The sequence below is a fragment of the Paenibacillus antibioticophila genome (genome assembly GCF_000455265.1).
Taxonomy (GTDB): domain Bacteria; phylum Bacillota; class Bacilli; order Paenibacillales; family Paenibacillaceae; genus Fontibacillus; species Fontibacillus antibioticophila.
Window position 1 is genome coordinate 2,787,554 of the sequence record NZ_HG005139.1, and the last position, 57,671, is coordinate 2,845,224.

At 50.8% G+C, this 57,671-nt stretch carries 39 protein-coding genes, 1 pseudogene and 1 other annotated feature; of the genes and pseudogenes, 11 read left to right on the forward strand and 29 right to left on the reverse strand.

Annotated features, from left to right (window positions below; genetic code table 11):
- Positions 1-355 precede the first annotated feature (355 nt).
- A complete protein-coding gene (locus TX85_RS12830) occupies positions 356-2,608 on the reverse strand; it encodes an AraC family transcriptional regulator (RefSeq protein ID WP_044479488.1) in 2,253 nt (750 codons plus the stop codon).
- A 169-nt stretch (positions 2,609-2,777) separates the two neighbouring features.
- On the opposite strand from TX85_RS12830, the gene TX85_RS12835 reads away from it, so the two are divergent.
- From TX85_RS12835 to TX85_RS12860, 6 genes are all read left to right on the forward strand, one after another.
- On the forward strand, positions 2,778-3,779 hold the full coding sequence (locus TX85_RS12835; protein WP_044479489.1) for a LacI family DNA-binding transcriptional regulator: 1,002 nt from the start codon (positions 2,778-2,780) through the stop codon (positions 3,777-3,779).
- 119 nt (positions 3,780-3,898) lie between these two features.
- Positions 3,899-5,320 (forward strand): tagaturonate reductase, encoded by a 1,422-nt coding sequence (locus TX85_RS12840; RefSeq protein ID WP_044479491.1) that lies wholly within the window; start codon positions 3,899-3,901, stop codon positions 5,318-5,320.
- Positions 5,320-6,807 carry a UxaA family hydrolase gene (locus tag TX85_RS12845; protein WP_044479492.1) on the forward strand — a complete coding sequence of 496 codons (1,488 nt, stop codon included), beginning with the start codon at positions 5,320-5,322 and terminating at the stop codon, positions 6,805-6,807. The genes TX85_RS12840 and TX85_RS12845 overlap by 1 nt, the downstream gene beginning before the upstream one ends.
- A gap of 305 nt (positions 6,808-7,112) precedes the next feature.
- On the forward strand, positions 7,113-8,501 hold the full coding sequence (uxaC, locus tag TX85_RS12850; protein WP_044479493.1) for a glucuronate isomerase: 1,389 nt from the start codon (positions 7,113-7,115) through the stop codon (positions 8,499-8,501).
- Positions 8,502-8,524: 23 nt separating this feature from the next.
- Positions 8,525-9,238, forward strand: coding sequence for a rhamnogalacturonan acetylesterase (locus tag TX85_RS12855; protein ID WP_049894920.1), 714 nt, complete (start codon positions 8,525-8,527; stop codon positions 9,236-9,238).
- A 1-nt stretch (position 9,239) separates the two neighbouring features.
- A complete protein-coding gene (locus TX85_RS12860) occupies positions 9,240-10,103 on the forward strand; it encodes a sugar phosphate isomerase/epimerase family protein (RefSeq protein WP_049894921.1) in 864 nt (287 codons plus the stop codon).
- Between the two features lie 1,965 nt (positions 10,104-12,068).
- On the opposite strand, the gene TX85_RS12865 is transcribed toward TX85_RS12860, so the two are convergent.
- From TX85_RS12865 to TX85_RS12900, 8 genes are all read right to left on the reverse strand, one after another.
- Positions 12,069-13,133, reverse strand: a complete 1,065-nt coding sequence (locus tag TX85_RS12865) for a Gfo/Idh/MocA family protein (RefSeq protein ID WP_044479497.1) — start codon at positions 13,131-13,133, stop codon at positions 12,069-12,071.
- A gap of 462 nt (positions 13,134-13,595) precedes the next feature.
- Entirely contained in the window at positions 13,596-15,284 is a 1,689-nt protein-coding gene (locus TX85_RS12870; protein WP_044479499.1) for an MGH1-like glycoside hydrolase domain-containing protein, read from the reverse strand.
- Positions 15,285-15,371: 87 nt separating this feature from the next.
- Entirely contained in the window at positions 15,372-16,871 is a 1,500-nt protein-coding gene (locus TX85_RS12875; protein ID WP_044480054.1) for a glycoside hydrolase family 43 protein, read from the reverse strand.
- A gap of 41 nt (positions 16,872-16,912) precedes the next feature.
- On the reverse strand, positions 16,913-17,794 hold the full coding sequence (locus tag TX85_RS12880; RefSeq protein ID WP_044479500.1) for a carbohydrate ABC transporter permease: 882 nt from the start codon (positions 17,792-17,794) through the stop codon (positions 16,913-16,915).
- A gap of 12 nt (positions 17,795-17,806) precedes the next feature.
- On the reverse strand, positions 17,807-18,706 hold the full coding sequence (locus TX85_RS12885; protein ID WP_044479501.1) for an ABC transporter permease: 900 nt from the start codon (positions 18,704-18,706) through the stop codon (positions 17,807-17,809).
- 102 nt (positions 18,707-18,808) lie between these two features.
- Complete coding sequence (locus tag TX85_RS12890) at positions 18,809-20,467, reverse strand: extracellular solute-binding protein (RefSeq protein WP_044479502.1); 1,659 nt, start codon at positions 20,465-20,467, stop codon at positions 18,809-18,811.
- Between the two features lie 107 nt (positions 20,468-20,574).
- A complete protein-coding gene (locus TX85_RS12895; protein WP_044479504.1) occupies positions 20,575-22,239 on the reverse strand; it encodes a response regulator transcription factor in 1,665 nt (554 codons plus the stop codon).
- A 1-nt stretch (position 22,240) separates the two neighbouring features.
- Positions 22,241-23,974 carry a sensor histidine kinase gene (locus tag TX85_RS12900; protein WP_044479506.1) on the reverse strand — a complete coding sequence of 578 codons (1,734 nt, stop codon included), beginning with the start codon at positions 23,972-23,974 and terminating at the stop codon, positions 22,241-22,243.
- Positions 23,975-24,344: 370 nt separating this feature from the next.
- Between TX85_RS12900 and TX85_RS12905 the strand changes: the two genes are divergently transcribed.
- On the forward strand, positions 24,345-25,259 hold the full coding sequence (locus tag TX85_RS12905; protein WP_262362651.1) for an AraC family transcriptional regulator: 915 nt from the start codon (positions 24,345-24,347) through the stop codon (positions 25,257-25,259).
- A 102-nt stretch (positions 25,260-25,361) separates the two neighbouring features.
- Here the strand turns inward: TX85_RS12905 and TX85_RS12910 are convergent, their stop codons facing one another.
- Together TX85_RS12910 and TX85_RS12915 are read right to left on the reverse strand one after the other, a co-directional pair.
- On the reverse strand, positions 25,362-25,670 hold the full coding sequence (locus TX85_RS12910; RefSeq protein ID WP_044479508.1) for a DUF6171 family protein: 309 nt from the start codon (positions 25,668-25,670) through the stop codon (positions 25,362-25,364).
- Positions 25,671-25,679: 9 nt separating this feature from the next.
- Positions 25,680-27,176: an alpha-N-arabinofuranosidase gene (locus TX85_RS12915; protein WP_044479511.1), complete on the reverse strand. Its 1,497-nt coding sequence runs from the start codon at positions 27,174-27,176 to the stop codon at positions 25,680-25,682.
- Between the two features lie 366 nt (positions 27,177-27,542).
- On the opposite strand from TX85_RS12915, the gene TX85_RS12920 reads away from it, so the two are divergent.
- On the forward strand, positions 27,543-28,493 hold the full coding sequence (locus TX85_RS12920; RefSeq protein ID WP_044479512.1) for an ArsR/SmtB family transcription factor: 951 nt from the start codon (positions 27,543-27,545) through the stop codon (positions 28,491-28,493).
- Positions 28,494-28,497: 4 nt separating this feature from the next.
- Here TX85_RS12920 and TX85_RS26800 read toward each other — a convergent pair whose 3' ends face one another.
- The 3 genes from TX85_RS26800 to TX85_RS12935 all read right to left on the reverse strand — a co-directional run bounded on the left by TX85_RS26800 (position 28,498) and on the right by TX85_RS12935 (position 36,476).
- Positions 28,498-28,758, reverse strand: coding sequence for a hypothetical protein (locus tag TX85_RS26800; protein WP_222860708.1), 261 nt, complete (start codon positions 28,756-28,758; stop codon positions 28,498-28,500).
- 542 nt (positions 28,759-29,300) lie between these two features.
- Complete coding sequence (locus tag TX85_RS25380; RefSeq protein WP_049894922.1) at positions 29,301-35,171, reverse strand: pullulanase X25 domain-containing protein; 5,871 nt, start codon at positions 35,169-35,171, stop codon at positions 29,301-29,303.
- A 408-nt stretch (positions 35,172-35,579) separates the two neighbouring features.
- Entirely contained in the window at positions 35,580-36,476 is an 897-nt protein-coding gene (locus TX85_RS12935; RefSeq protein ID WP_044479514.1) for an AraC family transcriptional regulator, read from the reverse strand.
- A 120-nt stretch (positions 36,477-36,596) separates the two neighbouring features.
- Here TX85_RS12935 and TX85_RS12940 point away from each other — a divergent pair, with 120 nt between their 5' ends.
- The gene (locus TX85_RS12940; protein WP_233500703.1) at positions 36,597-39,224 is read left to right on the forward strand and encodes an alpha-L-rhamnosidase; all 2,628 of its coding nucleotides are present in this window, start codon (positions 36,597-36,599) and stop codon (positions 39,222-39,224) included.
- A gap of 71 nt (positions 39,225-39,295) precedes the next feature.
- On the opposite strand, the gene TX85_RS12945 is transcribed toward TX85_RS12940, so the two are convergent.
- From TX85_RS12945 to TX85_RS12965, 5 genes are all read right to left on the reverse strand, one after another.
- Positions 39,296-39,976: an ABC transporter ATP-binding protein gene (locus tag TX85_RS12945; RefSeq protein ID WP_044479516.1), complete on the reverse strand. Its 681-nt coding sequence runs from the start codon at positions 39,974-39,976 to the stop codon at positions 39,296-39,298.
- Positions 39,973-41,100, reverse strand: a complete 1,128-nt coding sequence (locus TX85_RS12950) for an ABC transporter permease (protein WP_044479517.1) — start codon at positions 41,098-41,100, stop codon at positions 39,973-39,975. The genes TX85_RS12945 and TX85_RS12950 overlap by 4 nt, the downstream gene beginning before the upstream one ends.
- Positions 41,101-41,165: 65 nt before the next feature.
- Positions 41,166-42,539, reverse strand: a complete 1,374-nt coding sequence (locus tag TX85_RS12955; protein ID WP_044479518.1) for a sensor histidine kinase — start codon at positions 42,537-42,539, stop codon at positions 41,166-41,168.
- Positions 42,536-43,213, reverse strand: coding sequence for a response regulator transcription factor (locus tag TX85_RS12960; protein ID WP_044480056.1), 678 nt, complete (start codon positions 43,211-43,213; stop codon positions 42,536-42,538). Before TX85_RS12960 ends, TX85_RS12955 begins: the two co-directional genes overlap by 4 nt.
- Positions 43,214-43,269: 56 nt before the next feature.
- Entirely contained in the window at positions 43,270-43,755 is a 486-nt protein-coding gene (locus tag TX85_RS12965; protein ID WP_044479519.1) for a MerR family transcriptional regulator, read from the reverse strand.
- Positions 43,756-43,929: 174 nt separating this feature from the next.
- Here TX85_RS12965 and TX85_RS12970 point away from each other — a divergent pair, with 174 nt between their 5' ends.
- Positions 43,930-44,787, forward strand: coding sequence for an SDR family NAD(P)-dependent oxidoreductase (locus TX85_RS12970; RefSeq protein ID WP_044480057.1), 858 nt, complete (start codon positions 43,930-43,932; stop codon positions 44,785-44,787).
- Here TX85_RS12970 and leuA read toward each other — a convergent pair.
- The 10 genes and pseudogenes from leuA to TX85_RS28190 form a co-directional block, all read right to left on the reverse strand.
- Complete coding sequence (gene leuA / locus TX85_RS12975) at positions 44,754-46,430, reverse strand: 2-isopropylmalate synthase (RefSeq protein WP_044479520.1); 1,677 nt, start codon at positions 46,428-46,430, stop codon at positions 44,754-44,756. The genes TX85_RS12970 and leuA overlap by 34 nt on opposite strands.
- Positions 46,431-46,509: 79 nt before the next feature.
- Positions 46,510-46,786, reverse strand: a binding site (T-box leader).
- Positions 46,787-46,856: 70 nt separating this feature from the next.
- Entirely contained in the window at positions 46,857-48,080 is a 1,224-nt protein-coding gene (locus TX85_RS12980; RefSeq protein WP_071784192.1) for a Gfo/Idh/MocA family protein, read from the reverse strand.
- Positions 48,081-48,156: 76 nt separating this feature from the next.
- On the reverse strand, positions 48,157-48,978 hold the full coding sequence (locus TX85_RS12985; RefSeq protein WP_044479521.1) for a sugar phosphate isomerase/epimerase family protein: 822 nt from the start codon (positions 48,976-48,978) through the stop codon (positions 48,157-48,159).
- Between the two features lie 38 nt (positions 48,979-49,016).
- Positions 49,017-50,198 carry a dihydrodipicolinate synthase family protein gene (locus TX85_RS12990; RefSeq protein WP_044479522.1) on the reverse strand — a complete coding sequence of 394 codons (1,182 nt, stop codon included), beginning with the start codon at positions 50,196-50,198 and terminating at the stop codon, positions 49,017-49,019.
- 15 nt (positions 50,199-50,213) lie between these two features.
- Positions 50,214-51,365, reverse strand: a complete 1,152-nt coding sequence (locus TX85_RS12995) for a Gfo/Idh/MocA family protein (RefSeq protein ID WP_044479523.1) — start codon at positions 51,363-51,365, stop codon at positions 50,214-50,216.
- A 170-nt stretch (positions 51,366-51,535) separates the two neighbouring features.
- Positions 51,536-52,387 (reverse strand): AraC family transcriptional regulator, encoded by an 852-nt coding sequence (locus TX85_RS13000; RefSeq protein ID WP_233500747.1) that lies wholly within the window; start codon positions 52,385-52,387, stop codon positions 51,536-51,538.
- A 280-nt stretch (positions 52,388-52,667) separates the two neighbouring features.
- Complete coding sequence (locus TX85_RS13005) at positions 52,668-53,384, reverse strand: NAD(P)-dependent oxidoreductase (protein WP_044479525.1); 717 nt, start codon at positions 53,382-53,384, stop codon at positions 52,668-52,670.
- A gap of 44 nt (positions 53,385-53,428) precedes the next feature.
- The gene (locus TX85_RS13010) at positions 53,429-54,100 is read right to left on the reverse strand and encodes a DUF4386 domain-containing protein (protein ID WP_044479526.1); all 672 of its coding nucleotides are present in this window, start codon (positions 54,098-54,100) and stop codon (positions 53,429-53,431) included.
- 155 nt (positions 54,101-54,255) lie between these two features.
- On the reverse strand, positions 54,256-56,808 hold the full coding sequence (locus tag TX85_RS13015) for a LuxR C-terminal-related transcriptional regulator (protein ID WP_324607078.1): 2,553 nt from the start codon (positions 56,806-56,808) through the stop codon (positions 54,256-54,258).
- Positions 56,809-57,004: 196 nt separating this feature from the next.
- Positions 57,005-57,098 (reverse strand): annotated as a pseudogene (locus TX85_RS28190) (DNA-binding response regulator); the annotation flags it as partial.
- A gap of 170 nt (positions 57,099-57,268) precedes the next feature.
- On the opposite strand from TX85_RS28190, the gene TX85_RS13020 reads away from it, so the two are divergent.
- On the forward strand, positions 57,269-57,529 hold the full coding sequence (locus TX85_RS13020) for a hypothetical protein (protein ID WP_044479528.1): 261 nt from the start codon (positions 57,269-57,271) through the stop codon (positions 57,527-57,529).
- Positions 57,530-57,671: the final 142 nt, after the last annotated feature.

Below are 57,671 nucleotides of genomic sequence, written 5' to 3' on the forward strand. Positions count from 1 at the left end.
TTAGTCACTGCATGGTCTGCATTGTTAGCTATTAAAGTGCGTTCGGCACATACAAATCCGGAATGAAGAGCCTGCGTAATAAGGGCATAAGTGTGAAGTGTTACAAGCTTTCTGTAAGAAAGCTACTTCGGAAGCATTAAGCGAAAGTGTTCGCCTTTGTGAGCGGATTCCTACAATTTCAGATTTTATTTAATCAAAGGAATCCGCGAACAACAGCGATCGTAAGCACACTTCACACGTTGCCCCCAGCACGCAGAATCAATCTTTAGACGGTTTTATACTGCTGCGCACTTGCAGGAGATTGCGCCGAATGGGGTCCCGGTGATAACTTATGGGACAGCCCTTTACCCTTCGCTCAAACGGCTTGCCTCGATTTGCGATACTCGCCGGGCGTCACATGCTCCTTCTTCCGGAAGGAGCGGATAAAGTTTTGCGGCTTATGATACTGCAGTCTCTCCGCGATCTCGCGGATCGTCATATCTGTCTCGACCAGCCATTTTTTCGCCATTTCCAAACGGTAATTCATTAAGTAATCGCTGAAGGTCGTGCCGAATTCTTTTTTGAAAATATTGCTCAGATAGTTGGGATTATAGTGAAGCCTTTCTCCGATTTGCTCCAGCGTCAGCTCCTGGTCATACTCCGACCTCACAATGACCGCGATCTGTTCGGACAGGCTGCGGAATTGCTTGTTCGTCTTATCCTTCATACTCCGAACCATGGGGAAAATAATTTCCTCCACAAGCATGCGTTCAACCTCTTCCGGATTTCTCGTCTCCAGCAACACATGGTACAGCGTGTAATTATCTTGTTTTAACAGCACCTCAATCCCAAGAAGCTGCTCCAACTCGATCAGATTGCTGACGAACCGAACCAGTGCGACCTCGAAATTCAGGGAATTTTTATTCTTCTTCATCATTTCCGCCAGCAGCAAATATAAGGTTCGGCTGACCTGTTCCTCGTCCCCCAGACGAATCGCATCAAACAGCTGGGACTCCAGCTCCATCGGATAATGCAGCATGACAGGCCCTGAGACAACCATCGAAATATCTTCATAAAAAATAATCGATTCTTTTCCCAAATTGAGACGGTGGTGCAGCGCCAGCTTGCTCATTTCACAGGCTTCCTTACTCTCCAGCAAGCTGCTATAGGTTTTACTGAGTCCGATACTGATCGATACCTTCAGATAGTCTCTCGCATTCTTCATGAGAATCGTCGCTTGCTCCAGCAGCTGATGGCGAATTTCCTGCTCGCTTCTGCCTATGAACCGTAATATCGTAGCTTGTGTCTTATCGTTCAGAATGATCGGCAGCATCCGCTGAGACGCGGGAATCTGTTCTTCCACCAGCTTGTTGACGGCCAAGAGCAGGATATCCTTCTTTGAAGCCTCGCGCTCGCCAAGATGATCCAGTTGTATCAGCATCGTGACGAAGACACTGTCGTTCATTTGCCGGTATCCGAGCTGGGGCAATCTGGCTGCCAGTTCATCGGCCGAGACGCGGTTACGGAACAGGTTGGTGATGAGCTGGGTTTCCAGCTGCGGCATTTCCGCCTTCAAAAAGCTTTCCATGCTCTCCTTCTCAGTGACGATGGTATCGATGGATTGGATGATCGTCTCGATTTCATTCTTCGATGCCGCTTGCTCATCTATCGAGAGACTTTTCTTAATCTGTCTGATCGGCCTTGTGAAGAAAATGGCTAGTATATAAGCCACGACCGAGATCAGGAGCATCAACACAGCACTCATCGTAATGATCCCGAATTTGGTCAGCTTCAAAGCCCCCGAGATCTCCTGCTGATCGAGCAGGGTCACATAAATCCAGTTATTATAATCAGATACAGCATAGATCAGCTTGGCCGGCGCCGCATGAGGATCAAGCTCCTTCAGCGATAATATACCGGTCTGCTCTCTTCCCTCTGTAATGGAAGTTAAAATACTTGTAACTTGACCCGGGGTAAGCTGGGCTTCCTCCGGATAGTTCGAATAGATTAATTCGCCCCGCCGGTTTAAAATGAATACACTGCTGTCTTCCCCCGTTTGAATCGCTTGATTCAAGGTTTCCAGCGATATATCGGAGAAGGCAATCGCCTGCTTGTTCTTGGAATAGATCGGCAGGGTATTCACGAATCGGATGCCCGTTTCTGTCTTGATCCAGAACAAGCTCTGGTCTTTATTTTCAACGTATGCTTTAAGAAGCTCATTCTTCTCCTGCCTGCTTAAGGCCGACAGTCTGCCATCTGAAATTTGCCAGTCATGCTTCAAGCTGATCAAGGCATAATTGGCTCGCTCCATGCCGATGGTTGCAATGTAGTTGAGTTGCGAGTTTACATTCCGGTAGGCTATAAAGTCCTGCCCGGTAATCGGGTTGTTGACAGCCTCGCTGAAGGAAGTCGTTGTGCTGTACGTGTCGAATGCATATTCAATTGTCCGGATTTGCTGCTCCAGATTGTTTCGGGTCTGGGAGATAAAATTTTGCTTGCTTCCGGCGATCCGCTCATTCACCGAGCTTACAGTGCTGATATAAATATAACTGGCAAAACTTGCGACCAAACCGGTGCCAAGCACAAGAATCGGGATGAAAATCTTATAGAACAACCTTCCTTTACGCATCCATGCCGCTCCTTTAATTTTAATCACTTCTATTATAGCGCTTTCATAAGTCGAGAGACAATGATAATTTTCACGTGTGCAATTTAGTTTTCCCTTGACTAAAAAGGGAATTTAGCACTACAATGAAATCGTTAAAGTCATATCATTTCTCCGTAAAAGAAGAGGTCCTATGGTAACGATTAAAGATATCGCAAAGGTTGCCGGTGTCTCTCATACCACCGTATCCCGGGCATTGAACGGCAATCCGCTGATCAAGAAGGAGACGCGGGACCGGATTGAGAAGATTGCGGCTGATTTGAACTATGTGCCCAATTTCAATGCCAAAAGTCTGGTGATGAAAAAATCGTATACGATCGGGCTGTTTTTCTCAAGCATTGACCAGGGAACCTCCGCCAGCTTCCTCGTGGATGTCATTAAAGGCATCAATCACGTACTGGATGAAAACTACAGCTTAACCGTGCATGGAATTGACAGCATCAAGCACCTTGACGGCATTTCTCCCCAACGGTTCGACGGTATTATCGTCATGAGCCAGAGCGATAAGGATAACGACTTCATTTATCATGTCAAAAGAGCGGGGATTCCGCTTGTTGTGCTGAACCGCCATCTGGAGGACCCGGGCATCATGAACGTGGTATCCGATGACAAGGGAGGCGTCCGTGAGGCTGTGGAATATGCGATTGCCCAGGGACACCGGAGACTGGCCATGATTGAAGGACGAACCGGATTTAAATCCACTACGGAACGAAAGCAAGGCTTTCTTGACGCCCTGCTTGCTCACAGCCTGGCTTCCACATCCGATTACTTCGTGAGCGGAGACTACAGCATCGAGAGCGGCTATCAAATGATGAACGCCCTGCTTGCCCTGCCGGTACCGCCGACATTCGTATTTTGCGCTAACGATGATATGGCCATTGGCGCTATGAATGCCTGTTATGCCGCCGAGGTGCTGATCCCGGGTCAACTTTCACTGATCGGATTTGACGACATCGTATTCGCCAAATATACCAATCCGGCACTGACCACGGTCCGCAGGCCCATCGTGGACATCAGCGAGCTGGGTACCCATAAGCTGATCCAGCTCATGCAGAATCCGCAAGCAGAGCCTGAGCAATCGCTGGTCAAGACAGAATTAATGATCCGCAGCACGGTATCAACAGTAGAGGCTTGATTCTCTGTCAGAATCAGCGCATGCAATCCTGTTAAAAAAAGAGCGTCCCTCTTTTTTTATATAAAAATGTTCACGTGTGCATTAATCCATTTCATTAAGCGAAGGAGCGAAAACCAAGTATGACTCAACAGCTTTCAAGAACCGCGTATCCTGATTTGCCCGCCTATCCTGAACGCATGATTCAGTTCGGAGAAGGAAATTTTATGCGTGCTTTTGTCGACTGGCAGCTTCAGCAAATGAACAATAAGGGACTGTTCCAGGGCAGTGCTGTCCTGGTGCAGCCTCTCGATCAAGGACTCGGAGACATGCTGACAGAGCAGGATTGTCTGTATACGGTTCTGTTAAACGGCATTCTGGATCAAGAAACCGTCAACAGCCGGGAAATCATTACAAGCGTCAGCCGAATTATTAATCCTTACCGGAACTATGAAGCTTTCCTGGCACTCGCAGAAGCCGACGACCTGGAGTTTATTACCTCCAATACGACTGAGGCCGGCATTGCGTATCACCCCGATGACAAACGGGACAGCGTTCCGCACAAGAGCTTCCCGGCCAAGCTGACCGCCCTGCTACTTCGCCGTTTTGAGCTGGGCAAGAAGGGCTTCATCATCATCCCGTGCGAGCTGATTGACCGGAATGGCGAGAAGCTTCGCGAGATCGTCCTCCGCTATGCCGAGGAATGGCAGGCCGGGGAGGCCTTTATTACATGGGTCAAGGAAGAAAATACATTCTGCTGCAGTCTGGTAGACCGCATTGTCCCGGGCTATCCGAGAGACAAAGCCAAGGAACTGGAGCAAGAGCTGGGATATCTCGACAAGCTGATGGTTACTGCGGAGCCGTTCCTGTTCTGGGTGATTGAAGGTCCGGCTGAAGTGAAAGAGCGCCTGCCGCTGGCGCAAGCCGGGCTTAATGTGGTTGTCACTCCGGATATGACGCCTTATCGCGAACGGAAGGTGCACCTGCTGAACGGCCCGCATACCGCCATGGTATCTCTAGGCTTGCTGGCGGGACTCGTCACCGTCGAAGACGTCATGAATGATCCTGCCTTCTCTAAATTTGTAGATGTTCAGATGAAGCAGGAATTGCTGCCGATGCTCGATCTGCCCGAGCAGGAGTTGCTTCAATATGCGGAAGCGGTACAGGAGCGCTTTAAGAATCCGTTCATCCGTCATGAGTTGACTTCTATTTATCTGAACAGTATTTCCAAATTCAAGACCCGCCTTCTGCCTGTATTGATCCGTTATCAACGGGAGCGCAGCCAACTGCCGAGGCTGACCGTACTGGCCTTTGCCGCATTGCTGTTCGGCTATCAAGGCGGACGCCTTCCGCGTCAAGACGGTCCGGAGGTGCTCGCTGCATTCGATCAAGCTGCTGCCAAGCCTGAGAGCTTCCTGAGCGATATCTTAAGCGATGCCAGTCTTTGGGGAGAGGATCTGACGGGAATTCCAGGACTGGTAGAACAACTGCGGGCTGATCTCAAGCAATTGGAAACGGCAGGAAGCCGGAGTGCACTGCAGCAAGTGATAGGAGGAGAAAGCTAATGCGCAGCCTGATGAAAATGAACGCCCGGGACAATGTAGCAGTCGCCCTGCGTGCAATTACGGCAGGAGAACAGCTTGCTCTCGACGGAAGCACCGTCGAGGCCAGCATGGATATTCCCCGCGGCCATAAAATTGCCTTATCCTCCTTCAACCAAGGAGATATCATCGTCAAGTATGGATATCCGATCGGCCATGCCACGGCATCTATTCAAAAAGGCGAGCATATCCATACTCATAATTTGAAGACAAATTTATCCGGTGAGGAATCGTATGAATACGTTCCTGACCTCCACCCGGTCATTTATCCGAAGCGGGATTTGACCTTTGACGGATATCGCCGCAAGAACGGCAAGGTCGGCATTCGCAATGACCTGTTCATCGTCCCTACTGTAGGCTGTGTGAACGGGATTGCCGAAATGATGATCAGCGAATTCAAGAACGCGCACCCGGACCAGACTTCATTCGATAATATTACCGTGCTCAAGCATCCTTATGGCTGCTCCCAGCTTGGGGATGACCACCGCATGACCCGCAGCATTCTGCTTGACGCGGTTAATCATCCGAATGCCGGCGGTGTGCTTGTGTTCGGGCTCGGCTGTGAGAATAATATCGTCTCCGAGTTTAAAAGCCTGCTCGGCGAATACGATGAAGCCCGGATTAAATTCCTGGTCGCACAAGAAGTTGGCAACGAGCTGGAGGCCGGACTTGCCTTGCTCGACGAAATTTATGAAGCAGCCCGGAATGATGTCCGCGAGCCCGTGCCCCTGAGCGAGCTGAACGTGGGGCTGAAATGCGGCGGATCGGACGGCTTCTCCGGAATTACAGCTAATCCGCTGCTGGGCGCCTTCTCCGATTTCCTGATCTCGCAGGGCGGCACTACCGTGCTCACCGAGGTGCCTGAAATGTTCGGCGCCGAGAAGATGCTGATGGCACGTGCAGAGAATAAAGAAGTATTCGAGGACATTGTCTCGCTCATCAATAACTTCAAGCAGTACTTCTTGTCCTATGGCGAGCCGGTCTACGAGAACCCTTCTCCGGGGAATAAAGCGGGAGGCATCAGTTCCCTTGAGGATAAATCGCTGGGTTGTACGCAAAAGGCAGGAACCGCTCCGGTCGTTGACGTACTGCAATATGGCGAGAAGCTTCGCAAAAAGGGCTTGAGTCTACTGCAAGCTCCAGGCAATGACCTGGTTGCTTCCTCGGCGCTTGGTGCAGCCGATTGCCAATTGGTGCTGTTCACGACCGGCAGAGGAACACCGTTTGGCAGCTTCGTTCCAACCGTCAAGGTTGCCACGAATAATGAGCTGTATGAGAACAAGAAGCACTGGATGGATTTCAACGCCGGACCGCTGCTGGAGACACCTATGGAAGAAGTGCTTGAGCAATTTATTGAATACATTATAGCCGTTGCGAGCGGGCAGCCAACCCGAAATGAACAGAACGATGTGCGGGAATTAGCTATTTTCAAAACAGGAGTTACTTTATAAAAGTTGAACTTATAAATATAAGCTGCAGACAGCCTAGACTATAAAGTTGAACTAAAGAAGTTACGTAGAAGGGCATAAGTGTGAAGTGTTACAAGCTTTCTGAAAGAAAGCTACTTCGGAAGCATTAAGCGTCAGCGTTCGTCTTTGAGAGCGGATTTCTACCCTAGCTGGTTTATTTTAATCGTGAAATCCGCGAACAACAGCGATCGTAAGTACACTTCACACGTTGCCCCTAACGTACAAAGTATTAGTTCAACTTTATAGTCATCCAAAACCATATCCCATTTAAAGGAGTCTGACACGACATGTTCTTGAATGATAACTTTCTACTATCTACTGACATTGCCCAAGCCTTATTCCATAAGCATGCTTCGCTAATGCCGATTATCGACTATCACTGCCATCTGGATCCGCAAGAGATTTATGAAAACAAACCGTTTCGCAATTTGACCGAGGCCTGGCTTGCGGGAGACCACTACAAGTGGCGGTTGATGCGGGCTAACGGGATTCCGGAGTCCCATATTACCGGAGACGCTTCGGATTACGACAAGTTCCTTGCCTGGGCTGATACCGTACCCAGAACGATCGGCAATCCGCTGTATACCTGGACTCACCTGGAGCTCCGCCGCTTCTTCGGCATTGATAAGCCGCTGAACCGGGAAACGGCGCCGGAGATTTGGAATGAAGTTAATCAGCAACTGGCTTCCGAACCGTTCAAGCGCCGCAATATTATCAAGAATTCAAACGTCAAGCTGGTCTGCACCACAGATGACCCTGTAGATTCACTGCAGTATCATCAGCGGCTGGCTGCAGAAGAGAAGGATTTTCGTGTCCTCCCAACGTTCCGCCCAGACAAGGCGCTGAATATTGATGCTCCCGGCTATGGAGACTGGCTAAAGCGGTTGGAGTCGGCGGCCGGTCAGCCGATTCATTCCTTTGCCGATTTGACGGCGGCACTGAAGAATCGGGTCGGCTATTTCCATGATCACGGCTGCCGGCTCTCTGATCATGCGCTCGATGTGCTGCGCTATGAAGCAGGAGATGCGGATACTGTGGAGGCTATTTTCCGAAAAAGACAGAATGGCGAGACGCTGACCACTGCTGAAGTGACCATATACCGCACTGAACTGCTCTCCACGCTCATCAGCTTCTATCGTGAGTTTGACTGGACGATGCAGCTTCATATTCATGCTTACCGCAACAACAATACCTTGATGTTCAAGCAACTTGGTCCGGACACCGGATACGATGCGCTCAATGATCTGCCGATTACGGAAGCGCTCTCGAAGCTGCTTGACCGCGCGGAGAGCGGAAGCGGCCTGCCTAAGACGATTCTGTACTCGCTGAATTCGAAGGATTACCCTGCCCTGCTCACACTAATGGGCTGCTATCAGAAGGAAACGCCTGGCAAGCTGCAGCTAGGCTCAGGCTGGTGGTATAACGATACTCGCAGCGGCATGCGCAAGCAGCTTGAGCTGTTCGCGGAGCATAGCCTGCTCGCAGGCTTCGTCGGAATGCTGACGGATTCCCGCAGCTTCCTCTCTTATACCCGCCATGAGTATTTCCGTCGCGTGCTATGCGAGCTGATCGGCGAATGGGTAGAGCGCGGCGAAGCTCCAGACGATGAAGCCCTGCTTGGACAAATGGTCGAAGATATTTCCTACCGGAATGCCGCTGGCTATTTCGGGTTCTAACAAAGCGAAAAGGAAGCATGATGATGAAGCGAACCTTGTTCATTGCCGGCGATTCCACAGCGGCGCTCAAAGGCGCCTCCGAGAAACCGATGACCGGCTGGGGAGAATATTTGCAGGGTCATTTCAATTCTTCTATAAAAGTTAAGAACTGCGCAATTAACGGCCGCAGCACCAAGTCCTTCCTGAACGAAGGACGGCTTGAGGCCATTGAACGTGAACTGCAGGCTGGGGACTACCTGTTTATCCAGTTCGGACACAATGATGGCAAGCAGGAGGATCCCGCGCGATATGCCGATCCGGTCCGCGAATATCCGGGCAATTTATCTCGTTTTATAGAGTTAGCACGAAGCCGCGACGCGACTCCTGTCCTGCTGACCTCGGTCAGCCGCCGGAAGTTTCTACCGGACGGGACGCTGGATCCGCTGGCAGTCGCCGAATATCCGGAGGTCATGCGCCAGGTCGCCCGGACTACAGGGACGATACTATTGGATATTTTTGCAGCATCTCAGCATTTGTACCGTCAGCTTGGTGAAGAGGCCTCCCGCAGGCTGCTTATGCATTTGCCGCCTGGCGCCCATCCTAATTACCCGGATGGCATTCAGGATGACACGCATTTTTCGGAGGAAGGAGCTTGCCAAATCGCCGAGCTGGTCGTAGCAGAGATTCGCTATGCCGATGCGCTCTCTGTTCTGGCTGCCGAGCTTCGACAAGTCGATGATAAAGGGGGAAATGACTAAGATGAATCAGCGTCCATCAGCCTCTTATCCTCCGCTTCATTTAGGCGTTCGTGCTCATGATTTCGGGGTTCTTCCCCTAGAGGAGCTGCTGGCCAGGGTGAAGCATTATGGCTTTACCCATGTCCAGCTCGCCGTTCGCAAGTCCTTTCCGGACAGCGTCCCCAACGTGGAGGGATTAAGCCCGGGCACCGCCCAGTATTTCGGAAATGCCTTCCGGAGGGCTGGCATCCATATTACCGTATTGGGCTGTTACGTTAATATTATCGCCCCCGATCCGGTTCAGAGGGCGGAAGCGCTGGATAGCTTCGCTGCCCATCTAAGGCTGGCTCGTGATTTTGGGGCAAGTCTGGTGGGCACTGAAACCGGCAGTGTCGGGGCTGGATACACAAAGGACAATTTTACCGTGGAAGCTTATCAGGCGGTTGTCCGTGCTGTGCGGACAATGGTGGATGAAGCCGAACGCTTCGGGGCTACAGTAGGAATTGAGGCAGGACAGAATCATCCGCTTCATTCCGCTCCATTGGCACGCAAGCTGCTGGAGGCCATTCCCTCCAACAATCTTCAGATTATTCTTGATTGCGCGAATCTGATGTCTCCGGATAACAGCGCGCGTCAGGCCGAGGTGGTTGCCGAGGCCCTGAAGTTGCTTGGTAACCGGATCGCAGTCGTTCATCTCAAGGATTATAAGCTCGACAACGGCAAAATCGTTATTGTTCCCCCCGGTCAAGGCGAGTTGGATTTTAGGCCGATCCTGCGTTACATGAAGTATGAGCGGCCGCACATTCATGGCATTCTGGAAAGCACGCCGGAGAGCCATATGGCAGACAGCATCGCTTATCTTAAGCAGCTGTATGAAGAAGTATAGACTGTAGCGTGGATACCATTCGGCACAAGTTCCTGCGAGAGCGCAGCTACGGCCAATATAAAACCAACCAATGATTTTGCCGCGTGCCGGAGGGCAACGTGTGAAGTATGCTTACGATCGCTGTTGTTCGCGGATTCCTTTGATTGAGTAAAATCTGAAATGGTAGGAATCCACTCGCAAAGGCGAACACTTACGCTTAATGCTTCCGAAGTAGCTTTCTTACAGAAAGCTTTTAACACTTCACACTTATGCCCTTATTACGCGGGTTCTTTGGTTCGGCTTTATAGTGCTGATTGCATCGCACTCTCTCTATGACACAGATACTCAAAGCAGGTAAATAGGCAACGCCGCATCATCATTGGAGATGCCCCAATATCAACAATCCCGCAGAGCAAGGGGTATTCCAGTAGATTCTTGCAAAATACCGACCATTTACGCATGAGTACACCTCGCACCGAGCGCAGCTTCCAGCACGCGGTGTTTCGCAGCATGACGGGATCGGTCGATGGCATGAAAATACGATCATACGCATCCAGTGAAAAAAGTTACCTTAAATTCAGGTGAAATAGCGGAAATGCGGATATAGTGAAATTCTTTCGCTTAAAAATGACTAAAACGTGGGGTTGGCTAGTTACTGGCGATCTAAGGTAAGTTTTTTCACTAAAGGTGGGTTCGAGCATCGAACGAAGATTTTAAGGGAAGTAATTTCACTAAATCGCGACCGGATGAGCATGAGCAGAAGAATGAGACGCTCATATCGTCCTATAGGGTGATTGAAGTTCGGAGCAAGACCTAGAATGCCAGTGGAGGAGTAAAGTTCGGAGAAAAACTTCCGTACTGGCAGGACAGACGAAGTTTCGGTGCAAGGCCGGAGCATCGTGAAGCGGAGCTGCAACTTTAGGCGCGGTAGGTCATTGATGTCGTGCATATTCTATCGCGCAAGCTGCCATTCTGCAAAGGCCGACGAAGTGCGTATACGCACATCTCGCATCAGCATCATACAGATCTCACACCGCGCGAAGCTCCCAATGCGCGGCGTGAGATTTGTATGACGATGGCTAATCGCCCCCATGCAAATACGTATCACACGCATGTAGTGAAAAAAGTTACTCTAAATTTAGGTGAAATGGTGGAAATACGGATATAGTGAAATTCTTTCGCTTAAAGTTGGCTAAACCGTGGTTTTAACTAGTTACTGACGATCTAAGGTAAGTTTTTTCACTAAATGTGAGTTCGTGCGTCGAATGAAGATTTTAAGGGAAGTAATTTCACTAAATCGCGACCCGACGAGCATGAGCAAAATGAGGTGCTCATATCGTCTTGTAGGGTGATTGAAGTTCGGAACAAGACTGGAATACCTAGTCAAATAACGAAGTTCCGCGTTCCGCACAAGTCCGAAGCAACGTATAACCGGGCGCAACTCCAGGCGCCAGTGTTCCATTGGCTATGCGTAAAGTGAATCGCACAGGCTTCCATTTGTGATGCCTAGCCTAAGGAGAGCCTGGCAGCAAGGGGGAAGTTGGGAGGAGGCTTACGCGGAGTATCCTGCCTGCAGGCCACAGGTGGCCAGCTTACTGTAATGCAACATGTGGCGCAGTCATGGTGCAATCTCACGTATCAGTTAAACTGCAAAGGCGAAGTAGTTAGGGCATAAGTGTGAAGTGTGCTGAAGTAAAAGCTTTCTGAAAGAAAGCTACTTCAGGAGCATATGCTCGGAGCGTTCGCCTTTGTGAACGGATTTCTACCTTGTTAGAACTTAGTCCAATCATAGAAATCCGTGAACAACAGCGATCGTAGGCATACTTCACACGTTGCACCTTAATGCGCCCTCTAATGTTTAACTGTCTTCTGTTATTGCACATTTTGCCTGTGCTGCTACTGCACACTTCCCTGCTATTACGCTCAAGCAGTAAAAGAGGGTGCCCCGATCATCTGCGATGACTTACGGGACACCCTCCACATAAATTAGTATTGATCAAAGTCTCTGATGGTCTCGCCGGTACGGCCGCCTTCAAAGATCGCCTCGATCAGGTTCAGCACGCGAAGCACCTGATCGTTCTTGACGATCGGCTCAGCTTTGCCGTCGAGGACATCCGCAAAGTTGTCATAGAAGCTGGAAGGCTGACGGAAAGGCTCCGGCAATACGCCCGTAATCGTCGCTTCCTCCGATGGCGGAGCCATCGTCTTGGTCAGGCCCACACCTGCCTGAATAGGCTTCGGTTCCACATGCTCCACCTCGCGGTTACGAGTAACCGTCCGGCCGGTCATCGACCAATCCTCGATAATTCCGGTGCCTTCGGTTCCCTTCACATACCACCGTGGAAGTGTAATAAAGTTCGTTGTGCCGACTTCAATCAGATAGGAGATCCCATTCTCGAATTGAATCGTCGCTTCAAAGCCATCGTCTACTTCATCACCCAGAATAAAGCTTAATCTGCTGCTTACGCTCGTTATTTTGCTGTCGATCATGAACAGCGCCTGATCCAGCAAGTGCACGCCCCAGTCGAGCAGCATGCCGCCGCCATGCACTTCCATGTGGCGCCAGTCACCCGGGATGCCGTTCGCTCCGTGCACTCTCGACTCGATCCGGAACAAATCCCCGATCGACTTCTGATCGTACATTTGCTTGATAATCAGAAAATCATCGTCCCAACGGCGGTTTTGATGCACCATCAGCACCTTGCCCGCTTCCTCGGCTGCCGCTGTCATTTCCTCAAACTCGCTCACATTCATCGTCACCGGCTTTTCACAGATGACATTCTTACCGGATGCGAAGGCACGCACCGCAATTTCCTTATGAGAGTCGTTCGGTGTGGCAATCACGATGGATTCCACCGTTTTGTCCTCCAATACCGCTTCCAGACTTGGGTATGCCCGGTACCCGTCCTGCGTAGATGCCTCAGCGCGAACAGAATCTATATCATAGGTTCCTACAACCTTGACGCGCTCGTTATCCTTAATCAATTTTGCATGGTAGCTTCCCATGCCGCCGTAGCCGATAATGACCACAGAATGACTGTTTTGATGCATCTGTCCAATACCCCTTCCAAATGTCCAAAATCCAATTCTGACAATTCGTCCATCGATGATACAGCTTCATTGTACATCAATTTGATTCTAGCACAAGTACCGACAAGATTCTCTATGTGAATGCGACAATATTCCATAAATCATGTCGTGCAGAATGCTGTACGAACGGCTTGTTCGCCATGAATCCATATCAAAAAAGCCGCCATCGGTCCGTAAGGCTACCGGCTTGGCGACTTAAATGAATCAGTAGTGCAGTTTACCGCTTTTTAGAAGGAACATTCTTTTCGCCGTAATGTTCAGCGCTGATTCGTCGGAGCAAGCCCCCTTCAATAACATCTATCAACCAATGCGGTTGCACGGATCCGTAGCCTTAGATCAATAAGTTACAGACAGACGCTCCGCTTAGAGTTCAATCCTCATGATTGGCGAGTTTTTGCTATAACCCCGTGAACAAGCAATCCGCTATCGATACGTCGGCATAACAATGCCTATATCGCTCAACGTCTCGAAGCCGTCGCCTGTAAAAGCAAGCTGCTCGTTTCCTTTGACTGAAAACGGATAGCCCTTTCCTTCGACCTGCACCGTCCCCTCCACATGACTCGCGATCATTCCGATGATCTTAATGAGCTGCCCATTACGATCCGTCACCACTCTTGTACCGTACGGAAACTGAATACGGGCTTCCCCGTCGCAGTAAATCGCTGAGCCTTGACGCGTGTTAACCAGTTCGAAGTTCATCCCGTCAACGATTCGAGTATAAGCCGTTTCGTTCGAAACCTCCTCCCCATGATCCATCGGATATGGAACAAGTCCGGTGAACCATAGTTCACCGTCCGGTGTCGGCAGGATCCCGCACATGCGCTCCACAAAATCAAGTAAGCAAAGAATCGATGGAGAGTAAGTATCCGTGAAGCCCTCCTCTCCTGTCCAAGGACTTAGAGTCTGCGAGAAGCGTGTCATTCTCGCCATTGCTGACATGATCGGCTGCATCAGCCATGTCAATTCTACATATCTGCCGTGATACTCGAAAGCATGAGGCGTTCGGATTAGCGTCAGAAAATTCGTCGGCCCTGCCCAGCTATTGTAAGCGGAGGACGGATCGAAACGCGGATCATCCATTGCCAACGAGGTTAAAGGGTATTTGGCGAAGAATTTGCTCGTATTAAGTAAATAGCGCCTAAGCGCCTTGTCAAATAGCGCGCGATCCCCGGCCTCACAAGCCAGGACCCTGAGCAGGACATCAGACTGGACACGAACGAACTCCCCATTCCGATCCACATCATAGAAAAATTCGTCGTTCTGATCGAAGCAGTGCCTGAACAGGCTTTTCTCGCTCAGTAAAGCCTTGGCCTCCCATGCCGCACCCTCCGCCTCCGCTCCCAACTCCCGAGCCATCCGGGCCAAATATTTTCGCTGGCAATATACATTGGCCGTCAAATCAGGCGCCAAAAACGGCAGGACGGGCGAGCTCGGATCATACTGCCGGGCATCGTCCAAATGAGCGGAATCGGGAACATGCCAGAAGCGCGGCGACAGATCATGTCCCGTGTCGAATGTACAGAAGGCCTCGACGCTGCCAGTGCCCCTCGTATTCCGGTACCTGGCAAGCCAGTCATCAAACCGGGTCATGGCGGTGTACATTTCCTTCAGGAAGACCTTATTTTTTGCGTTGCTATCTTTGCTGCTCTCCCTTCCATTCACCTTAAAATGATTCCACACGCTTCTGGCCAGCGGAGTCACCATCTGGATTTGTCTATAGGCCGGTCCCTGCTCGGTCACTTTATACGGCATCTGGCCATCATCCCGTTGATGCTCAGCGAACAATCGGAACGTGGCCTCCGCCACGCTGGGCACGAACCGCGAGAGCAGTTCAGCGTTGATCGTTCCCGTGCTCTCCAGCCAGGTGCCCGGATAGTCCCCGCCTTCCCGCAGAACGGGAACGACGCCACGGGCTGGGGCGATGCAGTCCAGCAGCTTGCGGACCGCGGAGAAATAGACTTCCTCGAATCGCTGCGAGGAGGACGCAAACTTCACACCAGAATGCAGCCACTCCGCAATTACCGAACTATGATAAGCTTGCTTGGATTCCCCGATCAGCGCCGCTGGATCCATCTTCCGCAGCCTTGTCAATAAGCTCTCGTTCAATCTCATCAGCCTCTTTGCAATATAGTCAACCTAATACACTCAATTCCCGGCCCTGCTAACAAAGCCTTATGTGTACGTTTATACGTACTTTGTTCACATGTCCGCTTGCTCGCCCGGGCCATCGTGCTCGTACCGGAATCCGTGAAAATCGGCCCGGCCACCCTTCTCTCCGGTCGTATAGCTAAACACCCCGACTCTCGCTCCCTTCCAGAAACCTGCGCTCATAAGGCACTCGCCGCCTAGCGGGATGAACTTTATCCCATCCAGGCTGAAGAAGAAGCTGGTCTCGCCCGATAAATCGATATGACTCTTCAGCCAGACCGTTTCGCCCGCAAGCCGCGGACCGTGAAACACTGTTCCACCTGTAACCGCTTGAAGATAATTGCCGCCTTCCTCTGTCACAACGCCGATCCAGTTCTCTTCCCGGGCGCAGAGAAAGGCCAAGCCGGCTCGCTGCCCCGGATTCATATGCAGGACGCTGAGCTCGGTACATACGATGCCTTTGCTTCCGATCAGCTTCTGGGTCAAAGTGTTCCTCGCCTGCAGAAGCTCCGGCGCCGGCATCGCCTTCAGCCGCAAATACCCCGGCCTTTCGCGCAATGACCAGCCGTCATTGACCTGATTATGGTTCCACTGCCACTGCAGTCCAAGCTCCGGCCCTTCAAATGTATCCGAGGTCTGCAGCAGCCGCACCGGATGATGCCCGGCGACGGACGGCTTCGCATACACGGCCACGGGCTCTCCAGCCGCGCCAATGACGGGCCAATCGTCCACCCACTCCACGGGCTGCAGATGGCATACCCTTCCGATCGCTCCCGCGCTCTGGAAGTGCATGAACCACGTCTCCCCGCTGTCCAGCTCTACCAATGCTCCCTGGTGCGGACCGTTGATATCGGTCGCTCCCTTCTGCAGGACGACCCGGCGTTCATACGGTCCATAAATATCCCTGGCGCGAAGCACCGTTTGCCAGCCGATCTCTACGCCGCCCTCGGGAATCACCAAATAGTAATACCCGTTTCTCTTGTATATTTTCGTTCCTTCGGCAATTTTGCCTACATAGACGATAACGCCGTCATCCAGCAGCGTCCTGCCGTCCGCGCTCATGCGATGAATAATAATCGGGCCGGCGCCAACGGTGCTGTGACCCAGATAGGCATGGCCGTCGTCATCCCAGAAGGGACAAGGATCCTCCCAGCCAGCGACGCGCTTCACTTCATGAAGCGGACTCCAGGGGCCGGCCGGATCACGAGCCGTGCTCATGTACAGCCCCTCATCCGGCGTGCAGAAATACACATAGAACAGCCCGTTGTGATAACGGAGCGCGGGGGCCCAGCTTCCTTTGGCATAAGCTCGCATGTCGTCATACGCCGGATCGATATCCAGCCGTTCGTATACTTTGCCGATAATCGACCAGTTGATTAAATCCTGTGAATGCAGCACCGGCATGCCCATAAAATGAAAATCCGAGCACACCATATAAAAATCATCGCCCACGCGGATAACGTCCGGATCGGAAAAATCCGCATTCAGCACGGGATTACGATAATAGCCGTTGCCAAGATCTCCCCATGCAGGCATAATCATTCGGTTCATATTCACTCTTTTCCCCCCCTTTTCCGTAACAAGCCTCAGTCTTATCCCTTCACGCTCCCAAGCACTAGCCCCTTCATAAAATATTTCTGCAGAAACGGGTAGATGATCAATACCGGGAAGGCCGCCAGGAACACCTGCGCCGATTTAAATGTCCGGTTCGAAATCTCCGACATATCGAGCAGCTCATTGGAGCTGACGATGCTCGGGTCCACCTCAATGATGATCGTCTGCAAATAGCTCTGCAGCGGATAGTTGGAAGGCGAGTTCATGTAGATCAGCCCGTCAAACCAGGAGTTCCAGTGCCCTACGAGAACAAACAGCGAGATCGTCGCCAAGGCCGGCTTCGAAAGCGGACAATAGATGCTCCACAGCACGCGCCAGTGGCCGGCCCCATCGATATAAGCCGCTTCCTCGATTTCTTTGGGCAGGTTGCGGAAGAAATTCATCAGCAGAATGACATTGAATACGGGTACGGCGCCAGGCAGTACGAGCGCCCAGATCGTATCCAGCAGCCCCAAGGACTTGATCGTCATATAGGTCGGAATCAGCCCGCCGTGGAACAGCATCGTAATGATGAAGAACCAGGCATACACGTTCCGCATCCCGAGCGCCTTTTTCTCCTTAGATAGCGGATAGGCGATCGAAATGGTAATAAGCATGTTGACGATGTAGCCGAGCAGCACTCGCTTGCCCGAAACGAAAAATCCGGTTAGAAATTCATTTTTGGTCAGCGCGTATTTATACGAGGCGACCGTAAAATCAACAGGCCACAGCTTGACATACCCGGCAGCGGCGGCGCTGCTGGAGCTGAAGGAAATGGCGAGCACGTTGATTAACGGCAGAATACATACAATGGCCGTAACGGTTAGCAGAATATAGTTGAACGTCAGAAATAATTTTCGGCTGATTGATGTTTTGTGCATGCCTTCTCCCTCCTAAAAAACCCTGTATCCGGCGTATTTGTTAGCCAGCTTGTTGGACAGGACGATTAAGACGAAGGAGATCAGCGATTTGAACAAGCCAACCGCCGTCGCCACGCCGTATTGCGCGTCCACGAGACCGATCCGGTACACTAGCGTATCAATGATATCCCCTGTGCTGTACACCATAGGGCTGTACAGGTTGAACACCTGCTCAAAGCCCGCATTAAGCACATTCCCCAAGCTGAGCACGGTCATCAGGGTAATGATCGGCAGCATGCCGGGCAGCGTAATGTGAAACATCTGCTTCCAGCGGTTCGCGCCATCCATGGTCGCCGCTTCATACAGGCTCTGATCGATCCCCGTCAAGGCGGCCAAATATACGATTGTTCCGTAGCCGAAGGTTTTCCAGGTATCTGTCAGGACGAGCGTATAAGGGAACCACTTATCATCCCCCAGGAAAAAGATCGGCTTGATGCCGAACACACCCAGGAATTCATTCACGATTCCGCTCGAAGGAGACAATATATCGATCAGAATCCCGCCCAGGATAACCCAGGACAAGAAGTAAGGAAAATAAATAACCGTCTGGATCGTACGTTTGAAAAAAGCCCCCGCCAGCTCATTGAGCAGCAACGCAAATATAATCGGGACGATCAGTCCCGCGATAATTTTCAATACGGCGATAAATATGGTGTTCCATAGTACGCTCGTGAAGTTCGGCATGTCCAGCATATAGCGGAAATTGTCGAACCCGATCCATTTAGAGTTGAAAATCCCCTTGGAAGGAACAAATTTTTGAAAAGCAATCACCGTCCCCATAATCGGGACATAGCTAAAAATAACCGTTAAAATAATGCCGGGTAAAATCATCAGATGCAGAGGGATTTCCTGCAGTTTTTTCTTTATTCCCATTGCGGCTCCTCCATTCATAGCCATGCTTACAATAAAAAGGGAAAATAGAGTTGCCCCTTTCTTCCCTTTTCATCGTTCTCTTATCCAATCTGAGCCAAACTTTTATTTGTTCTTCTCAGCCCATTCGTTGACTTCCTTTGTAATCTGTTCTCCGCCAAGCTTCTTCCAGTCTTCTGTGAACTTATCGAAATTATCCAGAGACTGTCCCATGATAATTTTGGTGAATACCTCTTCCTCCATCTTCTGCAGGGTGGCGAGCTTCTCCACCATCGTCGGCGTCGGCGCCCCGTAGAAGGCATCGAAAATGTAGTTGTCCTCCTGAACATAATGATCGATCACGTCGAAGCTGCTTGGCGAACCGAATACGCGTTCCGTTCCCCAGTTCGCTCTGTTGCCGCCCCGATAATCGACGATTCGATCATAGTAGCCCTTCTCCTCCACGGACAGCTGAGACGGGTCGTTCGTCTCCAGAGCCGTCATCGTATTCAAGTGCGCGTTCAGGTTTTTCTTGGCCGGATCGGCGCTAATCAAGCTGTACAGATAGACCGGAATGTTCGTATCGGTAATCCCGAATTTGCTGTTCTCCTGTGCGGCTTCCGGATCATAGCCCTGCATGCTGAAGTTCAGCAGCTTGATGATCGCCTCCGGATGCTTGCTGTCCTTGCTCACCCCGTAGTATCTCGTAATCGGCATTTTGCCGATCGGAGTAGCCTTCTTGTCATTCACGGATACGAGCGGCAAAGCCTTCCACTCAGCCTTCGGATCATTGTCGACATTCTGCTGAATGATGGACAGCGGAGCGGACATGGAGCCATAGAACATGCCTGCCTTGCCGCTCGCCACCGATTCGGTGACCTTGGCGCGGTCCTTTACACCAAACTCCCGATCCAGCACGCCTTTGGCATACAAATCCTGAAGTTGCACGAGCGCATCCTTCACGTCGGGCTGAATGCTTCCGTATACGAGCTGGCCCGATTCGTCCTTCACCCATTTCCCCGGATTCACATGATAACCGGAGAAGAATCCCGACGTACCGAAATGAGCATCCGTTAAAAAGGTTTTGGTCAATGCCAGGCCGAACGTATCGTCCTTGCCATTGCCGTCCGGGTCATTTTTTGTAAACGCTTCCGCAATGGCGAGCACATCCTGCATCGTTTGCGGCTCAGGGAGCCCGAGCTTCTCCAGCCAGTCGGTACGAACGTATAATATCGGCAGTCCGTCTACCGCGGAGGATGTGTGAGGAATGGCCATCAATCTGCCGCCGATCTTGGCCGTGTTGAAGCTGGCTTCATCCTGCAGCATGATTTCCTTCGTAATGGGCGATGCGTATTTCTCGAACAAATCCGTCAAGTCGTACAGCATGTCGTTCTCCGCCAGGTCAGTCAGCTGCTTGTTCTTCAGCCACATAATATCGGGCAAATCACCGGAGGCGATCGACACGTTCATTTTCTGGTCAAACTGCTCGACGGGAACCGTCCAGACATACTTCAAATTAATACCGAGATCGCTCAAATAAGTGCGGGTATAAATATTGTCCTCAATCGTATCGTTGTTCTCATACTTGTACGTTGATTCGGTGTAGCGCCATGCCGTAATGTCCACGGGCGGATCATACTTCGCCATCAAATCCGTATCGGTCTTGGCCGGATCCGGGGCGGCTGCCGGCGAGCCGGCTTCCTTCGCGCCTCCGCAGGCTGTGAGCAGCATGAGACCTGCCAAGCATAAAATTACCGATTTTTTCACTGTTCTTCTCTTTTTCATATGAACCTCCCTGATAACTGTAAGTGGTATAGGGCCCTTATAGATTTAATGTTAGATTTGAAATCGCTCTCATTCAATATTCATCTCTTGACATTTGAATCAGCTGTTTACCTGTTGATTATAGAGGCTCGGTATTCTTGAGGCGTCATATGGGTCGCCTTGCGGAAGGAGCGCGTAAAATTCGTGGCCGTGCCGTAGCCGACCAGCTCCGCGACATCCTGGATCTTGACGTCCGGGTTCTCCAGCAGCCGTTTGGCCTTTGCCATGCGGGCCGCTGAGATATATTCGGACAGATTCTGGCCGGTCACCTGCTTGAACAGACGGGAAAGGTAAGATGGGTTAAAAAAGACCAACTCCGCCAGCCGGACCAGCGATATCTCGTCGGGATCATGCAGATGATCCTGGACATGCTTCTGAATAATGGTGATGACGTCCTTTGCCCGTCTCTCCTCCTCCTGGCTTTGAAGCTTGAACAGCATGTCCCCGACATGGAGCAAATAGTCGAATGCTTGCTGCCAGGATTCATGCTCCCCCGGCTGCATCAGCTTGTGCAGGCCGATCCGGGTCGCCGCCGTTTCCACAAGCTTCCAGCGATTCATATACGATAGATATACGAGCCCGATGGAATAGTACAGCTCCTGGGCCGGAACATGGTGCATGCTGTCGATGTCGGCCAGCGTTGCCGCGCATTCGAGCAGGATAGCTCTGAATTCGTTCCGTTGCCCGTGCTCCAGCTGATCGGCAAGCACACTCAGCTTGGCATGGCGCAGCAAGGGCCTCGAGCGCAGTCCGTCCCCCGGCGGCTGAAGCTCCTGCTCGATCATCTGCTTATCGAGAAGCAGCATGCCGCAGCCCTGCCCGATCCGGTAATTCATCAGCATATTCAGCGTCGAGAATCGCTCCGCCACATCCGCCCACCTCGCCGCGCTGTCGTCCAGCACGAACGAAAGCACCTCGCGAAGGGACTCGCGGCAGGCTGACTGGATCAGCTCCAGATTCCCCTTGATGAATGTCAGCGCCCGCTCCCAGCCGTCAGCTCCGCCGCTTTCCGGAAGAGGCTGGATCAGCCAGACGGGATCCATGTTCTCCGTAACGGCGTCAACGAACAAGACGCGGGCGGATAAATATTGACTGGCGATAAGCCTGATCCGATATAGCTGTCTGGATTTCGTCGCATAGCTTAGCCCGCCGGCGAAGCTGTTGACCCTGCCCAGCATAATGAGCACAGGACGGTCTGCGCGCAGTGGAATTGCCAGTTCATCAAACTGCTTCTGATGGATCTCCTGCACGCCGAGCTGCTCGTTCAAAATTCCTTTGACGTAGTCTTTTTGCTGCAATTCCCTTGTCGCGTCAAGCTGCTCCTGCGCCTTCTGGAGCAACGCCTCGGCCTTCAGTTCCGTCTCGATATCCATGGCTGCCTGCTCGACCATTTGAATCACTTTTTCATACCCTTCGGTCTTTAATAGATAGCTCACGCCCTCATACCGGAAGGCCGAGTAAATATAGGAGAATTCATTATGTCCCGTCAGAAAAATGACCCTGCAGCTAGGCCATCTCTCCCTGATTTTGTCCAGCAGCTCAAGTCCGCTGAGGCCCGGCATCCGGATATCCGTAAGCACGATATCGAAGCGCGTCCGGTCGAACAACCGCACCGCCTCATCACCGGAATAGGCCTTGTAAACATCCAGCTCCAGCTGGGGCAAATTCGACAGCACCTCATACAATCCGTCCGCTATAATCATTTCGTCATCGACGACTAAAAGTCTGTACATCTTACATCCCTCCATCCGAAATCACGATTCGAATCGTCGCTTTTAATCCGCCCAACTCGCTTCGCTCCATATATAATCCACTGTTCTGTCCAAACTTCAGGCGGATTCTCTGGTGTATATTGAGCAGCCCTGTCGTCTCCGTCTCATCCGGACGCGACAGGCTCTCGTTCAGAGCACGGATCTGCTCATCCGTCAGTTCCTCGCCATTATCCTCCACGATCAGCAGCAGCTCACTGCCATCCTTTGTGATGTGCACTCTTAATATGCCGTTCGCACTTTTCTTCTCCAGCCCGTACTTGAAGGCGTTCTCAATAATCGGCTGGAGAATCAGTCTTGGCACCATGATATGGCCTACATACTCTGGCAAATCGCCGAACTCAATCCGGTTTCGCTTCGCAAACCGCATCGCCTGGATTTCGGAATACACCTTCGCATGGTTTACCTCTCTCCCCAGCAGCACCTCATCGGAATCGCCTCGCGTAATGAATTGGAAGTACTCCCCAAGCTGATTCGTGAATCGCTCAAGATTGTCGTAGTCCCCCAAGCGCGTCATCGTATTGAGAATGAAGAAGCTGTTGTAGAGAAAATGCGGGTTGATCTGGGACTGCAGTTGCATCAGCTCGGCCTTATGCGTTAATAGCTGCTGCTTGTACACCTGATCGATCAAGGACTTCAGATTTTCCAGCATGGCGTTAAACCGTGTATAGATATACTGGAACTCATCATTGAAATCATGGTCGATCTGCTCATTGAAATCGCCGTGCTCAACTTTGCGGAAAGCCTTGACCAGCTTATACAGCGGCTTGTGAATATACTTATAGACATAAAGGGAATACACGACGATGATGGCAAAAGATACGAGCAGCAGCAGCACGAACCAGCTTCGGTATTTCTCGAGCGGCTGGAACACGGCCTGAACCGGAACGTATTTGCTGAGCACCGCCCCGAAGAATTGCGAGTAGCTGTACACGGCCAAATACTGCTTGTCCGTAATGGTCACGGTCTGGGCCGTATTGGGGTCGACGTCGCTTAACATTTGCGAAGCGGCCGCAAGGTCGAAGTGGGTGTCATGGCTGGTCGTGATCTCAAACTGCGAGCTTTTAAATACCAATCCCTCCCCCGGGGAGTTGACCATCTTCTTCAAATTTTCCTTGAGCTTGTCTTTGGATATTTCGATAACCACGATAAAGAGCGGCCACTTCTTGCTCTCCGGTGTTACAAAAGGATAGGAGGCGCTCAAATAGGTTTTGCCGTTCATATTGATCAGCTTCGAATCCAAGGATAGCGGAATATTCTTGAATTCGGAAAATTCCTGCGGATCGAGCGAGGAGATCGATAAAGCGGATACATTTTTCTGGATCGCCGGAATATGGGCGTATACATCGACGATACAGGAGCTGCTGTTGCGTATCGCATTCAGCCGTTGCTGCAGACGTAAGATGCTCTGCATTTTCTCAATATCATTCATCGATTCGGGGATAGAGCCCAGCGCGTTCAGATTATCATCGCTCAAAACATCGTACTGCAGCGTTTGAATTCGTTTGAATTCCTCCTCCAGGCCGCTGTAGTACTGAGATACCTGTGAGATCATCGATTTGGAGATTTCATCCTTCAGCGTGCGGACCCCCCAGTTATAAATGATCATGCTAAGGAGATAAAGCGGAAGCAGAATGCAAATAAACGAGAGGATCAGCCTTTTGAGTACGTTTTTTTTCCATGGATGATTCAGATTCATATTCTCCCTCCCCACCAAAATAGAAAAGAGCCTTCGCTGCAGGGAAGTGTTCCCTACCGAAGGCCAATGAGCTTATAACGGCAATCTTTATGCCTGCTTCTCCGCAGTATCCTCCTCCAGCCGCGAGAAGACGGCTTGCTGAACCATGCGCCGCCGTGCAAAGTATCCAATTTACATAGGGTTAAAATCTATGGTAAGGCTTTCATTCGAGGCGGAACAGGGTCAAACCTTACGACAAAATGGGCAAAACGGACGCCCAGCGTCCAGATTGCCCTAATGCCGTATGATATAATAAAGCTACCATTTTAAAGCAGATGAGGTTCCGATCGTGATGGACTATACCGGCACACCTAACACCATGGATTGCATCATGTCTCCGGATATTCAGGCCGCCTTCCGCATTTATGCCACCCACTGGCGCAAGGTCAACGCTGCCTGGCGTTATCCTGTGCATCAGCACCGCACGTTTGAGCTCAACATCGTGCTGGAATCCGAGCAGCATATGACGGTTGCCGGCCGCTCCTTCCTGCAGCAAACCGGGGACATCCTGTTTATCCGTCCCGGCGTGGAGCATTCCAGCCAGGGCTCCGGCGGGCCGGAGGGAATGACGTATTACGCCCTTAATTTTGATATCGATGATTCATCCCTAAGACGCTCCCTCATGATGGCCGATTCGACTATTCTTACGGGAGATACCGCAGAAATAGCGGATGTTCGGCAGGCGCTGAACGATTTCATCCATTCTACGATTTCAGGTGAACCGAATACGCATCGCCAGCGCCTTAATGCGCTTCGTGCCTCGCTTCGGCTGCTCACCGCTCTTAGTGGCTGGGCATTATCGGAGCTGCCCGATAACCCGCCGGCATACGAGCCAAGCCCGCCCGAGAACGCGATTCTGCTCGCCAATGCCATTGAAAAGCACCTTGAGGAGCTTGTATACGCTTCAGCAGCTGGCGGTGAAGGGAGGCCCGGCATTGAGGACATTGCCGCGAAGCTGGGGTACAGCCCCGCCCACTGTAACCGCGTGTTCCGGCAGGTCTACGGCAAATCGCCGCGCCAGTATCTGTCGGGGCTGATTATCCGCCAGGCCAAGCTGCTGCTGCTGAATTACAGCCTGTCCGTGGAGGTAATCGCCCTGCGCCTCGGCTACCGGGACGCCTCTCATTTCAGCAAGCAGTTTAAACGCTGGACCGGCATCTCCCCGCAGGGCTATCGCAAGCTCAACCATCCCGACCGCCGGGAGATTGATGCCGAGCAGCATTATCGCGACAATCCGTTTATATAAAGTTACCATCCTATGAGTTCGGATTTGTGCACATTCTTGCTTAGTCAATTGGAGAACGAAGCAGTTGCAGGGCGCCTCCTTGGTTAACTCAGACTCAGTTGCTCATTCTGCAACAGTTGCCACAGAGCCGCCGGGTGCTTGACCTATCAGCTTGCCCCAGCGTCCTCCTCCAGGCAAAGGGCAAGCCCGCTCCTTCAACCAGGCGACCACCGGGATGATGCAGCCGCAAGCCGTACAGGTTACACCGTCCGATAGCTTGGGACAAGTGCTGCACAGCTGCAGCCTTTCCTGATACTGCTGCGCGTCGACTCTTCGCTCCGGAGCAAAGGCCGAGGTCCGCAAGATGCGCTGCATCTGCGCCTCTGTTACTTTGTAATCATCCCGGCAGGCTTTGCATGTATTGTCCGCCATGACAACGTTCTACGCCTTCGGCGCCAGCTTGAGCGTTGTAACCGACATCGCAGGCAGTGCAGCATGAAGCTTGCCGCCTTCCAGATTACAAGCCTCAAATGCCTTAGGGACAACGTTGTTCGGTTGATCAAAGGTATTATGGGCATCCACTCTGTCCCCGGCCAGTGTAACTCCTTCTACTTGCCACTGCTCCGCAGCCAATCCGCGCAGATCGATCGTCACATCCGCTTCGGCATGATGCTGCAAGTTGCACAGGCTGATATGAATGATTCCCTCTGCATCTCGCGAAGCGGTTCCCGTTACAGCCGGAATTTCGCTGTCGTCCAGCTTATAGCTGCCGGCATCCAGAGCAAGCTCCAGCAGCTCGGCATCCTGGTGGACCTTGTACATATCAAACACATGATACGTCGGGGTAAGAATCATTTTCTCCCCTTCCGTCAGGATAACGGCTTGCAGAACATTGACGGTCTGGGCAATATTCGCCATGCGCACACGCCGATTGTGCTTATGGAAGATATTGAAGTTCAGCCCGGCTACCAGAGCATCGCGAATACTATTTTGCTGATACAGAAATCCTGGATTGGTTCCAGGCTCTACATTGTACCAGGTTCCCCATTCATCCACGATCAGGCCTACACGTCCCTCAGGATCGTATTGATCCATAATCGCCGAATGACGGGTGATCAGCTCATCCATCCGCAGCGTTTTCTTCAGCGTCGTATGCCATGCTTTTTCATCAAAGCCGGTTGCTTCGCCCTTGTCTGCCCAGCTGTCATTCGGAAGGGTGTAATAATGAAGCGTGATGGAATCCATGAATCTTCCTGCTTCACGCATGACGACCTCCATCCAATGGTAATCATCCACATTCGGGCCGCAGGCGATGCGGTGAATCTTGTTGTCTCCGTAATTGCGCACATAGGTCTGGTAGCGGCGATAGAGATCGGCATAATATTCCGGGCGCATATTTCCCCCGCAGCCCCAATTCTCATTTCCCACGCCAAAATAGGTTACCCTCCAAGGAGCCTCCTGACCGTTGGCTGCTCGAAGCTCTGCCATGGGGGATACGCCATCAAAGGTCAAGTATTCAACCCACTCGGACATTTCCTGAACGGTTCCACTGCCCACATTTCCGTTAATATAAGGCTCGCAGCCTAATTGCCTGCACAGCTCCATGAACTCATGCGTACCAAAATGATTATTCTCAACCACCCCGCCCCAGTGCGTGTTTACCATGCGCTTCCGTTCTGCTTTTGGACCGATGCCGTCCTTCCAGTGATACTCGTCCGCAAAGCAGCCTCCCGGCCAGCGCAGCACAGGAATCCGGATCTGTTTGAGCGCTTTCACAACATCGTTGCGGATCCCTTTTGTATTAGGAATGGGCGAATCCTCGCCAACCCAGATGCCCTCATAAATGCATCTCCCCAAATGCTCGGAAAAGTGCCCATAAATATGACGATGAATGGTTCCTTTTCCAAGATCGGTGTTCAGTATCCCTTGCAAACTCATCCTGAATCACTCCTTAATTAATAATAATATTAATTATTATGTCACTTCAATAACATTATAGTTACTCTGTCTCCATTAAGTCAATTCAATCTTTTATATAGCTTGAACTAAATGAGTTTTACGTTTCGGGGGCAACGTGTAAAGTGTTCTTACGATCGCTGTTGTTCGCGGATTTCTTGGATTGAATTGGCCATGTAAAGGAAGAATTCCGCTCACAAAGGCGAACGCTAACGCTTCTTCAGCACACTTCACACTTATGCCCTTTCTACGTAGTTTTTTTAGTTCAACTTATATAATGATTATTCTTGTCAAAATCGTAAACTATAGATAATATATTTATTAATCATGCGAAAAGGACGGAAAAAGATGAATCTTGATTTAAGCGAACAATCACTTCCTGTATATGAGGCGCTGGCAAGCTCTGTCCGGCTTCAAGTGCTGCGCCTTCTGGCCGAGGGTTCCATGAACGTGAAGGAGCTGGCTGCTTCCATCGGCTTATCGAGCGCGATTATGACCATGCATGTCCGTAAGCTGGACGAAGCCGGGCTGATTACAACCCAGATGCTCCCCGGGAAAAGCGGTCTGCAAAAAGTGTGCTCTCTTGCCGTTACCGAAGCTCAGATCCAGTTTCCCGGGACAGAAGACGCGCCCGAGCGCCATTGTCACCGGGTAGAGATTCCCGTAGGCCATTATTCCGATTTTTACATCGAGCCTACTTGCGGACTGGCTACGACAGAGAAGTATATCGGCGGATTTGATGATCCCCGCTATTTCTGGGAGCCTGAGCGGATTAATGCGGCGATTCTTTGGTTTGGACACGGCTTTATCGAATATAAAGCCCCCAATTATCTGCTATCCAGTCAGACTCCCAATGAGCTTGTATTCACATTCGAGATTGGATCTGAAGCTCCTGGCATTAGCGAAAATTATCCGTCGGATATTTCCTTCGCCTTCAACGGGGTTCCCCTCGGCATATGGACCAGTCCGGGCGATTACGGCGAGCAGCGCGGGAAGTATACGCCGGAATGGTGGCCTAGCGCCATTAACCAGTACGGGTTATTGAAGCAGCTGCGAATTAATCACGAAGGAACCTTTATGGACGGGATCAAGTTGTCGGACATCACTCTTGATCAGGTCGACATCCGAAGGAAGCAATGGACATTCCGCTTTGCCGTCGACAAGGATGCGGTGCACAGGGGCGGACTCACTTTATTTGGTAAAGGATTCGGCAATTACAACGAACATTTGATTCTGGAGCTGTTCTATCAGGAAGCAAAAGGAGTGGTTTTAGATGAAGGCGCTACTATTGGAAGGTAAAGGGCTAGCCGATGAAATGAAGGTCGGAGAGCTTGAGAAGCCTAAGCCAAGCCAGGCGAAATTTTGGTAAAAATAAAAGCCGCAGCTCTAAACTCGGTCGATTATAAAACGGCGAATGGCGGTAATTATCTCCTTCGCCCATCCTCTGTCCTTTCACCAGGTTGCGCTTGGAAGCGTGCATCAGTCGAACAATCCGACTCAGCAGCGCACACTTGCCCAAATGGGCGATCATATGCTGTCCCTGCTGCAACAAGGTCATCTGCATTCCCTTTTGTCCGAAATATCAGCCAGCCCCGCTCGGTGGACGGTTCCATGGCAGAGTTTTGTACGAAAAGTCGCACAACATCCCTCCCGCACCGCCTGAATCCAGGATTTTGAACGAAATATCGTATAAAAGTGCCCGTGAAGCGAGGGGACGAGGGCAATTTGTATGAAATATCATTCAAACTCTTTCAGTCGATGGTATTAAAGAGCAGTTATATACGAAAATTCATACAAAAAGCATTCGCGCCGCGGCTACTTCCTACAAGCACAAAAAGCCGGATGGGAAATATCACCTTTTCCTTCCGGCTTTTTTGTGTTCAGGGACTTTTGGGACACCCTCGTTCCATGCTTTCTCAAGGGGCGTACTTATTATTCCTGTATAAGTTGAACTATATTAACTACGTAGAAAGGCTATAAGTGTGAAGTGTGCTAGAGAAATCCACGAACAACAGCGATCGTAAGCACACCTCACACGTTGCCCTCAAAACGTAAAATTCAATAGTTCGACTTATATCGGAATTTGCTCCATAGAGAGCAGGAAGCTTAAGGCTTCTTTACTTGAATCAGCGCAGCCAGAAGCTTGGCACTTTCTGCTCGGGTTGCTTGGTCCTGAGGCGCAAACAACAGATTGCCCCTGCCCTGCATTAGCCCAAGCTCCACCGCTTGATTCACATATGTCTTCGCCCAGTCTGAAATCTTTGCACTGTCACCAAATTCTGCATTTGGGGCTTGCTCTGCCGATTTGCCATTCGCGTATTGGTAGGCACGGACGATAATTGCTGCTATTTCCTCCCGGCTGATTGCTGCATTCGGATCAAACGCAGAGGCACTTCGCCCCGATACAATTCCCGCCTGCGCTACGGCAGCTACAGAGCCGGCATACCATTTGGAGCTGTCTACATCGGCAAAGCTCGAAGAAGCAGCCTCCGTATTAAGATCCAACGCTCGGGCGATCATCGCCGCGAATTCCGCACGGCTTACGTCTTTCTGCGGCGCAAATGAAACTGCGCTCACGCCTTCGATAATGTGTTTTGCCGCCATTTGCTTAATCACATCCGAAGCCCAGAAGGAAGCAGGCACATCATGATAGGTTTTATCGTATTCCAGCACGGCGTATTTACCGAAGTAATAAACCTCAGCCGTCATGCTGCCGTCTTGCCTGCTTCCCCCTGCATATTCCAGTTGACCACTGTCTGCCAGATCGTATACCCCCAGCAATTCAGGCTTGGAAGTACTGTTTACGGCTAAGCTTAAAGTTACCGGTTTATTAAAGGAGGACAAGGCTACCGCGGATCCATTCTTAGGCACAATCTGCAGGTTGAATTCCAGAATATCGCCTGCTGCTGTCAGGCGAACCGCTTGGAGCCTGGCTTCCGCTGCCTTGAGCAACGAGGCTACATTCTCGGCAGAGAGTCTGTCGATACTGAAAATGATTTCAGCCGTACTCCATTGGTCCGCTGGAAGCTGCTGCTTTAACTGTTCCAATACGTCCGACGGAATCTGTACCTTGACTTCTCCATTTACAAATTCAAGACTTTGCCCTTGCAGCAAATCAGCTGCATTAGCAGGCAGAGCGGCCTCGCGGACTCCATTTTCCATGCTAATCACAACTTTCCCCGTACCGTCATTCACCTTTAGAGTGCTCTCGCTAATTTGGATGCGGCCATTCGAATGATTGGTGTTGCCGGAGCTTCCCGCATTTCCCGTGCTGCCGCTGCCGGTGTTGCCATTGTTGCCCTGATTTCCGCCCCCTCCATCAACCGTTCCGCCCGTAGTCGTTACCGTTAAGGTAAGTGTGGAGGTTGCTTTGCCGATTGCTTCACTGTTCCCGGTAAAGATAGTATCCTGGATTGCTCTGTCCGGAGCAACCGAGACAGTAATCGTATTGACACCCTTCTTCAAGCTGATTTCCTTCGAGAAGCTCATGTCATCGGCAATGCTCACTGCTTGCCCATTGATCTTCAGATCGCCGCCTTTGATAGCATTTCCTCTAATGGTCACTGTATCTGTGGTCAGGGTTGCGCCATCCATTGGCGAAGTAACCACAACCGGCTGATCGATCCAGCGGAGAATGGAGTCCTCGATCACCATTTTGTTTCCGCCCTGGTTAGTGATCAAGACATTAAGGTCGGTGCCTTCAGCTCCGTAGCCGTAGTAACTGACATCATTATCGATCGTAGAATCATACGGCGTGTGATCTGCCAGACCTTCCTCGTTCCAGGTTTTGTTCTTCGCATACTTGTAGGTAATCGAAGTTCCGTCCTGAATGAAGGTGGTGTATTCCCAATCCGTCGAAGTGGCCCCGTTACGGCTCATTTCCCATGCATTCACATCCCAGTTGTTCTGCGAGCCCGGAATCGTGATCGGTGTGCTCAATGGCGTATAATCCGGCGCATGGACTTTAAAGGTCACTTCTACCATCACAAGATCAGGAGTTACCGCCACAACATTCGAATCTATAGAATTGCCCTTTCTATCGTACGCTCGAACGAAATAAGTGTAGGTGGTTCCGTTCTCCACATCATAATCCCGATAGGTGTGAAGATCAGCGCCCTTCACCACTGCGATGGGCTGGCTGTCACGGAAAATCCGGTATAAGAACACCGAGTCATATGCGGCTTCATCTGCTCCCTGTTCGCCGCTAAAAGCTGTCGGCTCTGCTGCTGCTGTTGGCGCAGCCTCGTGAATTGCATCCATCAGATCGGTGCCCTCAGCATTTTCGGTGATTGCATTCATCAGATCAGTGCCCTCTGCATTTTCGGTGGTTGCATCAAATGCAGGAGACAGCTGGCGCATTGATTTCGGCTGAGGATACACAACCTCGGTAACAGACCAAGAGAGATTGACCTGTCCTGATTCCTGCAAAGGCTGATCCAGCGTAATGTCTTCAACCGGCGGGATCTTGTCGGACGGGTCTTGGGCGATCATCACCGTTCCGATATCTGTATCCATCCAAGTGTTTCCGGCATCCGTTGAAAAAGCCATCCGATACTGGTATTCACCTGCCTCATAAGCGGTGAAGGTCCCTTTGAATACATTATTTGTACCATATCCTCCACCCTGGCCTGCATAACTGGCCGGAAGCGACTCCCAATCCATTCCGCCGGGCACCATGATTTGCAGTTTTGCCTGAAGGCCTTCTGCTAAGAATTGATCTGTGGCATCCTTGATCCACACCTCGGCAGTGACGCTTTGGTCGTACTCCAGGTCCACATATACAGAGCTGGTTACTGTCGCAGGACTAATGTAATAGTCTCCGGAATTCCAGGAATAGTGCGGAACCAGTGCGCTGCTCTCCGTCACCGGAGATTCATTCCCGTTTCCATCCACTGCGGTAACCATGAAGTAATACTTCTTCCCATTGGTGAGACCGCTTACAGAAGCACTGGTACCTGTAATGGTCTCTTCCGAAAGGATCCGTTCATACAAGCTGCCGCGAATGGTGGAAGCATACACATGATATTCCTGGGCATCTCCGCTTGGACTCCACTGAAGGGTTACCGAGCTAACGCCCTCTGCTCCAGTCAGATTGCTTACAGGCGCCGGCAAAGCAAGCGATTGTCCGGCATCCGCAATCAGCATGCGTCCATCCATCGCAGGAACGTTCAAGGTAAGAGCCCCATTGGCCGTTGTCACCTTGTAGTTGGTATTCAGCTGGTCGGTCAGATGAATTCCGTTTTTCAACTGCCCCTGCAGGTTAAGCTCTACTGTCTTATCAGCATTACCGCGGTTAATCGCCACGATCGCGTATTGATTATCCAGCTTGCGTCCGTATACATAGACATCTCCGCTTGCATACAGGGTTTCCAACTCCCCGTAAGCGAACAATTGCTTATGGTCTGTACGGATTTTGCCGATCTTCTGGTAATGCTCGATCAGATCCGTATCCTCATGTCCCCAAGGATATACGCGGCGGCTGTCCGGATCGCTCGAGCCCGTTACACCGGCCTCGTCCCCGTAATAAGTTGTCGGCGCACCCGGGTACCCCATCTGGAAGATGGAAGCCAGTTTCAAGCGGCTCTTGCCGAGCTCGTAATTATAATTTTTATCAAATTCCGCCCGTTCATAGCTGTCGGTACCGCCGCCGAGAACGAATACGGCTCTTGCGGTATCGTGTGAGCCCATCAGGTTCATCAAGGCATAAAATGCTTCCTTCGGATAATCCTCTTTTACAGCCATCAGCGTACTATCCGCCGATTCGGCATTTCCGTTCTTCAAGAAATTAATCAAAGCTCCGCGGAAGCGGTAGTTCATGACCGAATCGTATTGATCACCGAGAAAATATTTGGAGGCATCGTCCCAGATTTCTCCGAGGATCAATGGGTCCTTGCCATCGTTCAGCTTCTTATCCTTGATTTCCGTTCGGAATTCCTGCCAGAATGCAGGATCAACCTCGTTGGCTACATCAAGCCTCCAGCCGGAAGCGCCGAGTGTAAGCCAGATTTTTGCCGCAGAGTCTTCATCCCGGAAAATGTAATCCGCAAATTGCTCATTATTTAATTCACTATCATAGTCAACCGCAGTCCCCGGCACCGATTTGATCTCAGGCAAGCTGTCAAATCCCCACCAGGATTGGTATTCGTACCGTTCATTAGCCGTTCCTGCGTCCACCTTGTTGTTCTTGATATTAAACCAATTCTCAAAGCCATACGGACTAAAGGTCTGGCCTTCCTCCGTAAGGGTCTTGGCCGCTTGTTCCTTCGCTTCAGTCTCGGTCATCCCCTGATCATTCATCAGGTCATAAATAAGCGACCAATATTCGTATGCCCCAATGGTCGGATATTTGCCGTAACGGTCAAAATAGATGGAATCATCACCGGTATGGTTAAATACACCGTCCATAATCAAGTGCATGCCGCGCTTTTGCAGCTCGGTAGTAAACGCCTCGAATTCCTCAGCGGTCCCGAACATCGGATCCAGTGACTTCCAATCTGCTGCATCATACTTATGATTGGAGGAAGCCTCGGCTATAGGGTTAAGGTACAACGTATTGACGCCGAGAGATTCGAGATAATCCAGCTTGGCGTGGATGCCCGCAATATCTCCTCCGAAAAAGTCGTTATTGTATTCTCCGTCTCCCTGATAGCCCGGTTCGTTCTTCATATCCGGATTATCCGGCAGCTCGCTCCAGTCCATATGCTCAATCGGCATAGGCCCCCTTGAGCCATGTTCATCCTTGACATGATCATTAGCCGGATTTCCGTTAAAGAAGCGGTCAGGGAAAATTTGATACACAACAGCTTCCTTCATCCAGTCCGGCGTTTTGAAGGCCGGATCATATACCGTCAACTGGAAATATCCCGCATTGCTTGCAGCCGCGCTCCCGGCTCCGCCCTCAGCGGCATCTTCGCCGTATTCGATTTGAGCGTCCCCATCACCGGCAAGGAATTTATAGCCATAAACCCCTGCAACCGCGGGAGTAATGGATGCCTCCCAAATTTCAACTTCCTCATTATTGATTATTGCCGTGCCTGCGCTGCTCATATTGTATAGCTTGCTTGAACCGCTCGTGTAATTCTTCAGAAGCACTCTCGCCCGAGTCAAATCGCCGGACTTCGACTGCAAACGAAGTGTGACCTCTTCCCCGGCTGAGATAGCCCCGAATGGAGCGCGATATAGCTTATTCCAAGTGTAATGATACAGCTTGGCTGCGTTAACCGCGCCATCTGAACCGCCTGGACTGTAGTCCGTGTAGATCGCGTGCGTTGTGTCATTTACATAAGTAAATGTGATCTTAGTATCCTCAAGCACATTCAAGCTGATATTGCTGCCATCCTTGACGCCGTCTGCACCGTAATTGACATCCCAGGAAGGCCCAAGCGCTATCTTGTATTCATAGCTGCCCTTCGGCACATTCAAGGTAATGGTATAGACCTTGTTATCGAATTCAGCATCTCGCAAGAGGGCCTTGGCTCCGGCGGGATCCCAATCAGCGGGGTCTCCGATTTTAGACTGAATGGAGCCTACCAGACGCGGAAGCTGGTCCTTACTCAACGGCGTATAGTGCGTCGTATCCGCAATGGCATGTGTATTATGGTTGTAGTAGAAGGTCACTTCCTGCTCAGCAGCCAAGGACAGCTTGATGTTATCTCCGCCCTTGTTCGCCCCGTAGCTTACATCCCAGGAGTTATTCAAAGCTACCTTGTACTCGTAATTACCTGCCGGCAGAGTCCCGGTAAAATGATAAAACCCGTTGCCATCGTAAATCATCCTGGTCGTGTGATCTCCAGGCGACCAATCGGTGCCATTCAATTCACTTTGCAAATCACCAACCAAGACAGCAACCACCGGTTCCGGGTCGCCGCTAGCTGCACTTGCCGGAGAAAATGTAAACGCTTGCGAAAATAAACTGATCAACATTGCACACACCAGAGTCATGATGAATGTGCGCTTAGATAGAGAACGTCTGCTCACCGTTGTTTCTCCCTTCGTTTCAAAGTCTCAAAGTCTGACCCTCATCAACAATTCATGCACCCTTCCGCTTCTGGCGATCTCCCTCCTTCCGGCATACAGAGCTACAAGAAACCGTACTAAACATCCAATAATGCCTTCACTTTTATGCAAACGATTGCGCAAACTCGACAAAAATGACGTCTGCCGTAAAAATTCCATGAAGGGAATTTTGTCACGTAACAGCCGCATGTCATAATATGCCGAAAATTCAGTTTTCTCCAGCCTTAGGTCATATTTATCTCGTATGTAGAAACCAGTTGTAATTCATAACAACCCTTCTTGTTGAGAAAACGTTTGCGCAAATAGCAAAATGGAAGACTTACTTTGTATTTTACTCGAAAGCGCTTTTATTGCAAGAAAAATATAGATTCACATCATTTTTCTATAGCTGCTCGGCGTCATGCCTGTCAGCTTTTTGAACACCTCGTTAAAGTGCTTGATGTCCTTATAGCCCACTTTTTGTGCGATCGCAATGATTTTCTCGTCTGTATGCTGAAGCAGCTGGCAGGCCTCTTCGATTCGAAGGCTCTGAACGTATTCCGAAATGGTCGTACCGGTATAATCCTTAAAAAGCTTGCAGAAGTAGGTCGGGCTCAGGAACGACTGGGAAGCCAGCTCGTTCAGCTTGGCCCCGAGGGCATAGTTCGCCCTGAGATATTGCTTGGATTGTTCGATTAGCTTGGCATGATGCGTCATTGCAGCGCCTCCGGCCTTGCCCGATTTTTTGAGCACGCGAAAGATGTGAATAAGAAGCTCTATAAGATAAGCTCTTAGAAGCTCGACATATCCCTCTTCTTGCCTGGTGAACTCCTCCAGCATTTTCCGGTAGATCGCTTCAATCGCCGAATTTCCGCCGCCCAGTATTTTCACATCGTCGACATGGTCTGCTTCTATAGTAAAGATGGATCGAAAGGATAAATAATGAATTACGTCGCTAAAGTCCATGTAATCAATCAGATTCACATCTATAAAATCAGGCTTGAATACACAATTGTATACCTCCAGAGGGGCTGCGGAGGGCGAATCGAACGACCTGAATTCGTGAGGCACATCGTAGTTGATCAGGAACAAATCGCCTTTGCCAACCTCATAGGTTTTATCCCCTAGAATATGAACCCCCGTTCCGGAAGCGACATAAGAAATTTCGATAAAGTCATGCACATGCAGATGCGGCTTAGGACTCTCCGAAATGTAATTCAGAAAGATGGAATGCCCGTGCCTGAAAAATTGTTCTCCGGTATCCCGGTAAAACGAAGCATAATTCATAAAATTCACCCCCTACAATTATAATACAACCCCATGAATTCATGTAAACCGAAGCATACAATTGGAGTGTACAAATTCCTGTTAGCTTGAAGAGGAGGGAATGAATTGATTATTCAGGATATGAAATGCAACAGAATCGAGAATCCGCTGGGTTACGCATTAAGCAAGCCCCGGCTAAGCTGGATTGTTGAGCCTGGAGCCGAAGGTGCGACGTTGCAGCAAGCTTGCCGGGTTGAGGTGGCCCTGGATGAGGCGTTCTTGAATATTTTGCATGACAGTGGAAAAAGAAAGGATATCGACAGCATCTGCTATGCGCCGGAGCTGGATCTTGCGCCCCGCGCCCGCTATTACTGGAGGGTCCATGTCTGGACGGACCGCGGCGAAGCGGCCAGCCCTGTAGCCTGGTTTGAAACCGCCAAAATGGATGAGCCTTGGACGGGGAGATGGATCACGCCCGATTGGGAGGAGCAATCCGTTCACCCTCTCCTGAGAAGGGGCTTCAGCATTCATAAGGACATCGCTCGGGCAAGGCTGTATATTTGCGGGTTGGGGCTGTATGAGGCGGAGCTTAACGGACAGCGGGTCGGGAACGAATATTTCACGCCTTACTGTAACAGCTACAACAACTGGATTCAATACCAGACCTTTGATGTTACCGACCACATCCATCAAGGGGAAAATGTCATCGGCGCCATGCTGGGCAACGGCTGGTACAAAGGCAGGTTTGGACTTAGCGGCATAACGCACGGCTATTACGGGAAACATTTTGCCTTGTTATGCGAGCTCGTCATCACCTATACGGATTGCAGCGAGGATACGATCTGTTCGGATAAGGGCTGGAGATGCGCGCCGTCGCATATATTGGACAGCAGCATTTATGACGGGGAGGTCCAAGACGCGGGGAAGTATACTGAGGAATGGTCCTCTCCCTCCTTCCATGACGCCGGTTGGGATGGAGTCCGCTGCCTGGACATCGATTTCAATCTGCTGGAGGCCCGCAGAAGCCTACCGGTAAGGATCAAGGAAGAACTGAAGCCCGTAAAGGTAATTCATACACCAAAGGGCGAAACCGTTCTTGATCTGGGGCAAAATATGGTAGGCTGGGTCCGCTTTAAAAATAAGGCTCCCAAAGGAAGTATCATACAGCTTCAATATGGCGAGGAAATGCAGGAGGGCTGTTTTTACAGGGACAATCTCCGGTCCGCCAAAGCGGAGTTCACCTATATCTCGAATGGACAGCCCGATGAGGTCCAGCCTTTCTTTACCTTCTACGGCTTCCGGTATGTGAAGGTAGAGGGGTGGCCTGAGGAAGTGAGGGCGGAGGATTTTACCGGATGTGTCGTCTATTCCGATCTGGAACCGGCAGGAACTCTTGAAACCTCCAACCCCATGGTGAACCGGCTCATTCTGAACGCCCTTTGGGGGCAAAAGGGGAATTTCCTGGATGTGCCCACCGATTGTCCGCAGCGGGATGAGCGGATGGGCTGGACAGGAGATGCCCAAATGTTCTCCGGCACCGCCTGCTTCAATATGGATTGCAATGCCTTCTTTCATAAGTATCTGTATGACCTGGCCCAGGAGCAGGCTACATTGGGCGGAATTGTTCCGCTGACCGTTCCCAGCTTCGGCTTGAACGAACAGGATTCGCACACCGGTTCCAGTGCATGGTCCGAAGCCGCAACCGTTATTCCCTGGAACCTGTATCTTCACTATGGAGACAAGGCCATATTGGAGCAACAGCTAAGCAGCATGAAGGACTACGTTGACTGGATAAGACAGCAGGATGACGGAAGCAGGCTGTGGAATACCGGCGTTCACTACGGGGATTGGCTTGCCTTGGACGGGGACGGCGAATTCAACCCGCTTGGAGGAACACCAACCGATCTGATCGCCACCGCTTATTATGCCTACTCCTCGGAGCTTGTCGCCAAAGCCGCCAAGGCATTAGGCAAGGACAGCATGGCAGCGGATTATTTCAAGCTGTCGGCTGAGGTAAAGGCAGCCTTCTGCCAAGAATTCGTCACCCCGAGCGGACGACTGGCAGCGGATACTCAAACCTCCTACATTCTCGCCCTTTTCATGGATTTGGTTCCGGAATCGTTCCGGCCGCGAATCATCGAAGACTTGCGCCGAAATCTGGAGAAGAACAAGTTCTATTTACAGACGGGCTTTGTAGGGACGCCTTATTTCTGCAGGGTTTTATCCGAAAACGGGTACAACGATCTGGCCTACAGATTATTGCTTAACGAGGAATACCCGAGCTGGCTCTATGAGGTCAAGATGGAGGCGACGACGATTTGGGAGCGGTGGAATTCGCTGCTTCCCGACGGGAAATTCGGCGAGCTCGGCATGAACTCGTTGAACCATTATACGTATGGTTCCATCGTGGAATGGATGTACCGCAACATGTGCGGAATCCAGCCGCTGGAGGAAGCCCCCGGCTTCAGGAAAATCCGGCTGGCCCCTCAGCCCAATCCCCTGCTGAAGTATGTTAAAGCGTCCCTGAAGACAGCTTCGGGACTTTACGAGAGCGGTTGGAGCTATGAAGAGGACGGTCTCCATTACCGGTTCCGCATCCCTTTCCATGCCGAGGCCGAACTCATACTCCCGGAAGCGGATATCAAGGACATTACGGTAAACGGAATATCGCTTGAGGCAGGCAGTCTAACTTACAAGGAAGAAGACCGAACAGTGAACATGGTACTCATGACCGGTCAGTACGAAGTTATCCATGCTGTTAAGCAGTGAGCTACATGAAGAAATCAATCAGCAAAAACGGCCAAAGAGTTCTCCTTGGCCGTTTTTGCTGTTATGTTCAATTATTTCCCCGCAACCAGCTTGCCCTCTTCCAAAAACAATACCCGATCACACAGCGGCAACACTCGCTCATCATGCGTTACAATCACTGCGCTTTTCGCTTGTCCCCTTACTTGCTGCGCAATCAGGTTGACAACATCCAGGCCGCGGGCCGCATCCAGACTGGCGGTTGGCTCATCCGCAAACAGGACAGCCGGATCATTCATCAGTGCTCTCGCGATAGCGACCCGTTGCCGTTCCCCGCCCGAAAGCTTATCCGGATACGCCTGCAGCCGATGGGACAGGTCCATCCTGCGGAGCAATTCAGCTGAACGCTTTGCGGATTGAGCCTTCACCTGACCTGCCAGGTTGGCAACAAGCTGCAACTGCTCTTGCACTTTCAAATACGGGATCAGATTTGCACTTTGAAAAATAAATCCGATTTTCCGCAAACGCAGCTCTGACAACTCCTGTTTGCTTTTATTAAGAATAGATGTGCCCTCAAGCAGAACATCGCCGTCCGTCGGTGCCAACAATGCGCCTGCGATGGACAGAAAGGTGCTCTTTCCTGATCCGGACGGGCCCATCACAGCGATTATTTCTCCTTCGGATACCTCCAGATTCAGGTTGTCCAATATCTTTCTTTCGGTCCCTCCATCTTCAAAGGTTTGCGTAATTTGTTGCAATTCAAGCAGATGTCTCATGCTGCAGTCCTCCCAATCGCATCCAGCGCATCTATTTTAGTTACCTTCCATACGGAAAATAAGGAGCCGCCAAGTGACATGACGATAAAGGAGACACCGGTAATCACCACGGTTAGCCAGCCCAATTGAAATGGCATAGAGTCAGGCAAGACTGCCTTGAATAGTTGAACGATCAGAATACTTAGAGCCAGACTGCCGACCGACAGAACCAGGACCTGAAGCGCTACGCTTTTTGCCAGATAGGAAGTTCGAGTGCCAATAGCCTTCAAAATACCAAACTGGCTTGTCTTCTGGATGGTAATAACGTAGAAAAAGACGGCCAGGACAAATGCAGAAATGGCAAACAGGAATCCAATCATCATCAGCAGTGAACCCTGTTCTTCCTTGTAACCCGGAATGGCTGAGATAGCCTCCGACTTGGTGATTATCTCCGTTCCCGGCAAGGCCTCCTGCAAATAGGTCAACTGATCCGCCGAGACCTTTACGGCAATCGCATTGTACCGGGTGTTACTTGCAGCCTCATCAGCACCTGGATGACCTGGGGACTGCATTTGAAGATCAATCCAGTCTTGCTCACTGAGAAATACCGCAGGGGTATGGCTAAAGGATTCATTGGCTACAAATCCATTGACCGTCCACTCCGCTCCTGAAGCCTGATCTACAAGCACCGTACCGATATCTATCCCATCCTCAGTCATCGATTGATCGACAAGAACATAACGATTCGATGAATCAGAGAGCTTGGTACCGGATGTCAGCTCAGGCATCAGCCAGCCTTCCGGCCGAACAGCAAGCAGCGTAATATCCAGCTTCACCGTCTCTCCCTCAGGAATGACAGTCGTCATGCTTACTCCGAGCGGCTCCACATTCTGATCGCCTACAACAGCCGCTGCCGCATCAAGCTGCTCCTCGTCGATCTGTGACCGGGTAAACCGGTGATTCGAGTTATCTTCCATTACAAAATGAGTAGCCGCCATATTTTTTACAGAAGCAGCATTATCATAAGCAAGCCCTTGAGCAAGGCCTGTGACGAATAATACGAGAAACGCAACAAGCACCATTATTGTAGCAATCAGGATATATCTTGCCTTGGCAAATCTCATCTCTCTAAGCGCTAAAAACATAGGCTTCCCTCCTTTGTTATGAGCAAATTATAGGAAGCGAAAATAAACAGCAAATAAACAACAGGTTACAGCCGCGGTAAAGACACCGTAAAGAGGGTCCCCTCCGATGAACTGGTCACCTCGATTTGACCGTCATGGATCTGGATGATTTTTTTCACGATGGAAAGACCTAGCCCAGTCCGGCCAGTATGCTTCCGTGCACGATCCGCCCGATAGAAACGATCGAATATAAAAGGCAGGTGCTCGTCTTCAATCCCATCTCCGGTATCACGGATGTAGATCAAATGATGAGCAGCAGTCTGCTCGGCCCGGATCTCAATCGATCTTCCGTTCGGAATATGATTTACCGCGTTGCCAAGCAAATTCATCCATACCTGCATGAGCAGCACTTCATCGCCGTGAAGCTGGATCGTGTCGGGCACAGATAATTTGAGCGACAGCTCCTTTTCCTCCAACTGCCATTGCAGCAATTTAGCTGCCTGCCGAATTTGGCCAAGCAGAGAGAAGGTTGTCCGGGTAATAGCCTCCTGACCGGATTCCAGGGAGGAGAGCAGGAGCAGTTGTCTACTAAGCAAAGAGAGATGCTGGCTTTCTTCTTCAATAATCGTCGAATAATGCTGCCGGTCTGACGGGGAAAGACTGTCGTCGGCGAGCACCTTGGCAAAGCCTTGAATCGAAGTGAGCGGGGATTGAATTTCATGGGATACATTAGATACAAACTGCTGGCGCGACAAATCCACCCGCTCCAGCTCCCGGCTCATCGTCATGAAATGTCCGGCTAATTGCCCGACTTCATCACGTCTTGTGCCCGGCAAGCGAAGATTGTAGTTGCCTGCAGCTATTTGCTTGGTCGCTTCCGTCAATTGAGTGATTGGTTTAACCAGGTATCTGGTACTGAAAATGAATAGAGCGATACTGATAATCACCGTAAGCAAGCCGATTAGAGCGAAGAAAATGCGCAATTCACCGAACTGCAGGATCACGTCCGGGCGCATGAACAGAGCATATATTTGCTGATCCAGATGAACGGTAACTCCAACCGTGTTGCTTAATCGGTTATCGAAAAAGCCCGTAATAAATAGCTTGTTGGGAAATTGGGCTACACCATGGTAGACCTCTCCGTTCAGCACTTGATCAATAGCCTGTCTACTTAAATCCTGCTTTCGAAATTCGCTGCCGAAAAAGCGGTCCTCACCTTGGGCATTCGTCAGATAGATTTCATACCCAAGCGCGGCAGCATTATGAAGATAGTCCTCCATCCGCTCAGGATCATCCTCTGCATATTCTTTAATTTGCTCCGCAATAGTGACCAGCTTCTGATCATTGAAGGACTTAAGCTGGATATGATAGTACACATTCGAAATGATGAATCCGAGCAAGCTGCTGGCTAGAATAACGGCAACCGTAATGAGAAAGACCCGGGAGTACAACGATCTCATGGCGTCTTCACCTCGATCTTATAACCGATCCCCCGGACCGTCTGAATCGTAAAGTCGCTTGTATAATCTGCAAAACGCTCCCGCAGCCGCTTGATATGAACGACCACGGTATGGTCGTCGCCCTCATAATCCTCTCCCCATACTAGACGAATCAGTTCGTCCCTCGAGAACAGACGCCCTGGATATTGGGCAAGCTGGGACAGCAATTCGAATTCCTTCATGGGCATGATGAATACAGATTGCCCGTCGGAAACTTCGAAATTATTCCGGTCAATCGTAATGCGATTCAATTTAATGATATTATCCGAGGTTCGGTTGTAACGGCGGAATAGCGCCTTTACCCTAAATACCAGCTCCTCCGGCTCGAACGGCTTGGTCACGTAGTCATCCGTCCCGCGCATATAACCCCTTTTCTTATCTGCCAGTTGATCCAGCGCAGTAAGCATAATAATCGGAATATTGTAATCGTTCCTGATATATTCGCATAAATCAAAACCGTCCATCCCGGGCATCAAAATATCTATAATCGCAAGATCTATCGGAGCCTGCCCCATCAACTTAACCGCTTCTTGCCCATCCTGTGCTTCATGCACCTGATAGCCCTCCTTAGTCAGCGCATAACGAAGGAGTTCCCTGATATTCACATTGTCGTCAGCGATCAGCACTTGCTTCATAAGCTTGTCCACATTCCCTTCATGGCCGAAATAACCGTCAATAGTCTTAAGCTGCGTTACTTCCCTGCTTTGCCCGACATAGGAAAATAACTCATCTCCGCAGGCGAGGAGGTCTTGGTCTTGGGCTTCGCTTCTCCCTCGCTATGACCGTCAAGGCCTCCAACCGAGCAGTCCCGCCGATATTTCCCCTCCTTCAGCTTCATATCGATAAAATCTACGACCTGCTGCAGAGAGTTGATTTGTGCGGCAATATTTTCCCTATGGCTTCTTAAAAGCTCAACCAACTCAGGGTAATCGGCGGGATCGCTATCTTTAGATACCGACAAAAAGGGGCGCATTTCTTCTAGTGGCATTCCTGTCTTTTTGAGGCAGCCTAACAATTGAATGGTCTCGATATCCTCCTGACGGTAGATACGATGCCCGTTATCCTTCCGCTCCGCACGAGGGAGCAATGAGATCTTTTCATAATAACGGATCGTATCCTCGGTCATCCCCGTTTGCTCGGCGGTCTGTTTTATCGTAAAGGTCTGTTCATCCTTCATTCCATTCTCTCCCGGTAATAGTTTTCTGTGCATTATACATCTTGGAGCTTACTCCAAGTCAAGTCTCTTCTTCTCGGAGGAAACGTGATTTTGGCCCCTTGACTTGGAGCCGACTTCAAGTTGTAGAGTGTGCATGACTGGAGCAAATATACCGCTATAAGGAGAAGATGCATGATGAAGAAGAGCCCAAGTGAACACGTTGCATTGATTACCGGCGCAAGTGCCGGGATCGGTCTGGAATTAACTCGAAGACTACTGTCCGAGAACTGGCAGGTGGTTGCTCTGAACCGTTCCAACTTTCCAGAGGACGATCAGAACCTCCAAAATGCGGTCCATAGCGGATCACTTCGCGTTTATAAAACGGAGGATCTTTCGGATTATGTCAGCTTGAGACGTACCTTGGAAGAGATAAAAAGCAAGGAGCAGCGAATCGATATTTTATTCAATAATGCCGGCGGCTCCTTTTCTCAACTAAACTATTCGAAGCAGGGGCGGGAGATGCATTATGAGCTGCTGACGGTTGTTCCGTACATTATTCTGATGGAACTGAAGGGACTGCTGGAACAAGGGGATTTAAAAACGGTGATTAACACCTCGTCTGCAGCATTTAACTTCACCAAGATGTTTTCAATGGAAATTCTGGAGCGTCCCAAAACGTTCCGTAAACTGATCGGTCCTTACGCCACTTCAAAGCTGGCTCTTTCACTATGGACTCAGGCCATCGCACCTCAGCTTGCCAAGGAGGAGATGATGATCCGCAGCGTTGACCCAGGCGGCAACAACACGCTAAGAAAGGGGAAACCGTCCGGAATCCCCCTTGTAGTTAAAGCGTTGATGCGGTTATTTTTCCCTCCGCCTGCTCACGGTGCCGACAAGCTGTATGAAGGGGCTCTAGGAGCTCACCGGAACAAGACCGGCGTATATTTGGTGAAAGGTCAGGTTTCAAAATTAAAATTTAGCGACCAGGCGCAGAAGGTGCTGCAAAGAATCCAACAGATTTATGAGGCTGAATTTTTAAGACGGATAAACTGATTCACTGCGCTAAACAGGGCTTTTACAGATGAGGTCATAATATCAACGTCAATGCCGCAACCCCAATATAAGCGCCCGTCCGAAGCCGTAATCCCGATATAAGACACCGCTTGTGATTTAGAGCCCGTTTCCAGGGCATGCTCCTTATAGATCAAATCGGTGTAGCTTATGCCAAGACTGGTTTGCAGCGCATTGCTGATCGCATCGAGTCTTCCGTTCCCGGCGCCTTCGATTTCCTTGACTTCATTGCCGGTCCGTATCGTGACGGTGGTTTGAAAATTCTCCTGATCTGCAGAGCGGTATTTGACAAACTCAACAGGCGTCTTTATATTCACATATTCCTTCTGGAAAATATCATAGATTTCGTCCGGCATTAATTCCTTTTGCCGATGATCGGATACGTTTTTGACGAAGTAGCCGAAGTTTTCGCGCATTTTCGCCGGCAGATCGAGTCCGTACTTCAGCTGCAGCACGTATCCGATCCCGCCTTTGCCGGACTGGCTGTTAATGCGGATAATATCGCCTTCATATTCTCTGCCAATGTCCTTTGGATCAATCAACAGATATGGAACCGACCAAGTCCCGGGCTCCTTTTCCTCGCGCCATTTCATGCCCTTGGCAATCGCGTCCTGATGCGAACCGGAGAAAGCGGTGAATACCAGCTCGCCTCCGTAAGGATGCCGTTCGCTTACTCTCATCTTGGTCAGTCGCTCATAAACAGCGATAATCGCCGGAATGTTCTCGAAATTCAGCTTCGGATCTACCCCATGCGAGTACAGGTTTAGAGCCAGAGTCACAATGTCAACGTTCCCTGTTCTTTCCCCGTTTCCGAACAAAGTGCCTTCGACGCGCTGGGCTCCGGCCAGCACCCCCAACTCCGCATCCGCCACGCCTGTTCCCCTGTCATTATGGGGATGAAGCGACAAAATTACATGCTCCCGGAAATTCAGATGGTCGCTCATATACTCGATCTGGCTGGCATAGACGTGAGGCATCGACATGGATACCGTTGCAGGAAGATTGATGATGACCGGATTGTCCGCCGTCGGCCGCCATACGCCCAGCACGCTATTGCAGATTTCCAGCGCAAACTCGATTTCCGTCCCTGTGAAGCTTTCCGGCGAATACTGGAATTGAAAATTCCCCTCCGTTTCCTCCGCACACTGCTGGAGCAGCTTGGCTCCCGCCACAGCGATATCGATAATTTCCTGCTTGGATTTACGGAATACCTGTTCCCGCTGCGCTACGGATGTTGAGTTGTACAAATGCACTACAGCCTTTTTCGCGCCCTTTAGCGCTTCAAAGGTTTTGCGGATAATATGCTCTCTCGATTGGGTCAGCACCTGGATCGTTACATCGTCCGGGATCAATTCCTGCTCGATCAAAGTGCGCAAGAAGACAAACTCCGTCTCCGATGCTGCGGGAAAACCGACCTCGATCTCCTTGAAGCCGATATCCACAAGCATTCGGAAGTATTCCAGCTTCTCCTCCAGATTCATCGGGACGATCAGGGCCTGGTTTCCGTCACGAAGGTCCACGCTGCACCATGTCGGCGCCTCTGTCATATACTCCTTCTGAGTCCATTTCAAGCTTGTCTCCGGCGGCATAAAATATCCTCTGGCGTACTTCTCAACATTTTTCATAGGTAATCCTTCCCTTCATCGATTTACTGTGCTGACCTGCCAAAGACCGAAAGCGCAAAAAAAGCCTTTCATCTCCACTGACAGAGACGAAAGACTTTGACATCTTACGCGGTACCACTCCGAATTCATGCCATCGTCGGCATGCCCTCTACGGATGCGGGATTGCAAAATGAACAAATCAGGCATCCTCCTGCTGATAACGGTCAGGCTCCGGCTCCGCTTACTTCACACTTGCACTTTTAAGGTTCAGCGGGCAACTCCAAGGCGAGTTCCGATTTTCTACACGGCTGTTTCACACCGACCAACAGCTCTCTGTTCGTTTGGAAAACCGTACTATTCCTTCTCAACGTATTTGAATGATTTGAATTTATGCTATCTCACCGACATGACGGTGTCAAGTGAAATCTGAATTTTAACGGTCGGCCATTATTTGCGCATGTCAGCAGGCAGCTCGAATCGGCTGTAGCCCGTCATCCGGAACGGACGAGTCGATGTCGCCCATGGAAACGGGTATTCGCTGTACAACCGCCGCCTTGCCGCCACGTCCCTCATCTTCTCGGACAAGCCGGGAAGCAAGCGTACCGTAGACTCGCCGGCCTGCTGCTCCGTCACGAACTGGCGGGGAATGGCATGAACGGCACGGGCCGACTCATAAGTGCCATTGGAGACCAGTACGAAGCTTCGGCACGCCTCCAGTGGTGAAAAGAGCGGCTTCCCCGGACTCTCGATCGCTTCCATCAGGTTCACATACATGTTGCGGATCAAGTCAACCGGACCAAACGCGAGCTTCTCTTCGCCATCCCGTGTGTGAATAGTCAGCTTGTTCTCGTAATCCCAATATGCCTTTCCTTGCGTTCCATTTACGGTAATGAAAGGCTCTCCACTTCCCTCAGAGCAAAGCATTGCATAAAAATGGACGTCTGCGCCATTAGCCATAACGGCGCGAATACAGGAGACGTCGTCCCCTTCGATATCGTTGACATGGTAAAGCTCGGCCTGCACCGATTGCGGGTGCAACCCCGGTGCTCCTTCAACTCCGGCCGCCAGTAAGCAATTATGCAGCAGATGGGCGAAGGGATTGTTGAATGTCCCATCCAGCACATACTGGCCGTCGCTGACCAGCTTGCCCGCCCAGCGGGTCCGGTCGTAGTAGGCGCGGGACCGCTTCCACATACCGACGCCAACTACATGCTGCACCTGTCCGAGCACGCCGGAGCCGAGCTTTTCCAGCAGAGTGCGGAATGCCTGACCCGACGTATTCTGGAAGTTCACCTGACACAAGCGGCCCGCCTCCCGCTGCACGGCGATCATCTCGTCCAGATCTTGAATCGTGATCGCCGGGGGCTTCTCCACCAGGACATGAAAGCCCATGCGCATTGCCTGGATGCACATCGGCTTATGGGTGGCAATCGGCGTGGCGATCGCCACGAAATCGATGTCCGGATGAAGTGTAAGCATCTGCACGTAATCCGTATAATGAATGGCCCCGAGTGCAGCCAGCTTGCCATAAGATTCCTGGTGCGCATCAACATTCGGTTCTGTAAAAGCAACCACCTGCAGCCTGCCCTCTCCGGCCAGCTTCTGCATCATTTTCACATGCTCAACGCCAAATCCTCCGATTCCAATCAGCGCAGCGCGACAAATCTTCACTTTCCATCCCTCCATAGCTGATGCCTTGACAAGCCAGGTATCGATCTCCTCGCTCGCCAAGGCTATACATGAACTATCAGACGTGCTGCAAATAACGTTCCTTAATGAGTGCAAGCGCCTCGTCCCCCGGCATATCCCATACTTGCCGGTTGAAGATTTCCACTTCAATCGCCCCTGTGTAACCGGCCGCCTCAACGGCATGGCGCATCCGGCGCAGCTCGATGACCCCGTCACCCATCATTCCCCTGCCCATCAGCAGGTCGGGAACCGGCACGACCCAATCGGAGACGTGGAACCCGAGGATCCGTCCTCTGGCTCGTTCAATCTGCCCGTACAACTCGGGGTCCCACCAGACGTGGAACGCGTCTACAACAACGCCGACGTCCTGGGGGGCGTGCTGCTCTGCAAGCGTGTTGGCTTGCGCCAGCGTATTAATAACGGACCGTTCAGCGGCGTACATCGGATGCAACGGCTCGATGCCGAGCTTGACTCCGTGCGAGCGGGCAAACGGCGCAAGCTCCGCGATGGCCTCTTCGACGGTCTTGCGAGCGAAGTCGATGTCCCGGTCCGGCGCCGGCCCGCATACGAGCACGAGCACGTCGGTGCCGAGCTCGGCGGCTTCCTCGACGGCGCGGCGGTTGTCATCCATCCGCTCTTTGCGCGCAGTTGCGGTGGCCGCCGGAAAATAACCGCCGCGGCAAAGGCTGGAAACGCGCAGGCCTGCGTCACGCACAAGCCGCTTGCTCTCGGCCAAGCCGGCCTCGGCGACCTTATGCCGCCACAGAGCAATCCAGGGCACTTCGGCACGAACGCAGGCTTCCACGGCCTCACTCATATTCAACCGATCGGTCGTAATCTGATTCAAGCTGAGTCTTTCTATGGAACGAAGCGGTTCCATGCTAATCCCTCCCGGATTTCAAATATCGCTAACGATGATTACGGCTGAATACCCGCCAGTGCCAGGACAGGCTTCATCCGCTGAACAGCGAGCTCCGGATCGGCCAATAGCCCGGCCCGGTCAGCAAGCACGAACAACTCAGCCAAATGGAGGATGGAACGCCAGCCCTCCGCTCCTCCGATCATACGGAAATGCGGCTGATGACCGTTCAAGTAGGCTATAAATACAATTCCTGTCTTGTAGGCGTACGTAGGCTTCCGGAAAATATGACGTGACAAGGCGACGGTAGGCTCCATGATTGAATCATAACCCGTCAGGTCACCTCTATCCAGCGCGTGGAGCGCCTGGGCGGCAGCTGGCGCAATCGCGTCGAATATACCAAGCAGCGCGTGGCTATAGCCCTGCTCATCGCCCTTGATGAGCTCCGGATAGTTGAAGTCGTCGCCGGTGTACATCTTGACGCCTTCCGGCAATAACCGGCGCATCTTGATTTCTTTATCTGCATCGAGCAGGGATATTTTGATTCCGTCCACCTTATCCGCGTGTGCCCGAATGATGCGCAAGCAAACCTCCATCGCCTCGTCCAGATCATGCTTGCAGCCCCAATAACCGGCTAACGCAGGATCGAACATGTCGCCGAGCCAATGCAGGATAACAGGCTGCTTCACTTGTCCCAAGATGCGCCCGTATACGCGCTCGTAATCCTCCGGCCCTTTCGCGCAAGCGGCAAGCGCACGGCTCGCCATCAGAATGACTTGACCGCCTTCGCCCTCGATGAAGCCGACTTGCTCCTCATAGGCGGCTTCCACGTCAGCAATCGTGACCGAAGGCCCCGGAAGCAGATGATCGGTTCCGGCGCCACAGGCAATTTTGCCGCCAACCGAGCGCGCTTCCGAGATCGAGGCACGGATCAGCTCTTTTGAGCTGTTCCAGTCGAGACCCATGCCGCGCTGCGCAGTATCCATCGCTTCCGCCACACCCAGACCGAGCGACCACAGATGATGCCGATAGGCGAGCGTCGAGTTCCAATCAATCGGCGCGTGATGCAGCGGATCGGCGTCCGCAAACGGATCGCAGACCACATGGGCGGCGGAAAAGGCGATGCGGCCCGTAAACGGCAATTGGGTCAGCTTGGCCAGCTTCTCGAACAAGATTGTCTGTACCGGAGTGTATTCATATAACTGTCCCCCTGCACGGGGAAGAAGCAGCGATTTAGCCATCTGTATCCCTCCCTTTTACAAGCTCAGCTTCGGCACGTCAACCCAGCGGCGCTCCTGCCATGACTGCAAGCTGAGATCGGCAAGCTGGGTGCCCTTTGCCCCTTCAAGCAGATCCCATGGGAACGGCGTATCGATAGCGACATGCTTCAGGAACATTTCCCATTGTACTTTGAAGGCATTGTCGAAAGTCCCATTGTCAGGCACCTCCACCCATTGGTCGCGGAACCGGAACGGATTCGGAATGTCCGGATTCCATACCGGCTTCGGTGTGTTGACCCGATGCTGCGTCTTGCAGTCCCGCAAGCCCGCCACGGCGCTGCCTTCGGTGCCGTCCACCGTAATCGTAAGCAGATCGTCGCGGTCGACACGCACCGCCCAGGACGAATTGGCCTGCACGATAATCCCGCCCTTGATCTCAAACGTGGCGTAGGCCGCATCGTCTGCCGTGCAATCATACGGACCGCCTTGTTCGTCCAATCGTTTCGGAATATGCGTAGCGGCAAGGCAAGACACAGACTCCACTTCCCCGAACAGGTTCTCGAGCACATAACGCCAATGGGCAAACATGTCGACGATAATCCCGCCGCCGTCTTCCTTGCGGTAGTTCCACGAAGGACGTTGGCCCGGCTGCCAGTCGCCCTCGAACACCCAATAGCCAAACTCCATCCGCACCGACAGGATGCGCCCGAAGAAGCCGGAGTCGATTAGACGCTTCAGCTTGAGTAATCCGGGCAAAAACAGCTTATCCTGGACGACCCCGTTTTTCACTCCAGCCTTGGTCGCGATGCTCGCCAGTTCAAGCGCCCCAGCCAAATCCACGGCCGTCGGCTTCTCGCAATAAATATGCTTGCCCGCAGCGATCGCTTGCTTGATGCTTTCTGCGCGGCGCACCGTCGTCTGGCTATCAAAATAGATTTCATTGTATGGATCGGCGAGGCAGGCTTCAAGATCCGTGCTCCAGCGCTCGAGGCCGTGGGCCTCTGCCAACGCCTGCAGCTTGTTCTCCTGCCGACCGACCAGAATCGGATCAGGCATGACGACGTCTCCCCCTGGAAGCGCAACGCCCCCCTGCTTACGAATTGCAAGAATTGAACGGATCAAATGCTGGTTGGTCCCCATTCGTCCGGTCACCCCGTTCATAATAATTCCGATATTGCGAACTGCCATTTTTCATTGCTCCCTTCGCTTCGTATACCCGTATTGTAGCCGAGTCATAACCGCATTTCTTACAACTCCAGGAACACGATTCTCAATTTCGGAAGCGATTTCTTCAAGGCAAGCAATATCCCCCACCAGCGCTCAGCCGATGGGGGATTAAGGGAATTATCGTATCTCAATCAATTGGACGCAAGCTCTCTGCCTACTTGGCTTGCACGGGCGTTCAGCTCCCGGTACATTTTCGGCGACACTTTGGCAATGGCTTTGAATGACCGGTAGAACGTAGACACAGAGTCGTAGCCGACCTCGAAGCAGATGGAAATGACGTCATTGTTCGTCTCCTCCAGCAGCTTCTGGGCGACGCGGATACGCACCTCGGTTAAGTATTGAATTGGCGTCATGTCATACCGTTCTTTAAAAATATTGTTCAGGTGCCGCGTACTGATGCCCAGCTTGGAGGCGATATCCCCTGCGGTCAGCGGATCGAAATACTTCGAATCAATGTATCCGCGGATTTTCTCGGCGCGAAGCCTGTTGGAGCTGGAGCCTGCTCCAGCGGCCTCTGTCTCGACAGAACTAACCAGCAAGAGCAGCAGTTGAGATAATTGTACCTTGAGTGAAAGCCGGACAAGCGGTGACGACTCTCTGGACTGCTCGAACAGCATTTTTCTCAGCAACTGGCGGAGCTCGCTCGCAGTAAACCTTCCCGGCTTTAACAAGCAAGAATCAGAGAAATAGATGTGGAGCAACTGCTCCCTCATATCTTTATCGAGGACCTCCTCGTCAAACGCCAACACTAGCAAGGTCAGCCTGGAGTCGGACATGACCGAGTGAACGGAATACGGCACAATCAGCGCCGTATCGTCCACGGCCAGCCTTCGTGCCTCCCCGTTCAGCCGGATCGCGCCTTCGCCCTCCAGCACAAACAGCAGTTGGTGCGTCGAATGATAATGCTCTGACACAAGATGGCCATTCATATGCTTCTGCTCGTATATGTCAATCGCGTTCCTAGACAAGTCGATCCGTTTCATCGTCACGGCGAAGCCCCCGTTTTTTAAAGCGTTTCATTTATAGTTATTTTAACGCGATCAGAGACTTTGTTACAACATTCGGCCGCCAAGTCAATTCAAAAGGTTATGATGCGACTGCTGTCCCTTACCGTTCCATTAAGGAAGTGTTACTTTCTCCGCCTTATTTTGTAATCACTGTATGACCACGTCCACTAACCGTCCTGCTGAAACGGAGCCAGATAGTTGATGCTGCGCCGGTCTCCCCATGTCGAAACGGCGATCGTTCGGGTGCGCCGCCTCTCTATTTATTATAAATCACCGGAGTTTTGAATTCCCAATCCTTCCACATCTTATCATCTGTCGCTAGTTCAGCGATAAAATGACTTACATTGATTCTGCTTGTTTTACCCGCATTGAATATGGGGCTTCTTACCGGAGCTTCACAAACATCATAGGGACTCTCTTCATCATGATCGACTAATGTATCCGGCCGTACGGCAACCCATCCGACATTTTCGTCTTTTTTACCCATTTTGGCAATCAAATAATTGGCTGCCTTCACATTATCTCGATGAGGAGGAAGTAAAAGCTTTAGTATGGATAAGATGATTTTTTCTCCCAGTGAATTTGTCTCTCCCGATAACGTGTTCGTGTAACCTACTGTACTCATCAGGATGAGTTTCACTCTTTTGTCGGCCCTTTTTGGGACGATTTCGCAGATTCTTTGGATGGCATCAAATACCAAATCACGAGGTTTGCCAAACATCCCTTTGAGCGTTAGATTATGACCAAGACAGGAGATCATGACATCACAATCACGTAGAAGCTGCTTCATTTCAGCGTCATTTAATTCGTTGATATTCCCCTTTACGATTTCCACTAATGGATGTTCTAGTAAGTCTGTGGGAAGAACTGCACTTTTTCGGATGAGAATCCGAGTAGGGATTTGTCTTTTAATGAATTGCCTGACGACTTGTTTGCCGGTAGCGCCGCTTGCCCCAAGCACTAATACTCTCATATTCCATCTCCGTTTTCATTAGATTTTATTTTAAGAGGTTGTTCTCACACTTTAACTTGATTGAAACCTCTGAATATTAGGAGTACAGCGAGAAACAGCTCGCAAATAGCTATTGGCGCATTTAGGATAAAGTAGACCGGGCTCGCTAATTTAATGATGTTCAACATCAACAGCAACGTAGCCAGAAGAGTCAAGGTAGACCCGATCATCCCCCCTATCGATAACCATCTTGGGATAAGTCTAAATTTATATAGGCTATAATAGAGGATCAGGCCGCCAATACTCCAGGGCAATATCATCCCTATATGATTCAGAATATCTCTGCCTTGTCTAAGCAATTCAGCGATAACTTCAAGATACGATAAGTCAGCTTGGCTGGCAGCTGCAGAACTCTGACTCACCTCTAATAAAAGAAGCAGAGAGCCTATACCGGCAAAGAGAAAGCCGGAGCCAATGATCCTGAAACCGAAATATCCCACCGCCAGACTTTTGTTGTATTTTTTAAGGATTGGGTATACCAATACGGTTATCGTGACATAAACTACAGCCATTGCCGCTTGAAAAAAGGTGGCCACCAAAACTTGCATTTCGATTTCTGACAACTTTACAAGGTAATCCGAACGTTCTAATGCAGGAGCGGAGCTAAATATTCCAAAAATAAAACTGAAGATGAGCAGCAGCCCAAGATAGACTGCCGTTTTTCTGTTGGTTTGCATGACGCCCCCCCTTTTACCTGATGATCAGCCAGCGTGTTTTACAAATAGCATATTGTCTGCAAGGTATGACCGAGTAGATACTAAAGTATTAAAGTTGGTTCGAACTAAAAAAGTCCCAAGCCTTGCCTTTAGGCATTGCTTAAGACCGGAGTCAGTTATATCAGGCCGAGCTCTCTGGCACGTGCGATCGCTTCGGTTCGCCGTTTAACCTGCAATTTGTCAAAAATATTGCGATTATACCCCTTCACTGTACTTAAGGCCAGGAAAAGCCGATTCCCTATTTCTTGATTGGAGAGGCCTTGGGCAATCAGTTGCAGAACTTCCAGCTCACGCTGGCTTAAGGCATCGATGAAAGGTTCGAAGCGGATGGGGGGACTGTGAATCGCGAAATCATTGAGCCTCTGTTCATGATACATGTTGGACAGTAAAAACCCGGTATATTCCGGCTGGATCCGACGGGTAGCCGCTTCCGTTAACAAATCAAGCATGGGCTTACCCTCGTCAACAAAAAGACGAACGAAACCTTCATCCTCTGCCAGTGTCAAAGCATCTTTTAATCTTTGAAGCGCCCTCTCCACATTGCCTTGGACCTGAAAGGCTAAGGCTTGGAGTACAAGAAGCTTAAGCTGTTCGTTCTTCCATTGCTTCGCTCTCGCTTGGTCATACAAAGTAGCCAGTATGGTCAGAGCCGCGCTTGCATTCCCTTGGATCATATGGATTCTTGACTGCAGAACAGGCCATTCACTAGTTTCCAATTGCTTGACGGCTTCCGGAACGTTGCCGTGATGAAGAGAAATAAGAAGTTCCAAATGTTGAACTTCACCCAAAAGATGAGGAAAGGATCGTTCCTGCACTTCATGACGAGCTTTAATCAACAAAGCTTCCGATGCTAAAATATCTTGTCTGGCGAGTTTCAATTTTGCCGCAAATAATTCACTATCGGATAGCCTATCCGTGTTTTCGATCTGCTTGGCCAACAGGATACTCTGCTGGATATGCTGTTCGGCTGCCTCCAAATCGTTCCATTCATAGAAGATGCGAGCCATGCCCAAGTATGCCTCACAAGCAGCCGGCAACGGCGGTTCGCCAGCTAGTTCAATCACTTGTTTATAGGTTTGCACGGCCAGGTTCAACTGATTGTCGAGTTCCTGGATCTGGCCTGTACCTAAAGTTGCCATAAGCGTGATAATCAGGTGTCCCATTCGCTTGCTGATCGATAAGGCTTCGGTATAAGCTCGTCTGGCTGCAGCGCGATTGCCCTGCCGCTGGTAGGCAACGCCTAACGTCCAGCTTGTCGCCGCGCGCACAGGCAGATTATTCGGATGCAGATGCTCCAACGCGAGGAGGGATTGGGCAATAATGGTATCCGTCTCGTTCCGGATGACTCCAAGCGTGGCCCGGATCGATGCCATATGCCCGATTAAATCATGATCTGCCTCATCGGGATCGATAGGTTTCATGGCCGTTTCGGCAGCGAATAGTTTTTGTTCGATTCCGTCCACTTGGCCGATCATCAATAAGGCGGAGGCATAAATCACCCAGAGCGACGGCCGTTCGTTCAGCGTGGACGCGTCCTGGCGCTTCAACCAATTTAATACAGGCTGAGCGGCGCCACGAAAATGTAGAGGCATTCCCTTTCCCTCGATTAATGTGGCAGCCCGATCCACATCCTGAGCCGCTACAGCCTGCTGAAAAGCTTCGATCTCAAGGTCATTCTCTTCAAACCAGTGGCTTGCCCGGGTATGTAGAACGGCGATCTCCTCGGCCCTGTCCTTGTTGGCATGATACAAACGCTGTCGCAACAAATCGGCAAAAAGATGATGGTAACGGTACCAATGACGCTCGCTATCCAACGGGATCACAAAGAGGTTGGAACGCTCAAGATACGCCAGGATTTCATCTCCTCCCATCCCCTGCGGTAGAACGGCATTACAGAGGGAGCCGCAAAATCGATCAAGAATGGAGGTATGAAGCAAAAAGGTCTGAACCTTTTCGGATTGCTGCATAAGGATTTCCTCCATTAAATAGTCCAACACAAAACGGTGGCTGCCGGTAAAGGACGAAATGAATTGGGTCGTATTCGAACAGCCCTGCATAGAGATCGCGGCTAATTGCAGCCCGACAATCCACCCTTCTGTGCGTGCCTCCAGAGCAAACACCTCTGCCGATGATAAATGAAGCCCCATGATTTGGTTAAAAAATAACGTCGCTTCATCCCGGGTGAAACGCAGGTCGTTTCCACGCAGTTCGGTTAATCGGTTTTTTGCCCGTAATCTGGCGATCGGCAGCTTCGGCTCTTCGCGCGTCATGATGATCAAATGCATCTGTAGCGGTTGATGATCGATCAGAAAAGACAGAGCATCATGCACAGTTTGAGATTCAATGACGTGATAGTCATCAAGAACGAGAATAAATGAATCTGAACCGGATGATATTGCATTGACTAAAGCAGTAAGGATGTATGGGATTGGCAACGGTTGCGGAGATTGCAGCGCTTTCCATACACCTTGGTCGTTAATGTCAACGATGTTCTTTATGGCAGCGATAAGATGAAGGAGAAATCGCCCAGGATCATTGTCACCTTCATCCAGCGACAACCAAGCGGCCCGACGTCTGCAGTCAGCCAGCCACTCGCTGACCAACGTGGTTTTACCATAGCCGGCAGAAGCGGAGATTAGCGTTAGCTTTCCTTGCTGCCCCTCAGACAAGCGTTCGAACAAATGCGAGCGTAAAACCGCTTTCGATCGCGCTGGAGGAATATGCAGCTTTGTGGTTAATATAGGTATGTTCATATAATTACTACACCACGCTTTTCATTTTTACGCAGAATTGAAGTAGCTTCTCAGCAGCAGGACCTTGATGCTATTTGACGCCATTTCCGCCTCCGCCGCGCCAAAATCCTTCGAACGGCTTAGCAATATAATCGTCGCCGCCCATATCCAGCCCCATGACCATATTTCACTTCCTCGTCCGACGCCGTCAGAAAAACTATCGGGGACCTTCGAAACCTGCCGTACCTGCCGGCAAACCTCAAAACCGGAACCGTTCCTCTTGTCTATCTTAGGAATATCTTATTATGATTCGAGATTGCGGAGGAATTCAAGAGTGCCCTTTACTTTCAAGAATGATATTATTGAGGTATAAGATCCTCATAGGGAGGTATGAACGATGAACTGGAATGAAGTTCGCAAAATATACCCCGATCGTTTTGTGAAACTCCGGATTTTAAAATCCCGCATTGAAAATCAGGTGCGGTATGTTGAAGAGGTGGCCGTGATTCAGGACTTTGATGACGAGAAAGAAGCCACCCGCGAACTGGTTCGATCCAAGAACGACATCCTCGTCTATCACACGGGGAAAGAAAAGATCGAAATTCAAATCAAGCAATTATTTGGATTCAGAGGTCAATATGATAAAAATCGAGTATAAAGATGGGCTTTTATTTACGTCTCTGGAGATTTTCTTTAGGGGAAGCTCCCTAGTCATCGATAATATCGTCATTGATACGGGAGCTGCGGAAACAATAATTTCCCTGATGTTGTTGAGGAGATCGGTATTTTTGCAGAACTTG

What these genes read in the sequence shown, in the direction of transcription:
- TX85_RS12920 (WP_044479512.1), top strand. Translation starts at nt 27,543, where the DNA reads ATGAATCTTGATTTAAGCGAACAATCACTTCCTGTATATGAGGCGCTG.
- TX85_RS12830 (WP_044479488.1), bottom strand. Translation starts at nt 2,608, where the DNA reads ATGCGTAAAGGAAGGTTGTTCTATAAGATTTTCATCCCGATTCTTGTG.
- TX85_RS12955 (WP_044479518.1), bottom strand. Translation starts at nt 42,539, where the DNA reads ATGAGATCGTTGTACTCCCGGGTCTTTCTCATTACGGTTGCCGTTATT.
- TX85_RS12905 (WP_262362651.1), top strand. Translation starts at nt 24,345, where the DNA reads ATGTCTCCGGATATTCAGGCCGCCTTCCGCATTTATGCCACCCACTGG.
- TX85_RS12995 (WP_044479523.1), bottom strand. Translation starts at nt 51,365, where the DNA reads ATGGCAGTTCGCAATATCGGAATTATTATGAACGGGGTGACCGGACGA.
- TX85_RS12880 (WP_044479500.1), bottom strand. Translation starts at nt 17,794, where the DNA reads ATGCACAAAACATCAATCAGCCGAAAATTATTTCTGACGTTCAACTAT.
- TX85_RS12835 (WP_044479489.1), top strand. Translation starts at nt 2,778, where the DNA reads ATGGTAACGATTAAAGATATCGCAAAGGTTGCCGGTGTCTCTCATACC.
- TX85_RS12935 (WP_044479514.1), bottom strand. Translation starts at nt 36,476, where the DNA reads ATGAATTATGCTTCGTTTTACCGGGATACCGGAGAACAATTTTTCAGG.
- TX85_RS12900 (WP_044479506.1), bottom strand. Translation starts at nt 23,974, where the DNA reads ATGAATCTGAATCATCCATGGAAAAAAAACGTACTCAAAAGGCTGATC.
- TX85_RS12965 (WP_044479519.1), bottom strand. Translation starts at nt 43,755, where the DNA reads ATGAAGGATGAACAGACCTTTACGATAAAACAGACCGCCGAGCAAACG.
- TX85_RS13000 (WP_233500747.1), bottom strand. Translation starts at nt 52,387, where the DNA reads ATGAAACGGATCGACTTGTCTAGGAACGCGATTGACATATACGAGCAG.
- leuA (WP_044479520.1), bottom strand. Translation starts at nt 46,430, where the DNA reads ATGAAAAATGTTGAGAAGTACGCCAGAGGATATTTTATGCCGCCGGAG.
- TX85_RS12960 (WP_044480056.1), bottom strand. Translation starts at nt 43,213, where the DNA reads ATGAAGCAAGTGCTGATCGCTGACGACAATGTGAATATCAGGGAACTC.
- TX85_RS26800 (WP_222860708.1), bottom strand. Translation starts at nt 28,758, where the DNA reads ATGCAGATGACCTTGTTGCAGCAGGGACAGCATATGATCGCCCATTTG.
- TX85_RS12855 (WP_049894920.1), top strand. Translation starts at nt 8,525, where the DNA reads ATGAAGCGAACCTTGTTCATTGCCGGCGATTCCACAGCGGCGCTCAAA.
- TX85_RS13020 (WP_044479528.1), top strand. Translation starts at nt 57,269, where the DNA reads ATGAACTGGAATGAAGTTCGCAAAATATACCCCGATCGTTTTGTGAAA.
- uxaC (WP_044479493.1), top strand. Translation starts at nt 7,113, where the DNA reads ATGTTCTTGAATGATAACTTTCTACTATCTACTGACATTGCCCAAGCC.
- TX85_RS12895 (WP_044479504.1), bottom strand. Translation starts at nt 22,239, where the DNA reads ATGTACAGACTTTTAGTCGTCGATGACGAAATGATTATAGCGGACGGA.
- TX85_RS12985 (WP_044479521.1), bottom strand. Translation starts at nt 48,978, where the DNA reads ATGGAACCGCTTCGTTCCATAGAAAGACTCAGCTTGAATCAGATTACG.
- TX85_RS12890 (WP_044479502.1), bottom strand. Translation starts at nt 20,467, where the DNA reads ATGAAAAAGAGAAGAACAGTGAAAAAATCGGTAATTTTATGCTTGGCA.
- TX85_RS12840 (WP_044479491.1), top strand. Translation starts at nt 3,899, where the DNA reads ATGACTCAACAGCTTTCAAGAACCGCGTATCCTGATTTGCCCGCCTAT.
- TX85_RS12915 (WP_044479511.1), bottom strand. Translation starts at nt 27,176, where the DNA reads ATGAGTTTGCAAGGGATACTGAACACCGATCTTGGAAAAGGAACCATT.
- TX85_RS12910 (WP_044479508.1), bottom strand. Translation starts at nt 25,670, where the DNA reads ATGGCGGACAATACATGCAAAGCCTGCCGGGATGATTACAAAGTAACA.
- TX85_RS12970 (WP_044480057.1), top strand. Translation starts at nt 43,930, where the DNA reads ATGAAGAAGAGCCCAAGTGAACACGTTGCATTGATTACCGGCGCAAGT.
- TX85_RS12885 (WP_044479501.1), bottom strand. Translation starts at nt 18,706, where the DNA reads ATGGGAATAAAGAAAAAACTGCAGGAAATCCCTCTGCATCTGATGATT.
- TX85_RS12940 (WP_233500703.1), top strand. Translation starts at nt 36,597, where the DNA reads ATGAAATGCAACAGAATCGAGAATCCGCTGGGTTACGCATTAAGCAAG.
- TX85_RS13005 (WP_044479525.1), bottom strand. Translation starts at nt 53,384, where the DNA reads ATGAGAGTATTAGTGCTTGGGGCAAGCGGCGCTACCGGCAAACAAGTC.
- TX85_RS12945 (WP_044479516.1), bottom strand. Translation starts at nt 39,976, where the DNA reads ATGAGACATCTGCTTGAATTGCAACAAATTACGCAAACCTTTGAAGAT.
- TX85_RS12860 (WP_049894921.1), top strand. Translation starts at nt 9,240, where the DNA reads ATGAATCAGCGTCCATCAGCCTCTTATCCTCCGCTTCATTTAGGCGTT.
- TX85_RS12950 (WP_044479517.1), bottom strand. Translation starts at nt 41,100, where the DNA reads ATGTTTTTAGCGCTTAGAGAGATGAGATTTGCCAAGGCAAGATATATC.
- TX85_RS12990 (WP_044479522.1), bottom strand. Translation starts at nt 50,198, where the DNA reads ATGGCTAAATCGCTGCTTCTTCCCCGTGCAGGGGGACAGTTATATGAA.
- TX85_RS13010 (WP_044479526.1), bottom strand. Translation starts at nt 54,100, where the DNA reads ATGCAAACCAACAGAAAAACGGCAGTCTATCTTGGGCTGCTGCTCATC.
- TX85_RS12845 (WP_044479492.1), top strand. Translation starts at nt 5,320, where the DNA reads ATGCGCAGCCTGATGAAAATGAACGCCCGGGACAATGTAGCAGTCGCC.
- TX85_RS12875 (WP_044480054.1), bottom strand. Translation starts at nt 16,871, where the DNA reads ATGAACCGAATGATTATGCCTGCATGGGGAGATCTTGGCAACGGCTAT.
- TX85_RS12870 (WP_044479499.1), bottom strand. Translation starts at nt 15,284, where the DNA reads ATGAGATTGAACGAGAGCTTATTGACAAGGCTGCGGAAGATGGATCCA.
- TX85_RS12865 (WP_044479497.1), bottom strand. Translation starts at nt 13,133, where the DNA reads ATGCATCAAAACAGTCATTCTGTGGTCATTATCGGCTACGGCGGCATG.